The 57,671-nt window shown below is 56.3% G+C and carries 52 protein-coding genes (2 of these 52 only partly in view); 24 read left to right on the top strand and 28 right to left on the bottom strand.

What is annotated here, in order from left to right; translation table 11 throughout:
* Together nadC and nadA are read right to left on the bottom strand one after the other, a co-directional pair.
* Positions 1-814, bottom strand: the 5' portion of a protein-coding gene (gene nadC / locus UF64_RS03805) for a carboxylating nicotinate-nucleotide diphosphorylase (protein WP_044827260.1). The gene continues 26 nt to the left of window position 1, outside the view; 814 of the gene's 840 nt are visible here — the first part of the coding sequence; the start codon lies at positions 812-814; the stop codon falls past the left edge of the window.
* 78 nt (positions 815-892) lie between these two features.
* Positions 893-1,915, bottom strand: coding sequence for a quinolinate synthase NadA (gene nadA / locus UF64_RS03800; protein WP_044827259.1), 1,023 nt, complete (start codon positions 1,913-1,915; stop codon positions 893-895).
* Between the two features lie 368 nt (positions 1,916-2,283).
* Here nadA and UF64_RS03795 point away from each other — a divergent pair, with 368 nt between their 5' ends.
* Positions 2,284-2,508 (top strand): hypothetical protein, encoded by a 225-nt coding sequence (locus UF64_RS03795; RefSeq protein WP_044827336.1) that lies wholly within the window; start codon positions 2,284-2,286, stop codon positions 2,506-2,508.
* A 49-nt stretch (positions 2,509-2,557) separates the two neighbouring features.
* Here UF64_RS03795 and UF64_RS03790 read toward each other — a convergent pair whose 3' ends face one another.
* The 8 genes from UF64_RS03790 to fsa form a co-directional block, all read right to left on the bottom strand.
* Positions 2,558-3,289: a hypothetical protein gene (locus tag UF64_RS03790; RefSeq protein ID WP_044827258.1), complete on the bottom strand. Its 732-nt coding sequence runs from the start codon at positions 3,287-3,289 to the stop codon at positions 2,558-2,560.
* A gap of 164 nt (positions 3,290-3,453) precedes the next feature.
* On the bottom strand, positions 3,454-4,842 hold the full coding sequence (locus tag UF64_RS03785; RefSeq protein ID WP_044827257.1) for a glutamine synthetase family protein: 1,389 nt from the start codon (positions 4,840-4,842) through the stop codon (positions 3,454-3,456).
* A 68-nt stretch (positions 4,843-4,910) separates the two neighbouring features.
* Positions 4,911-5,402 carry a class I SAM-dependent methyltransferase gene (locus UF64_RS03780; RefSeq protein ID WP_044827256.1) on the bottom strand — a complete coding sequence of 164 codons (492 nt, stop codon included), beginning with the start codon at positions 5,400-5,402 and terminating at the stop codon, positions 4,911-4,913.
* 106 nt (positions 5,403-5,508) lie between these two features.
* Positions 5,509-6,114: a glutathione S-transferase family protein gene (locus UF64_RS03775; protein WP_044827255.1), complete on the bottom strand. Its 606-nt coding sequence runs from the start codon at positions 6,112-6,114 to the stop codon at positions 5,509-5,511.
* Positions 6,115-6,200: 86 nt separating this feature from the next.
* The gene (locus UF64_RS03770; protein ID WP_044827254.1) at positions 6,201-6,506 is read right to left on the bottom strand and encodes a YrhK family protein; all 306 of its coding nucleotides are present in this window, start codon (positions 6,504-6,506) and stop codon (positions 6,201-6,203) included.
* Positions 6,507-6,596: 90 nt separating this feature from the next.
* Positions 6,597-7,547 carry a tyrosine recombinase XerC gene (locus tag UF64_RS03765; RefSeq protein ID WP_044827253.1) on the bottom strand — a complete coding sequence of 317 codons (951 nt, stop codon included), beginning with the start codon at positions 7,545-7,547 and terminating at the stop codon, positions 6,597-6,599.
* A complete protein-coding gene (locus tag UF64_RS03760; protein ID WP_044827252.1) occupies positions 7,526-8,215 on the bottom strand; it encodes a DUF484 family protein in 690 nt (229 codons plus the stop codon). Before UF64_RS03760 ends, UF64_RS03765 begins: the two co-directional genes overlap by 22 nt.
* A gap of 391 nt (positions 8,216-8,606) precedes the next feature.
* A complete protein-coding gene (gene fsa, locus UF64_RS03755; RefSeq protein ID WP_044827251.1) occupies positions 8,607-9,263 on the bottom strand; it encodes a fructose-6-phosphate aldolase in 657 nt (218 codons plus the stop codon).
* 171 nt (positions 9,264-9,434) lie between these two features.
* Here fsa and UF64_RS03750 point away from each other — a divergent pair, with 171 nt between their 5' ends.
* A complete protein-coding gene (locus tag UF64_RS03750) occupies positions 9,435-11,666 on the top strand; it encodes a primosomal protein N' (RefSeq protein ID WP_082049492.1) in 2,232 nt (743 codons plus the stop codon).
* 22 nt (positions 11,667-11,688) lie between these two features.
* Here UF64_RS03750 and UF64_RS03745 read toward each other — a convergent pair whose 3' ends face one another.
* Complete coding sequence (locus UF64_RS03745; protein WP_044827250.1) at positions 11,689-12,516, bottom strand: ABC transporter substrate-binding protein; 828 nt, start codon at positions 12,514-12,516, stop codon at positions 11,689-11,691.
* Between the two features lie 119 nt (positions 12,517-12,635).
* Between UF64_RS03745 and UF64_RS03740 the strand changes: the two genes are divergently transcribed.
* The 6 genes from UF64_RS03740 to atpC all read left to right on the top strand — a co-directional run bounded on the left by UF64_RS03740 (position 12,636) and on the right by atpC (position 18,247).
* Positions 12,636-12,908: a MazG-like family protein gene (locus tag UF64_RS03740; RefSeq protein WP_235284952.1), complete on the top strand. Its 273-nt coding sequence runs from the start codon at positions 12,636-12,638 to the stop codon at positions 12,906-12,908.
* A gap of 411 nt (positions 12,909-13,319) precedes the next feature.
* The gene (locus tag UF64_RS03735; protein WP_044827248.1) at positions 13,320-13,877 is read left to right on the top strand and encodes a F0F1 ATP synthase subunit delta; all 558 of its coding nucleotides are present in this window, start codon (positions 13,320-13,322) and stop codon (positions 13,875-13,877) included.
* A complete protein-coding gene (atpA, locus tag UF64_RS03730) occupies positions 13,877-15,409 on the top strand; it encodes a F0F1 ATP synthase subunit alpha (protein ID WP_008889762.1) in 1,533 nt (510 codons plus the stop codon). Before UF64_RS03735 ends, atpA begins: the two co-directional genes overlap by 1 nt.
* A gap of 30 nt (positions 15,410-15,439) precedes the next feature.
* Complete coding sequence (locus UF64_RS03725; protein WP_044827247.1) at positions 15,440-16,330, top strand: F0F1 ATP synthase subunit gamma; 891 nt, start codon at positions 15,440-15,442, stop codon at positions 16,328-16,330.
* A gap of 52 nt (positions 16,331-16,382) precedes the next feature.
* Entirely contained in the window at positions 16,383-17,801 is a 1,419-nt protein-coding gene (atpD, locus tag UF64_RS03720) for a F0F1 ATP synthase subunit beta (protein ID WP_044827246.1), read from the top strand.
* A gap of 41 nt (positions 17,802-17,842) precedes the next feature.
* Positions 17,843-18,247, top strand: coding sequence for an ATP synthase F1 subunit epsilon (gene atpC, locus UF64_RS03715; RefSeq protein WP_044827245.1), 405 nt, complete (start codon positions 17,843-17,845; stop codon positions 18,245-18,247).
* Between the two features lie 82 nt (positions 18,248-18,329).
* Here atpC and UF64_RS03710 read toward each other — a convergent pair whose 3' ends face one another.
* The 4 genes from UF64_RS03710 to UF64_RS03695 all read right to left on the bottom strand — a co-directional run bounded on the left by UF64_RS03710 (position 18,330) and on the right by UF64_RS03695 (position 24,962).
* Positions 18,330-20,870 carry an ABC transporter permease gene (locus UF64_RS03710; RefSeq protein WP_044827244.1) on the bottom strand — a complete coding sequence of 847 codons (2,541 nt, stop codon included), beginning with the start codon at positions 20,868-20,870 and terminating at the stop codon, positions 18,330-18,332.
* A 60-nt stretch (positions 20,871-20,930) separates the two neighbouring features.
* Positions 20,931-21,377 (bottom strand): response regulator, encoded by a 447-nt coding sequence (locus UF64_RS03705; RefSeq protein WP_044827243.1) that lies wholly within the window; start codon positions 21,375-21,377, stop codon positions 20,931-20,933.
* Between the two features lie 322 nt (positions 21,378-21,699).
* Complete coding sequence (gene ccmI, locus UF64_RS03700; protein ID WP_044827242.1) at positions 21,700-22,959, bottom strand: c-type cytochrome biogenesis protein CcmI; 1,260 nt, start codon at positions 22,957-22,959, stop codon at positions 21,700-21,702.
* Between the two features lie 20 nt (positions 22,960-22,979).
* Positions 22,980-24,962 carry a heme lyase CcmF/NrfE family subunit gene (locus tag UF64_RS03695; protein ID WP_044827241.1) on the bottom strand — a complete coding sequence of 661 codons (1,983 nt, stop codon included), beginning with the start codon at positions 24,960-24,962 and terminating at the stop codon, positions 22,980-22,982.
* Positions 24,963-25,188: 226 nt separating this feature from the next.
* Here UF64_RS03695 and UF64_RS03690 point away from each other — a divergent pair, with 226 nt between their 5' ends.
* Positions 25,189-26,208, top strand: a complete 1,020-nt coding sequence (locus UF64_RS03690; RefSeq protein WP_044827240.1) for a cation diffusion facilitator family transporter — start codon at positions 25,189-25,191, stop codon at positions 26,206-26,208.
* A gap of 97 nt (positions 26,209-26,305) precedes the next feature.
* Here the strand turns inward: UF64_RS03690 and UF64_RS03685 are convergent, their stop codons facing one another.
* The 6 genes from UF64_RS03685 to UF64_RS03660 form a co-directional block, all read right to left on the bottom strand.
* Positions 26,306-27,061: a PhoH family protein gene (locus UF64_RS03685; RefSeq protein ID WP_044827239.1), complete on the bottom strand. Its 756-nt coding sequence runs from the start codon at positions 27,059-27,061 to the stop codon at positions 26,306-26,308.
* 339 nt (positions 27,062-27,400) lie between these two features.
* Positions 27,401-28,627 (bottom strand): organoarsenical effux MFS transporter ArsJ, encoded by a 1,227-nt coding sequence (arsJ, locus tag UF64_RS03680; protein WP_044827238.1) that lies wholly within the window; start codon positions 28,625-28,627, stop codon positions 27,401-27,403.
* Positions 28,628-28,632: 5 nt separating this feature from the next.
* A complete protein-coding gene (locus tag UF64_RS03675; RefSeq protein WP_044827237.1) occupies positions 28,633-29,658 on the bottom strand; it encodes an ArsJ-associated glyceraldehyde-3-phosphate dehydrogenase in 1,026 nt (341 codons plus the stop codon).
* Between the two features lie 12 nt (positions 29,659-29,670).
* Entirely contained in the window at positions 29,671-30,702 is a 1,032-nt protein-coding gene (gene arsB / locus UF64_RS03670; protein WP_044827334.1) for an ACR3 family arsenite efflux transporter, read from the bottom strand.
* 26 nt (positions 30,703-30,728) lie between these two features.
* Positions 30,729-31,241 carry an arsenate reductase ArsC gene (locus tag UF64_RS03665; RefSeq protein WP_044827236.1) on the bottom strand — a complete coding sequence of 171 codons (513 nt, stop codon included), beginning with the start codon at positions 31,239-31,241 and terminating at the stop codon, positions 30,729-30,731.
* A 32-nt stretch (positions 31,242-31,273) separates the two neighbouring features.
* Positions 31,274-31,606 carry a helix-turn-helix transcriptional regulator gene (locus tag UF64_RS03660; protein ID WP_044827235.1) on the bottom strand — a complete coding sequence of 111 codons (333 nt, stop codon included), beginning with the start codon at positions 31,604-31,606 and terminating at the stop codon, positions 31,274-31,276.
* Between the two features lie 161 nt (positions 31,607-31,767).
* On the opposite strand from UF64_RS03660, the gene UF64_RS03655 reads away from it, so the two are divergent.
* The 3 genes from UF64_RS03655 (at position 31,768) to UF64_RS03645 (ending at position 34,876) form a co-directional block, all read left to right on the top strand.
* Positions 31,768-32,091 carry a helix-turn-helix transcriptional regulator gene (locus tag UF64_RS03655; protein ID WP_044827234.1) on the top strand — a complete coding sequence of 108 codons (324 nt, stop codon included), beginning with the start codon at positions 31,768-31,770 and terminating at the stop codon, positions 32,089-32,091.
* A 51-nt stretch (positions 32,092-32,142) separates the two neighbouring features.
* Positions 32,143-33,180: a permease gene (locus tag UF64_RS03650; RefSeq protein WP_200892629.1), complete on the top strand. Its 1,038-nt coding sequence runs from the start codon at positions 32,143-32,145 to the stop codon at positions 33,178-33,180.
* A gap of 103 nt (positions 33,181-33,283) precedes the next feature.
* Positions 33,284-34,876 (top strand): peptide chain release factor 3, encoded by a 1,593-nt coding sequence (locus tag UF64_RS03645; protein ID WP_044827232.1) that lies wholly within the window; start codon positions 33,284-33,286, stop codon positions 34,874-34,876.
* Positions 34,877-34,951: 75 nt separating this feature from the next.
* Here UF64_RS03645 and UF64_RS03640 read toward each other — a convergent pair whose 3' ends face one another.
* The 3 genes from UF64_RS03640 to UF64_RS03630 all read right to left on the bottom strand — a co-directional run bounded on the left by UF64_RS03640 (position 34,952) and on the right by UF64_RS03630 (position 37,197).
* A complete protein-coding gene (locus tag UF64_RS03640) occupies positions 34,952-35,281 on the bottom strand; it encodes an AzlD family protein (protein ID WP_044827231.1) in 330 nt (109 codons plus the stop codon).
* The gene (locus UF64_RS03635; protein ID WP_044827230.1) at positions 35,278-36,123 is read right to left on the bottom strand and encodes an AzlC family ABC transporter permease; all 846 of its coding nucleotides are present in this window, start codon (positions 36,121-36,123) and stop codon (positions 35,278-35,280) included. The genes UF64_RS03640 and UF64_RS03635 overlap by 4 nt, the downstream gene beginning before the upstream one ends.
* A gap of 165 nt (positions 36,124-36,288) precedes the next feature.
* A complete protein-coding gene (locus UF64_RS03630) occupies positions 36,289-37,197 on the bottom strand; it encodes a LysR family transcriptional regulator (RefSeq protein ID WP_044827229.1) in 909 nt (302 codons plus the stop codon).
* A gap of 156 nt (positions 37,198-37,353) precedes the next feature.
* Between UF64_RS03630 and speB the strand changes: the two genes are divergently transcribed.
* Positions 37,354-38,409, top strand: a complete 1,056-nt coding sequence (gene speB / locus UF64_RS03625) for an agmatinase (protein WP_044827228.1) — start codon at positions 37,354-37,356, stop codon at positions 38,407-38,409.
* 56 nt (positions 38,410-38,465) lie between these two features.
* Here speB and UF64_RS03620 read toward each other — a convergent pair whose 3' ends face one another.
* A complete protein-coding gene (locus tag UF64_RS03620) occupies positions 38,466-39,365 on the bottom strand; it encodes an AraC family transcriptional regulator (protein ID WP_044827333.1) in 900 nt (299 codons plus the stop codon).
* 371 nt (positions 39,366-39,736) lie between these two features.
* On the opposite strand from UF64_RS03620, the gene UF64_RS03615 reads away from it, so the two are divergent.
* From UF64_RS03615 to UF64_RS03590, 6 genes are all read left to right on the top strand, one after another.
* On the top strand, positions 39,737-41,848 hold the full coding sequence (locus UF64_RS03615) for a methyl-accepting chemotaxis protein (protein ID WP_044827227.1): 2,112 nt from the start codon (positions 39,737-39,739) through the stop codon (positions 41,846-41,848).
* A 336-nt stretch (positions 41,849-42,184) separates the two neighbouring features.
* Positions 42,185-43,336, top strand: coding sequence for an efflux RND transporter periplasmic adaptor subunit (locus tag UF64_RS03610; RefSeq protein WP_044827226.1), 1,152 nt, complete (start codon positions 42,185-42,187; stop codon positions 43,334-43,336).
* A 2-nt stretch (positions 43,337-43,338) separates the two neighbouring features.
* Positions 43,339-46,530: an efflux RND transporter permease subunit gene (locus UF64_RS03605; protein WP_044827225.1), complete on the top strand. Its 3,192-nt coding sequence runs from the start codon at positions 43,339-43,341 to the stop codon at positions 46,528-46,530.
* Position 46,531: 1 nt separating this feature from the next.
* Positions 46,532-47,983, top strand: a complete 1,452-nt coding sequence (locus UF64_RS03600; RefSeq protein WP_044827332.1) for an efflux transporter outer membrane subunit — start codon at positions 46,532-46,534, stop codon at positions 47,981-47,983.
* A gap of 95 nt (positions 47,984-48,078) precedes the next feature.
* Positions 48,079-48,690: an alpha-ketoglutarate-dependent dioxygenase AlkB gene (locus UF64_RS03595; RefSeq protein WP_044827224.1), complete on the top strand. Its 612-nt coding sequence runs from the start codon at positions 48,079-48,081 to the stop codon at positions 48,688-48,690.
* A 116-nt stretch (positions 48,691-48,806) separates the two neighbouring features.
* The gene (locus tag UF64_RS03590) at positions 48,807-49,850 is read left to right on the top strand and encodes a LacI family DNA-binding transcriptional regulator (RefSeq protein WP_044827223.1); all 1,044 of its coding nucleotides are present in this window, start codon (positions 48,807-48,809) and stop codon (positions 49,848-49,850) included.
* On the opposite strand, the gene UF64_RS03585 is transcribed toward UF64_RS03590, so the two are convergent.
* Positions 49,842-50,426, bottom strand: a complete 585-nt coding sequence (locus UF64_RS03585; RefSeq protein ID WP_044827222.1) for a DNA-3-methyladenine glycosylase I — start codon at positions 50,424-50,426, stop codon at positions 49,842-49,844. The two genes, UF64_RS03590 and UF64_RS03585, sit on opposite strands and share 9 nt — an antisense overlap.
* Before the next feature lie 289 nt (positions 50,427-50,715).
* Between UF64_RS03585 and UF64_RS03580 the strand changes: the two genes are divergently transcribed.
* From UF64_RS03580 to folD, 3 genes are all read left to right on the top strand, one after another.
* A complete protein-coding gene (locus UF64_RS03580; RefSeq protein ID WP_044827221.1) occupies positions 50,716-51,012 on the top strand; it encodes a YggT family protein in 297 nt (98 codons plus the stop codon).
* A gap of 302 nt (positions 51,013-51,314) precedes the next feature.
* Entirely contained in the window at positions 51,315-51,647 is a 333-nt protein-coding gene (locus UF64_RS03575) for a DUF167 family protein (RefSeq protein WP_044827220.1), read from the top strand.
* On the top strand, positions 51,644-52,543 hold the full coding sequence (folD, locus tag UF64_RS03570) for a bifunctional methylenetetrahydrofolate dehydrogenase/methenyltetrahydrofolate cyclohydrolase FolD (protein WP_044827219.1): 900 nt from the start codon (positions 51,644-51,646) through the stop codon (positions 52,541-52,543). The genes UF64_RS03575 and folD overlap by 4 nt, the downstream gene beginning before the upstream one ends.
* Before the next feature lie 62 nt (positions 52,544-52,605).
* Here folD and UF64_RS03565 read toward each other — a convergent pair whose 3' ends face one another.
* Entirely contained in the window at positions 52,606-53,490 is an 885-nt protein-coding gene (locus tag UF64_RS03565) for a DMT family transporter (protein ID WP_152630594.1), read from the bottom strand.
* Between the two features lie 69 nt (positions 53,491-53,559).
* On the opposite strand from UF64_RS03565, the gene UF64_RS03560 reads away from it, so the two are divergent.
* Entirely contained in the window at positions 53,560-54,546 is a 987-nt protein-coding gene (locus UF64_RS03560) for a LysR substrate-binding domain-containing protein (RefSeq protein ID WP_152630593.1), read from the top strand.
* On the opposite strand, the gene UF64_RS03555 is transcribed toward UF64_RS03560, so the two are convergent.
* A complete protein-coding gene (locus tag UF64_RS03555; RefSeq protein ID WP_044827216.1) occupies positions 54,526-56,556 on the bottom strand; it encodes an SLC13 family permease in 2,031 nt (676 codons plus the stop codon). The two genes, UF64_RS03560 and UF64_RS03555, sit on opposite strands and share 21 nt — an antisense overlap.
* 175 nt (positions 56,557-56,731) lie before the next feature.
* Between UF64_RS03555 and UF64_RS03550 the strand changes: the two genes are divergently transcribed.
* Positions 56,732-57,671, top strand: the 5' portion of a protein-coding gene (locus UF64_RS03550) for a winged helix-turn-helix domain-containing protein (RefSeq protein ID WP_052657438.1). 299 nt of this gene lie beyond the right edge of the window; only the first 940 of its 1,239 coding nucleotides appear in the window; it begins with the start codon at positions 56,732-56,734; its stop codon lies off the right edge, out of view.

Raw genomic sequence — 57,671 nt, 5'->3', positions numbered from 1 at the left:
TATCAACGGCCGGTGCGGATTGGGTAATCCGCCCGACGGAAACATAGTCGACCCCGGTTGCGGCAATCGCACCGATGGTCTGAAGGTTTACACCCCCGGATGCCTCAGTCTTGCAGCGACCAGCGACAATTGCAACCGCTGCGCGCAACATATCCGGTCCCATGTTATCAAGCAGGATGATATCCGCGCCGGCCTCGGTTGCCTCTTTCACCTGATCAAGCGTGTCGCATTCCACCTCGATCTTGGGCAGGTTGGCGGCACGCGCGGCCTCGACACATTTGGTGATCGATCCGACAACACCGATATGGTTGTCCTTGATCATCACCCCGTCATAAAGCCCCATGCGGTGGTTCTGTGCACCGCCCATGCGGGTGGCGTATTTTTCCATTTTGCGCCAACCGGGCAGGGTCTTGCGGGTATCAAGAAGCTTCGCCGTCGTCTCCCCCATCGCCGCAACATAGGTGCGCGTTGTGGTGGCAATGCCCGAAAGATGCTGCAGGGTATTAAGGGCGGTACGCTCTGCGGTCAGGATACCGCGTGCATTGCCCTCGACCACGGCCATGACGTCCTTGGCGGAAATCGCATCGCCGTCTTCGCAGCGCTTTTCGATCTTTGCATCCGGTACCAGCTTGCGGAAGCATTCAAGCGCGATATCAAGCCCGGCAACCACAATATCCTCGCGGGTTTCAAGGGCTACCCGCAAGCGCGCATCGGCGGGAATGACATTGTCTGATGTGATGTCACCGGTGCCGATATCCTCGGCAAAGGAACGATCAATGAATTCCGCGATTTCGGTTTGGGTCAGGACGGTCATGATGGCGGGCTGCTTTGAATTCTGATGGGGAATGGCAAACAGCCCCGCAAGATTTGCGGGGCTGTGAGATCAATCGGCTTAGGCCGCGTCGTCTTTTTTGACCGGAATGTTTTTTGACATTTCCAGCATGCGTTTAAGCGGCTTCACCGCATTGACACGCAAGTCTTCGGGCATGACGATCTGCGGGCCGTTATTGACCAGGCAGAGATAGAGCTTCTCAAGCGTGTTCAGCTCCATGAACGGGCAGTTGTTGCACGCGCACGATCCGTCGGCACCCGGCACCGGAATGAATTCCTTCTGCGGGGCGGCCTTTTCCATCTGGTGGATGATGTGCGGCTCGGTCGCGATCAGATATTTCTGATCCGGACCGTTGATCACATATTCCAGAATGGCGCGGGTCGAACCAATGTGATCGGCGTGTTTGAGGATACCGTCATGGCATTCCGGGTGAGCCGCGATCTTGGCATCCGGGTTCTGGGTCTTGAGACGGATCAGCTCACGCTCGGAGAACTGCTCATGCACGATGCACGACCCGTTCCAAAGCGTCATGTCACGGCCGGTCTTCTTGGCAAGATAGGAACCAAGATGGCGGTCCGGCGCCCACAGGATCGGCTGATCTGCTGGGATCTGATCAATGATCTCGGCCGCATTCGACGAAGTCACGATGATATCGGACGCCGCCTTCACCTCGGCCGAGCAGTTGATATAGGTGATCGATACGTGATCAGGATGCTGTTCGCGGAACTTGCGGAACGGTTCCGGCTGGCAAGAATCTTCGAGCGAGCAACCCGCTTTGGAATCCGGCAGCAGAACGGTTTTGTTCGGGCTCAGGATTTTGGCAACTTCGGCCATGAAGCGCACGCCGCAAAACACGATGACATCGGCATCGGTTGCTGCTGCCTTGCGCGACAGATCAAGGCTGTCACCGACAAAGTCGGCAAGGTCCTGAATTTCCCCATCCTGATAGTAATGGGCCAGAATGATCGCATTCTTTTCCTTTTTCAGGCGCTGAATCTCAGCTTCCAGATCAAGGGTGGGATCAATCTGCATTTCCGACATTGCGTCGGCCGAGGCCTCGGCAATGGTGATCATTTCATTCATGGCGTCTTCTCATCTCGCCTGGTTGCAAGCCGGAGATAATGCGCGGGGCCCGGCATCGCAAGTTAATGACAGTTTGAAGACTTCAATATCGCCATTGGGCAGGGATGGCAAGGAATTGGGCGGCAAAGAAAGGCTGCGTTGCGTCAACAACAGCCGATCTGATTGATAAATCTCAGTGCTGCTACCTTTGAGCAATTCTATGTTCGGCCCCGATTACGTAACGGATTGGCGATGAAACGCGCTTTCACAAACACGGTTTCGCTGTTTTTTCGCCCGCTGTTACATGCCTGCCTTGTAGAATAAGAAATATGCGCGGGTCCCAGATCGGGGCATAAGGCGCATAGCGAATACATATGAGAGTCTTGAACATGGATTGGGTCCCGATCGCCTTTGGCACGTTTAAAGCTGCCGCACTGCTTATCGCGATGTTCTTGGCCATCAAATGGCATTACGACCAGGGCCAAAAGTACGGCAGGCAAGCCGTCCTGCGCGCCAGCGCCAAGGTAGCCGGCCTTTTTGTGCTCGCTCTTCTGGTTGTCGGCGGCATCACGCTTGCGCTTAGCAATTTCCTTGGGTTGGACTTGAGCTACTGATCGCCGTGTCATTGGCCCCGCAGAAATTCTCTCTCACGACACTTAAGGCTCATGTGAGAGAGCTTTCTCTTACGTTTCTTGCCGGAACTGTTGCATGTGTTGCAGTCTTAATATCGCTGAGCGTGCGTGAGTAAGATACAATATCGAATTCATCGATCACTACGGTGCCGTAGTCTCGATCTACTAGTTTATCAAGGTGCGACGCGAACTTCTTTGGGTCAGATAGCAGCTCCGAAAACATGATCATGCTGGCGTGACAAGTGTTTCGCACTTTCTCAATAGTAGGCTCTGGTCCTGGGCGAATAAGTTTCCGGGCCTCCAGCTCTAGGAAGTATCTCCTCCTCAGTTCAATTAGGTCAAAATGCGGGTACCCGCAAAGTAACACACCAGTTCTAACACCAATCAAACCTTTGAATGACACCTCTAACGGAGCGTAGTCCTCTATCGCAGCCTGCATAGCATCAGCGTATCCAACAACATCATGATCGTCATCGGCTATGTTTGGGCGGAAGCCCTCATTTGAACGGACGGTGACATGAACACTGCTTTGGTCATACGCCGCATGGGCATTGCCCAATGTGTTTCGGAGCTCAGAGATATCTCTCCAAAGTTCAGTGCTCAGTTTTGGACGGAAAACAGTGCTTATCCCCCAGCGAAGTTCGCCGGGTAATGGCAGAGGATCGACAACGATATCATTCTCGATAATTGCTTCTCGGTTTTCCCCTCGAATTTTTGCATAGAGCGCATCAAGGTCATCGAAGCTTCTGCTATTAAAGGTCAAGGCAATCCCCTTTGTTAAGTTTTAGCCGGTCAACTAGTGGATTGTGCAAAACAGAGGTGTCCGGAAAGAGAATCCCTTTGGTTCTATTATGTGTGATTAAAGGTGATGCGCAGATGAGTACCGTTCACGGTCAGCACACGCGCGAGTAAGCACGCGAATAGGGATCAAACAGAGAACCCGTAATATTCCCATTCTGCCGCTGAAACCTTCAGTGCCATCTGTTCGTATTCGGCCTGTTTGATTTTGGTGAATGCCGTGTGGAAGCGTTCGCCAAGGGTACGTTTGTTGAATTCGGATGCGCCGAACTGGTCAATCGCATCCAGCCAATGACGCGGCAGGTCATTGGGGGCCTTTGCCTCGCCGATTTCATCTTCGCATGGTTTGCCCGGATCGATTTTGCCTTCGATCCCGTCAAGCGCCGCCCCCAGGGTCACAGCCGCGACCAAATAGGGGTTGGCATCGACACCGGCAATACGGTGTTCGAAATGGCGCGTTTTGCCCGGTGTGCCGGGTACGCGGAGTGCCACGGTGCGGTTTTCAACGCCCCAGTCATCAGAGGCCGGTGAATACATCGCCGATGCAAAGCGGCGCCAGGAATTCATGAACGGGGCGAGCAACAGCATGGTTTCACCAATCGTGCCGCGAATGCCGCCAATGGCATGCAGCATAAGCGGGCTTAGCGATCCGTCCGCCTGATCGGCAAACAGATTGTTGCCATCCGGGCCGGCAAGGGAAAGGTGCAAATGCATGCCCGACCCGGCTTCATTGCCAAATGGCTTGGGCATAAACACCGCTTCCTTGCCAAAGCGCCGTGCGACCGTGCGGATCAGGCGTTTGGCGATGATGACGTCATCGGCCGCCCGCATCAGATCGCGATAGCGGATGGTCATTTCATACTGGCCGGGACCATATTCCGAAATCAGGGTTTCCAGTGTCAGATCAAGATGCTTGGCACCTTCGTAGACCGCATCAAAAAGCGGCGACATCTCGTCAATCTCATCGACCGACATGGTGTTGCGCAATTTGCTGCGCCGCTTGGTGATAGCATAGGAAGCCGGGTGATAAAGCCCTTGGGCATCCGGCGCCTGATCGACGAGATAAAATTCAAGTTCGAACGCACCCATTGGATAGAAGCCAAGCTTCTCAGCCCGTTTGACCTGTGCGCCAAATACATGGCGCGGGTCAACGTCATGCGGTGTGCTGTCTTCTTCATACATGGAAATCAAAAGCTGCCCGCGCCCGGTATGAGGCAGATAGCCAAGCGTGCCCGGCACTGGCCAGCAGCGGCAATCCCCGCCACCCCCGGTTTGCACAAGACCGCAGTCATCAACATCCTCACCACTGACATCTTGCCCGAACAACGAGCTCGGCAAGCCACGCCCGGATTTATAGATGCTTTCAAGCTCGTGACGACGGATCGTCTTGCCCCGGCCAATCCCGTGAAAGTCGGTCAGGATGATGTCGATGGCCTCGACATCGGGATATTTGGTCAGAAAGTCCTGTGCTTCGGACAATTGACTTCCACTGGGTGAAGGGGCGTTTGCGGTGGCCACGGCACGATTTCCTAAGATGCTAAAACTTGTTCCGCCCAAAAGGCAAAGAACCGACGCGAGGCAGGATATTAGCCCTGATAACGGCGGAAGAAATAGCGATCTTTTGGAACGCCTTCCGGGAGCGGTTCGGCAATTGTCCCCGGCACATCGATTTTCTGATCAGATGCGACGATGGCACCGACCATCAATGCCGGCGGCAGGGTTGATCCGATAAAGGATGCGATTTTGGCATTAAGCGCCTCATCCCCGGTGCCGACATCGGAATGCACGAGTGCCACCTTTCCCTTGAAACGCTCAACCGCCTTGGGAAGGGTTTCAAAGATATCACCCAGGAACAGATGGTCATCATCAGGGATGCATTTCGGGTGGGCAGCGATCTGACGATCAAAGACGAAAATCTCGCGGTCGGGCATGATTTCGCGCAGGTGATCAAAGGTGCGTCCGTTACCAAGCCCGACTTCAAGCACGATCCCGTCCTGATCCTTGATCATTTCGGCGGCCGCATTCAGGCAATCGCGTTGGGCTTGAAGGCGGCGGATAACGCTGTTCAGACGGGACATTGTGTAAAAGGCTCCGGGTTGATTTTTAGTGGGTAAGCACTTGATTTAACGGCTTTGATCCTTGGCGCAAGCGAACATGTGTCAACTTGCGCCAAAGGATCGCAGATCAGGCGACAAATTTGGTGGCCTCAAAGGCCGGAACGCGCGCGTCAAAGGTTTCAAGCCAAGTGACCAGCGTCGGATAGTTTTCGCGCCATTTGCTATCAAAGCGCAGATCAAGATAGCCCAGCGCACAGGCAATCGCGACATGGCCAATTGTCAGGTCACCTTCGAGCGACGGCGCATTGGCGCTCAGATGATCCAGCGACCGTTTGACCTTGTCGGCCTGATAGGACAGCCAGTCGTCATGGCGTTTGTCTTCCGGGCGCATGCGGGTTTCGTAAACCTGCAGGATGGAGGCATCGACAATGCCATCGCCAAGTGCCTGAAGGGTCAGCGCTTCCCACCGGGCATCGCTTTCGGTCGGATGCAGGGTGGTGCCATCGACCTGTGCGTCAAGATATTCACAGATCACACGGCTATCGAAAATCCTGCGGCCATCATCAAGGATCAGGATCGGAATTTTACCCAGCGGGTTTTGCTGGCGCAGGGTATCTGCCGGGTCGTTGGTGTTCGACATTTCCACCGTCAGCTGGTCATAAATGCCAAGCATCTTGGCAACGATTTTGACTTTCCGACCAAACGGCGACGGACCACTGGAACGCAGAATCATGGATTTCCTCCGGGGATTTCGGTTAGTTGCACGCAGTCTAAGGGTGAACAGTGATCGCAAGGAACTGAAATTTTCTCAAATGAGACTCAGGAACCGGAACGAGTTGCCGCCGTCGCGGTCTCGGTACCGTCTTCCCGGTCCCCTTCGCCCAGTCCGGCCAAATGCAGCTCACGCGCAAGACGCACGGCCGGGCGGGCGGCAAAGAACACCGATCCAATGATAAACAGCCATGTCCCGGCCTTGACCGTTTCGTCATCGAGAAACAAAAAGCTTCCGACAATGAACAGCACAGCCGCCAAAAGGTCGACGGCGGAATAGGCAATCTCATAGGCGCTGTAAATCTGGCGGTGGCGATGGCTGGCATCAAAGCGGCGGGATCGAAAAAGCTTCATCAGACTTCTGTCTCTTGTCGCGGGGCAGGAAGGGTGGATTGTCTGCGTTCATGAACGCATGCGCGCAAAGGAGGGTTCCGACGTGCTTGATCAGCGCCGGGCACGCGGATGGGTGCCGTTATAGACCGCCATCAATTGTTCGGTATCAACAGCCGTATAGCGCTGGGTGGTCGAAAGCGACGCGTGGCCCAGCAAATCCTGAATGGTGCGCAAATCACCCCCACCCGCCAGAAGGTGGGTGGCAAAGGAATGGCGCAGCGCGTGCGGGGTGGCGGTATCAGGCAGGTTTAAAAGTTCGCGCACCTTGCGCATTTCGCGCTGGGCGACCTGCGCGACAAGGCGTTTACCACGTGCGCCAAGGAACAACGGATCATCGCCATTCGGTGCAAAGGGGCAGGTGCGCACATAATCCTCGATCGCGTCCCGCACGATGGGTAGAACCGGGACAAGGCGCTGCTTGTTGCCCTTACCGGTGATCACCATCGAATCCCCGGTCGGGCGTTGATTGGCATTAAGATCAAGCGCCTCGGAAATACGCAGCCCGCAGCCATAAAGCAGGGTAAAGAGTGCAAGGTTGCGTTTGCCAAGCCACGGTTCATCCTGCCAGGCATCGGCATTTTCAAGCACCGCCATCGCGTCATCGGGGGCGAGCGGCTTGGGCGTTGATTGCGGCAAGCGCGGATTACGGATCGACTGCACGGCGGCATTCTGCCCGCGCCCGGATCGTTCAAGGAACCGATAGAAATTGCGCAAGCTTGAAAGGGCCCGCGCGGTAGATGTCTTGGCCATGCCATCCATGCTGCGTCTGGCCAGCCAGCTTCGAAAATCGCGCGGGTTCAGGCGCAGCAAATCGCGGAGCGTCGGCGGATCACCAAGATGATCTTTCACAAAGCCCAGAAAGGCATAAAGATCGGCGAGATAGTTTTCCGTGGTGTGGTTGGAGGCGCGGCGCTCATTGGCAAGCCAGCCACGCCAGTCGGCAATGGCCTCGCGCACATCCTGCGGCAGGGTGATGGCGGTCAGACCGTTTGGGTCAACCATCGACGCACACCAAACTCGATAACAGAAGCCAGGAACATGATCAGATCATTGGCCTGCGCCGGGCTGAAATAATCCGGCTCCTTGACGCCAAAGGCAACAAGCCCGACCGGATCACCATAAAACGGCGCCAGACGCACAATCGCGGCAGAACGGATATCGGACGCCTTCGGGCCAAAGATCGCCTCATCCCCCGCATCATCAGGCAGAAGCCAGACATCTTGTTCTTCACCAAGAACCTGATCAACCGCACCAGCGACCAAGCGACGCACCCGGCCATCGCAGCTTGGTACCGGGGCTTCATTGCATTCTTCAAAGCACAACGCGATGGCATCAAGGTCGAGCAGTTCGGGGACGAGATCCTGCAACGCCTCGACAAAGGTTTCAAACCCGCGCGCGTTCAGAAGTGCCAGAACCGCACGGTGAATCCGGCTTTGGGTTTCGAGGTTGGATTTCGAAATATTGATCAGCTCGCTGGTGGCACCACGCAGCTTTTCGCGTTCATCGCGCAGGCGGGCGACGACATATTGCTGCATGTCGGCAACGCCATTGCCCAGTTCGCGCATCGGCAGATCAAGACTTTCAAGCAAGTCCGGGCGCGTAGTGAAGAATTCGGGATGTTCGGCAAGGTAGTCCGCGACATCATCGGCGCGCAAAGCTGTCTTTTCCATCGGTTCCGGCTTGAAAAGTGAGAAACAAAAAACCCGGCTGCCACAATGCGGGCTGCCGGGTTAAATGCATGTTAAAAACCGCGCGGGGTGCGGGTTTTTAGGGGCCAAACTGACTCACATAATCGTCCCGGTCACCCGGATTTGTGCGGATATGCGGAGCAAAATCGCCGGAAGATCTATATCTTTCAAGGTTTTGCGACAAAATAGCCCGTGCAAATCGGAGTGATCCGAAGGACAACTGCTATGAGAGAAAGCCTCTGCGTCAAATCCCTTGACCGGGAATCACCCCGATCTGCGGGCTTTTCCTTGCTTTTTCTCTCATATCAGTTGCCGGGGCGGTCATGTGAGTCAGTTTGGCCCCTAAATGTCTGTCGCGATTAGCGATCCAAAATTACAGGATCGACTGGCCGGTTTTTTCCCAATCGGCGAGGAAGGCTTCGAGGCCTTTGTCGGTCAACGGGTGTTTGGTCAGCTGACCCAGAACCTGCGGCGGGATGGTGACAACGTCAGCACCAAGACGGGCCGAGTCGACAACATGCTGCGGACCACGTGCCGAAGCAACAAGCACTTCGGTGGTCCAGTTCGGGTAGTTGCCATAAACATCAACGATGTCGGCAATCAGCTGCATACCGTCAGAGGAAATGTCGTCCAGACGGCCAACGAACGGCGAAACATAGGTCGCGCCAGCTTTGGCAGCCAGAATGGCCTGACCAACCGAGAAGCAAAGCGTAACGTTGGTCTGAATGCCTTCGTCGGTGAAGGTGCGGCAAGCCTTGAGGCCATCAGCGGTCAGCGGCAGCTTGACGACGACATTGTCGGCGATCTTGGCAAGCTTGCGGCCTTCGGCAACCATGGTTTCGTAATCGGTCGCAGCAACTTCAGCGCTGACCGGGCCGTCGACAACGTCACAAATTTCCTTGATCAGTTCGAGAAACGGTCGGCCTGTTTTTGCTACCAGCGAGGGGTTGGTGGTGACACCGTCCACGAGGCCGGACATGGCCAGTTCGCGGATTGCGTCGATGTCAGCGGTATCGATGAAAAACTTCATTGGAATTCCTGTTTAGGACCTGTTGTTCAATGATGCGGTTAGCTGCTAGGTTCTGGATCATCTGATGACGGAACCAGATCCTTGCTGTGGGACCGTTAATTTCTGTGCCCAGTAGCTGGCGATCCTGAAAGGGCACCGGTCGGATGGGCAACCTCACGGGGTTTATAATATATGAGTGCCGCAAAGGCCACCTCTGGAAATTTGTTTGCGAATGATCCGGCCTTTGAGGTAACCGCCCAGACCGTGAGCGTCCTGCCGCCCCTGCCTTTGGCAGGTCCTTATGACTATCTGGTGCCCGATGGATTGTCCGTTGCACCGGGCGATTTCGTGGAAATTCCTTTGGGTCGACAAACCCAGCGCGGTGTCGTCTGGGGCGATGCCAAGGGCGATGTTGATCCCGCCAAGCTGCGCGAAATTTTTGGCGTTCTGCCAGCGCCCCCGATGGATGACGTGACGCGCAAATTTATTGATTGGGTGTCGGCCTATACCATGTCCCCGCAGGGTGCGGTTCTGCGCATGGCGATGAGCGTCCCCGACGCGCTAGAGGCCCCCAAACCGATCTTTCGTTTTACCCTGAACCCGGAATTTGATGCGGCAAGCTTGCGCATGACGCCGCCGCGTAAACGTGTGCTGGCGTTTCTGGCCGATCATCCCCCGATGGAGCAGGGCGATATCCTGCGTGAAACCGGTGCAGGGGCCAGTGTTGTTAAAGGCTTGGTCGAAGCCGGTGCCGTGCAGCGTTTGATGGTGACACCACCGTCGCCGTTTGAGGCCCCCGATCTTGAAATTCCCCGTCCCGATTTGTCAGCCGAGCAGAATGAGGCCGCCGATGCCCTGTGTGCCCGCCTTGAGCAGGGCGGCTTTTCCTGCACGCTTCTGGATGGGGTGACCGGGTCGGGCAAGACCGAGGTTTACTTTGAACCTGTCCGTGCAGCCCTGGCAAAGGGTCAGCAGGTTGTCGTCCTGTTGCCGGAAATCGCACTTTCGGCCCAGTGGCTCCAACGCTTCCGCGACCGGTTTGGCGTGGAGCCCGCCCTTTGGCATTCTGAAGTCGGACAGGCCAGACGACGCGATACCTGGCGGGCGGTGGCGGATGGTTCGGCGCGATTGGTTGTCGGGGCGAGGTCGGCTTTGTTTTTGCCCTATCATGATCTTGGCCTGATCGTGGTCGACGAGGAACATGAACACGCCTTTAAGCAGGAAGACGGGGTGATGTATCACGCACGCGACATGGCGGTGACGCGCGCGCATCTGGGCAATATTCCTGTCGTTCTGGCGTCGGCTACACCGTCACTTGAAACATTGGCCAATGTTGAAGCCGGGCGTTATCAGCGTGTTCAGCTGGGTAGCCGTCATGGCGCGGCCGTATTGCCCAGTGTCGAGATCATTGATATCCGCCAGGACAAACCCGAACGCAATCGCTGGATTACCCCGACGCTCAAGAAACGTCTGGCGGAAACCTTCGCCAGTGGTGAGCAGGCGATGCTGTTCCTCAACCGGCGCGGTTACGCTCCGCTAACGCTGTGCCGGGCCTGTGGTCATCGCTTCCAGTGCCCAAACTGTACGGCCTGGCTGGTCGAACATCGGGCATGGGGCAAATTGCAATGCCATCATTGCGGTTATCAGGCCAAGGCACCCGATGCCTGCCCATCCTGCGGGGCCGAAGGCAAACTGGCCCCCTGCGGTCCGGGGGTGGAGCGCCTCTATGAGGAAGCAGTCGAAACCTTCCCCGATATCCGGGTCGAGGTCGCGACATCCGATAACATCATGGGGCCCAAGGCCGCAGCCGAACTGATCAAGCGTGTGCATAATCACGAGGTCGATCTTCTGATCGGCACCCAGATTTTGGCCAAGGGCTATCACTTCCCGATGCTGACCCTTGTCGGGGTGGTGGATGCCGATCTTGGCTTGGCGGGTGGTGATTTGCGCGCAGCTGAACGAAGCTATCAATTGCTGACGCAGGTGGCCGGGCGTGCCGGGCGCGGGGATCGGCCGGGCACAGTGATCTTGCAAACAGCAGATCCGGTCAACCGGGTGATCAAGGCGATTGCTGCGGGGGATCGCGATGCTTTTAACGAGGTGGAGCTGTCCCAGCGCATGACCCATGGCATGCCGCCGCATGGTCGCCTTGCCGCCCTTATTATAAGTGGCAAAAAAGAAAACGAGGTCGATGAAGCCGCCTGGCGCATTGGCCGTGCCGCCCCGCGCGGTGATGGGCTGATGGTTTTGGGGCCGGCCCCGGCACCGCTTTCGCTGTTGCGCGGGCGCTATCGGCGGCGCTTCATGATCAGGGCTGACAAGTCGGTCAAGATGCAGGCGCTGATCCATGATTGGCTGTCAAAGGTCAAGACACCGGGCAGTGTCCGCGTGCAGGTCGATATCGACCCTTACAGCTTTATGTGAGCCGAACTTTCGGCCGCAGCGCTTATTGGGAATATTGCGACTGCCACCAGTCATAACCATCCGCACCAAGATAGCGTTCAAAGATTTCAAGCAACCGGCCATCATCGCGCATCTCGCGGATGATCTTGTCGTAGTTGGCCAGAAACGCATCCTTGCCCGGATAATCAGACGCGCGCGAGAACACATTATAATAGGGTGCACGGCGCAGCGGCGGATAGAGGAAGGCCACCTTGTCGCGATAGCGATTCTGCAGGCTGTCATAAATGGTGTTGAGGTAATTGACCGGCACCGCATCAAAACGCTTTTGCAGCAGCATCGGAATCAGAAGGTCATTACGTGCCACCGTCTGGATATCCAGACCCGAATTCCAGAACGCACTGGTATAGGAATAATCGGCCGCCGCCCCGATCCGTACGTTTGACAGATCGGAAAACTCTTCAAACCGGATTGCATCCTTGTCCTCGGCACGCACAGCAAAGCGCCAATCCAAAAGCAGATGCGCTTCATCCGGATACATAAGGTATTTTGCGCGCTTGTTGTTCATCGACAGGGTGAGAACGATATCTGACGTGCCATTGCGCGCATTGTGCAGCAACCGGCTGCCGGTATCGACAAAGCGAAAGACATAATCACTGATCCCCATGGTGTTGAGGACCTCGGTCATGATGTCGATATCAATGCCTTTGGCTTCTTCGTGCCCCATCCATTTCAGCGGCTCTTCTTCAAGCCCCTCGATAATCAGGGTGCGCGCCAGTGGGGTTTTGCTCGATAACAGGATCAGACACAGCGCCGCACAAAAGCAAATTCCCAAACCACGGAAGCTTTGTTTTCGTGCTGTAAGCGTTTTCATTGTCGTTCCTGTTGTTCTGAGAACGGCGCGGCTGCATGTTGCTGTCATACTATACTTAAGGAGTTAATTTGATAATGGTTTGTGAAAACAATAAAAAACGGCCTGAAAGTCAGCGCAGCATGTGCGATTGGGCAGAGCAGATCTTTGGCCCGGTCCGTGATCCGGCCTCGCTGGTCGAAAGAGCATCGGTTGAGATGAAGGAGCTTGGCGAAGCCGTCGAGGCGCGCGACGTCAGCGAGGTCGGCAAAGAAGCCGCCGATGTTTTGATCTTGTTGTATCGCCTTGCCGATCAGTTCGGCCTCGACCTTGATCAGGAAGTACAGGCCAAGATGGCAATCAACCGATCAAGGACCTGGGTATCAAAAGGGGATGGTACGGGATCGCACCTTTGACGCGGTCTAGGATGGCTTTGGCAGCGGGGCTTCGCTTTGATCAGGTGTGAAGTCGGTTACAGTTTCAAGCAAATTATCAAGCTGATCTCAGATGCGGACAAAGCCAACTCTCTGCAAATCGGGGATTCGTCACCGGAATCAGGAATTCGTTAACCTTCTGCGCTGATCCCCCATGACAGGCGTCTTATAAAATAGTTGTAAGCCTGCCTTAAAAATGGGCGATTTCGGGGTGTTTTGGCCGAACTTTGCCAAAGAATGGAAAAGAGGGCGCAATTGCGCTTGCGCGGGGGTTGCCCACTCAAAGGACATGTGATACCAAACGCTCGCTTCCCGGAAGGAAACCCTTTCGGGGGATCATTTTTTTATACGTATCCGAGTCGTTCTCATAACCAGAATTGAGGGCTTTCACCGGTGTCCCAAAATACTGCCGCGACCGGGCTCCAAGGGCGCTACGCCACAGCACTATTTGACTTGGCCAACTCGGCCAACCAGCTTGATGCTGTCAAAAGCGATCTTGAATTGCTCGACCAGGCCATCGCAGACAGCGATGACCTCCGGAATGTACTCCGCAGTCCCGTGATTTCCCGGGACGTGCAGGCCAAGGCGATGGCGGCTCTTCTGGATAAACTCGGCGTTTCCGAGTTAACCAAGAAGACCGTTGGGCTTCTGTCTCAGAAGCGTCGTCTGTTTGCCCTGCCGGCTGTTATCGATTCCTACCTTTCCATGCTCTCGGCTCACAAGGGCGAAGTAACCGCACAGGTGACTTCGGCTTCAGAGCTGAAAAAAGAGCAAATCGAAGCCGTTACCGGCGCTCTCAAAGAAGTTGTCGGCGCCACTGTCAAAGTGGACCTTAAAGTTGATCCGGCTGTTCTTGGCGGTCTTGTCGTCAAGGTCGGTTCCCGGGTTTTTGATGCCTCGCTTCGTACTAAACTGCAGAAGCTCGAGCTCGCTATGAAAGGGGTTGCGTGATGGAAATCCGCGCCGCGGAAATCTCCGCTATTCTCAAGGATCAGATTGCCAATTTTGGTGCTGAAGCCGAAGTTGCCGAAGTCGGTCAGGTTCTGTCCGTAGGTGACGGTATTGCCCGTGTTTACGGTCTGGACAATGTTCAGGCTGGTGAACTTGTTGACTTCCCGGGTGGCATTAAGGGCATGGCCCTTAACCTCGAAGAAGACAACGTCGGTGTCGTGATCTTCGGTTCTGACCGTTCGATCAAGGAAGGTGACCAGGTTAAACGTACTGGCGCCATCGTTGACGTTCCGGTTGGTAAAGAACTTCTTGGTCGCGTTGTTGACGGTCTGGGTAACCCGATCGACGGCAAAGGCGAGCTGGGCGCCAAAGAACGTCGCCTTGCCGACGTCAAGGCACCGGGCATCATCCCGCGTAAATCGGTTCATGAGCCGGTACAGACCGGTATCAAGTCGATCGACTCCCTGATCCCGATTGGCCGTGGCCAGCGTGAGCTGATCATTGGTGACCGTCAGACCGGTAAAACCGCCATCATCGTTGACACCATTCTGAACCAGAAGCCGGTGAACGATGCAGCGAAATCCGACAGCGACAAGATGTTCTCCATCTATGTTGCAGTTGGTCAGAAACGTTCGACCGTTGCACAGGTTGTTAAGGTCCTTGAAGAGCGCGGCGCGATGGAAAACACCATCATTGTTGCTGCGACCGCATCCGACCCGGCGCCGATGCAGTTCATCGCACCGTTCGTTGCTTGCGCAATGGGTGAGTACTTCCGTGACAACGGCATGCACGCAACCATCTTCTATGATGATCTGTCCAAGCAGGCTGTTGCTTATCGTCAGATGTCGCTGCTGCTTCGCCGCCCGCCGGGACGTGAAGCATTCCCGGGTGACGTCTTCTATCTGCACTCCCGTCTGCTGGAACGTGCTGCGAAGATGAATGACGAAAACGGCGCTGGCTCGCTGACCGCACTTCCGGTCATTGAAACCCAGGGTAACGACGTTTCCGCGTTTATTCCGACCAACGTGATCTCGATCACCGACGGTCAGATCTTCCTTGAAACCGACCTGTTCTACAAAGGCGTACGCCCGGCTGTGAACGTTGGTCTGTCGGTTTCGCGTGTTGGTTCGTCCGCACAGATCAAAGCGATGAAGCAGGTTGCCGGCTCGATCAAGCTGGAACTCGCTCAGTATCGTGAGATGGAAGCATTCGCACAGTTCGCATCGGATCTTGATCCGGCGACCCAGAAACTTCTGGCCCGTGGCGCACGTCTGACCGAGCTGCTCAAGCAGCCGCAGTACTCGCCGCTCAAGGTCGAAGAGCAGGTCGTTGTGATCTACGCTGGTGTTAAAGGCTATCTCGACAGCATTCCGGTGAACAAGGTTCGCGCCTTCGAAGAACAGTACCTGTCCGAAATTCGTTCGGCTGGCGCTGATATCCTCGATGCGATCCGCACCGAGAAGGTTCTGTCTGACGACAGCGAAGCCAAGCTTAAAGCGTTCCTCGACAAGTTCGCGAAAACCTTCGCGTAAGACTGAAACTTAGGCGAAGGAGGAAACGCAATGGCTAGTTTGAAGGATCTGCGCTCGCGCATTGCCAGCGTCAAGTCGACGAGGAAGATTACCTCGGCGATGAAGATGGTGGCAGCCTCCAAGCTCCGTCGTGCACAGGATGCAGCGGAAGCAGCCCGTCCCTATGCTGAACGCATGGGGACGATGCTGGGCCGTCTTGCAACTGCCGTCGGCAGCAATGAAGGGGCTCCAAAGCTTCTGGCCGGTACCGGTAAGGATGATGTGCATCTGCTCGTCGTCTTCACCGCAGACCGTGGCCTTTGCGGTGGTTTTAACGCATCGATCGTGAAAGCGGCTCGTCTCAAGGCAATCGCTCTTAAGGGCGAAGGCAAGACAGTCAAGATCATCTGCGTTGGCCGCAAGGGCTCAGATGCGCTCAAGCGTGAATTTGGTGACAATATTGTCGCCCGGTATACTGGCATCGAGGGCAAGAAGGGGATTGATTTCTCTTCGGCAACCGAGGTGGCAGACAAGGTTCTGGCGCTGTATGACGAAGGCGAATTCGACGTCTGCACGATCTTCTACAACAAGTTCGTGTCCGCGATTTCGCAGGTGGCAACCGCTCAGCAGCTGATCCCGTTCGCGGGTGAAGAAGTTGACGGCGAGGAAGAAGCAACCGGTTCTTCCGCGGTTTATGACTACGAACCGTCCGAAGAAGCCATTCTGGCTGATTTGCTGCCGCGTAACGTTGGCGTCCAGATCTTCGGTGCAATGCTTGAAAGCAGCGCATCTGAACACGGCGCGCGTATGTCCGCGATGGATAACGCAACCCGCAATGCCGGCGACATGATCGACCGACTGAGCATCCAGTACAACCGCTCACGTCAGGCTCAGATCACCAATGAACTGATTGAAATCATTTCCGGCGCCGAGGCTTTGTAAGCGGGTCGCAGGAAGTTAACGGATAGCTTTGTCCGAGCAGGAGACAATACCTATGGCGAACAAGAAGGCGGGGAAAATTTCCCAGGTAATGGGCGCCGTCGTCGACGTTAAATTCGACGGCGAACTGCCTCCCATTCTGAACGCGCTGCATGTTGACAACAACGGTCAGCGCCTGGTTCTCGAAGTTGCACAGCACCTTGGTGAAAATGCGGTTCGTACGATCGCAATGGACACCACCGAAGGTCTGCAGCGCGGTCAGGAAGTCATCGATACCGGTGACGCGATCTCGGTTCCGGTTGGTCCGGAAACCCTTGGTCGTATTCTGAACGTTATCGGTGAGCCGGTTGACGAACGTGGTCCGGTTACTGCAACCAAGACCGCACCGATCCACCGTGAAGCACCGGACTTCATCGACCAGTCCACCGAAACCGAAATCCTTGTGACCGGCATTAAGGTTATCGACCTTATCGCGCCGTACACCAAGGGTGGTAAAATCGGTCTGTTCGGCGGTGCGGGCGTTGGTAAAACCGTCCTTATCATGGAACTGATCAACAACGTGGCAAAAGGCCACGGTGGTTACTCGGTCTTCGCCGGTGTTGGTGAACGTACCCGTGAAGGTAACGACCTCTATCACGAGATGATGGAATCGGGCGTTATCAATCCGGAAGGCGAATCCAAAGCGGCACTGGTCTATGGCCAGATGAACGAACCCCCGGGAGCTCGTGCACGTGTTGCTCTGACCGGTCTGACCCTTGCGGAATACTTCCGTGATGAAGAAGGCCAGGACGTTCTGTTCTTCGTCGATAACATCTTCCGCTTCACCCAGGCTGGTTCGGAAGTGTCGGCACTTCTCGGTCGTATCCCGTCTGCTGTGGGTTATCAGCCGACGCTGGCAACCGACATGGGTGCGCTGCAGGAACGTATTACCTCGACCAAAAAAGGTTCCATTACCTCGGTCCAGGCAATTTACGTCCCGGCCGATGACTTGACTGACCCGGCACCGGCAACCTCGTTTGCTCACCTTGACGCAACTACCACGCTGAACCGTCAGATCGCCGAGCTCGGCATCTACCCGGCAGTTGACCCGCTCGACTCCACTTCGCGTGCTCTGGATCCGGGCGTTATTGGCCAGGAACACTACGAGACCGCTCGTGAAGTTCAGCGTGTTCTCCAGACCTACAAAGGTCTGCAGGACATCATCGCCATCCTCGGCATGGACGAGCTTTCGGAAGAAGACAAACTGATCGTGGCACGTGCCCGTAAGATCCAGCGTTTCCTTTCGCAGCCGTTCCACGTTGCAGAAGTCTTCACCGGTACTCCGGGCGTGTTCGTTCAGCTCGAAGACACCATCAAGGCTTTCAAAGCGATCTGCGCTGGTGAATATGACCACATGCCGGAACAGGCATTCTACATGGTCGGCACCATCGAAGAAGCCATCGAAAAAGCCAAGAAGATGGCCGAAGCTGCCTAAGGCAGCTTTGGTCCCCCTCCGGCTAAGGAGCGAGGATTGTCATGACTGATACGACTGTACTGGAACTTGTTTCACCGTCTGCCCTGCTCAAGTCTGAGCCGGTCGAGATGGTCGTTGTTCCGGGCACGGACGGGAATTTTGGTGTTCTGCCCAAGCATTCGCCGATGATCTCGACCATTCGTCCGGGTGTCATCGACATCTATGCAGGTGGTAAGGTTTCCGAACGTATCTTCGTTGCTGGCGGTGTTGCCGAGGTTAATCCCGAGCGTTGCACCATTCTGGCAGAAGAAGCGGTTCCGGTTGCCGATTTGAAAGCTGACGAAGCACAGGCCCGTCTTGAAGCGGCAGAAGCCGCCCTCAAGTCCGCCGAGACTGCACACGACAAAGCCAATGCCGAGCGCGCGCTCGACATCGCTCGTGCACAGATCCAGGCCCTGACCAACTAATCGTCGGTTTCAGAATATCATTTAGAAAAGGCCGTCCTGATGGGACGGCCTTTTTGCTTTTCGGGATTTGAATTGATTGGGCTCAGCCCCGCCAACCGGTCTGTGCGTGCAGGTTTGCCGCCTGCAAGGCCCAACCGCCACCGAAACCAAGCACGACGATGGCGACAAAGGCTGCGGCCATCACAGGCCCGGCTACGAGCGCAACTTGGGTGAGGTTGATGGAGCCAATCGCCTGCGCGGCCGCAATCGCAATCCCCGTGCCGACGGCCAGTCCGATCAGGCCACTACTTGCCACCATTAGTCCGGTCTCATACGTCCCGGTTCGGGTGATCTGGGCTGGGCGAATGCCAAGTGCGCGCAGCATGGCGAGTGTCTCTGTCTGCCGCTGACGCAGCGCAATCAGGCCGCAAACAATCACCAGCACCGCCCCAAGGGTGGCAAGGGTCGTCAAGCCAACCAATGCCGAGATTACCCCGTCAAACAGGCGGGTCAGCTTGGCCAGAACCACGTCGACCATGATCACCGGAACATCAGGGTGGGCTGCAAGGACCAGGGCCAAGGCATCTTTTGCTTCGGTCCCGTCATGTAGCGTCACCGCACTGATCACCCCGTGGTCAAAGGCGGGTGTCATCGGTGACAGAACAATCGGGAAATCAAGGCCAAGGCGGGTCCAATCGATCTGGCGCAGATTGGCAATCCGCACTGTATGGGTCTGACCCATGATATTGAGGCGTAGGCTATCGCCGATATCTGCGCCGATGGCCTTGGCAACTCCTGCATCAAGGGACGCCAAATTTTCATTGCTGCTTTCAGCCTGCCACCACGCTCCGGCCGTGACCGGGTTGTCCTTCATATCTGCGGTCGGACGATCTACCCAGGACATGCCGCGATCCCCGCGCAGGAACCAGTGATAGCGCCGCGGCACATTTTCCTGGGTCAAGGCTTCGCCATTCAGGTGCGTCACCCGACCATGGAGAAACGGCATCTGACTGCCTGCCTGCACCCCATCAATACCGCGCAAATCGCCTATAAACGCATCTTGCCGTGAAGGCGGGATATCAAAGAACACCACGTCTGGCGTTTGCGACGGCAAAACCGATTTCAAATGCTGACCAGCCAGTCCGCCGAACAACACGACTGCACTCAGACAGGCCATCGCCAGCCCAAAGGAAGCAGTAATAGTCACAGTCGGGGCCGAGGGGCGGGCGATATTGCGCAGCGCCAGCCGCAGCGACGGGGCAAAGCCCTGCCGGGTTGCCAGTTTGCCCGCTAGCGCCCGGATCATCCGACCCAGCAGGATAAAAAGACCCTGACACAGGATCAGAACGGCGAGCAGCGCGATCCCGAACACGCCGATATCAATCAAGGCCGTCGCACTTCCAAGCAGCCCGCAGGCAAGGACGAGCTTTACGGCAAGCAGCTTGGTCGAACGCTTGGGCACGTTCTCTGTTTGATGGCTGTCCTGATGCCGAAACAGAAGGGCCGGGGCGGACTGACACGCCTCACGGATCGGGCTGATGGCAACCAGCGCGACAAAGCCAAATACGAAGCCCGCAATCATCGGAAGATTGGTAAAATCCGGTGCGATGGCAAAGCCAAGTCTTTGGCTCAGAAACGGCGCAGCCATATGACCGGTAACTAGGGTCAGGGCGATTGCAACCAGAATGGCGAGGCCGGTGATCAGCACCATCTGCCAAGTGATGCTGGTGGCAATTTCCTGTGGTCGGGCACCAAGACTGCGCAGGGTAGCAAACCGGGGGCGCCGGGCCGCCAGATCGGCGGTCAGGGCGTTATGGATGGCACTTGTGGCAATGGCAAAGATCGCAATCCCCATCAGGCTGACAAAGGCCGATGCGAAATCGCCAATCCGTTCCAGTCCCGGAACACCGTCGGCGGCATTGACGATCCGCCAGGCACTCGCGGGAAAGCGTTCCTCGATGGCGGCAATCACCTGATCCGGGGTGCGGTTGCCATTATCTGGCAGTTTTATGCGCACATACCAATAGACCTGCTTGCCCGGTGCCAAAAGCGGGCTGGTGCGATAATCCTCCAGTCCGACTATCACCCGTGGCCCAAGCGAGAAGAGCCTGAACTTGCGTTCGGGCTCGGCTGTGATGCTTGCCCGGACTTCATAGGGTTGATTGCCCAGATACAGCATGTCGCCAATCTCGTGCCCGACCTCATCCAGAAAGGCCGGATCAACGACAATGCCGGGCGTTCCGTTGCGGCTGCCAAGGGCATCTTCAAGCGCGATATCGGGTGACAGGGCCAACCGACCAAACAGGGGATAGGTGTGATCAATCGCCTTTAGCTCAGACAGCACCGCTGGCTGGTCGCCGGACGGCTGGGCCATCACCCGTTGTTCGATGGTCAGGCTGACCGTGCCAAGCGTCTCAAGGAAGCTGAGTTCGTTAGGTGTTGGCGCGCGGTGAAACAGCCGAAGCGAGATATCGCCACCGATGGTTTGTTGTGCCGACTGACGCATGCCATCGCGCACCGACTGTGTCAGGCTGACGGTCAGGATCAGGATGGTCGCGGCAAAGAAAAGGGTGGCAAACAGGATAACAAGGCCGACACCGGGCCTGCGCAATTCACGCAGCGCAATCCGCAAACTTGTCGGCATGAGCAGGAAGTTCGTAAGCAGAGATGTCGGGCGGCGCACGGCAGTCTCGCTGGCAGAGGGTTACGGGGTCGGGGTCAACGCCAGACCCAGCCAGAATGATTCGATCATTTTCATCAGATCGATGAATTCTGTCACATCCACCGGTTTGCGCAAATAACAGTTTGCCCCGGCGGCATAACACAGATCGACATCGTGCTCGGCACCCGATGTGGTCAGGACTATGACGGGGATGGATGCGCAATTGGGGTCGCTTCGGATATCGCGCAGCATTTCGCGGCCATCCTTGCGCGGCATGTTCAGATCAAGAAGGATAAGACGCGGACGTGGCGCATTGCGATACGGACCGTCCTGCTGCAAAAACTGCAGTCCGGTCATCGCATCCTTTACATGATGCAGTTCAACCGGTTGTTTGAACTCCCGCAACGCTTCACGCACAAGGCGCGCGTCACCGGGATTGTCTTCAATCAACAACAGGTTGTTGGTTGGGCCATTCCTCTGATCCGGCATAGTGATCCGCTATCCTTACGGGTGATCTTTCTATGATCCTGATCTTCCCGCAATTTTTGTTTTATGAGCCTGACAGTCACTTGATCCCAAAGAAAAAGATGGTCCCCACCATCATGTGCGTTTCCCGGGAAAAGGGTGGATAAGCAATAACTTATCTATCCTTAAGTCTTAATTTCATACCGCAGCACGAACTTCAATTCAATAAGACATCAGTAAAGTTGCAGATATTAACCGTCTGTATGAGATATAATGGCTCAAAAGAACAGGGGAAAGGGCGGATGGAAAACATTTTTTATCGGTGATTTTACGTAAAAAACACCGATCAGTTGGCTGAAATGCCGATTTCACGCGCCAGCGAATCGAATCGGGCAACAAGGCCTGGCTGGTCGGCAAAGACTTCGCCTGCCTTCTCGTAGGCCGCACGTGCATCATCCTCCTGACCCAGAACCATAAAGGCCTGCATCAGGCGTGCCCACCCATCGGGATCGTTGGGATCCTCATCAAGTCGTGCCGCCAGCCCATTGACCATCGACATGACCATTTCCTGCTGCTCTTCAGCGGTCATCTGCTGGGCGGCGGCAATATCTTCCTGACTTGGTCCGGGCGCGCGCTCTGCAAGGTTCAGGCGTCCTTCAATGTCGATGCCCTGGGCAAGGGCAGCTTCATTGATCCGCCCCACGACCATTGGCAACCACGGCGCATCGGCCGGGGCCCCGTTGGCAAGCGCGATCCAGCGATCAACAGCGGCGACCACATTGCCTTCCTGTGCATCGGCAAGACCAAGATAGAACTGGATACGCGGATCGGTGCTATCGGTTTCGGCGGCTTCACGCAGCACGCCTCGGGCTGTGGCATTGATCTGGCCATTACTGCTGCGCACAAGGCTTTCGGCATACATCGCCAGATAATCGCCATCGCGTCCCGACCGTTTGACGGTTTCAAGAAACGCGGTCTGGGCTTCTTCCGGGCGGCCAAGCGCCATCAGGCTGGCACCGAGCAACTCCCAAGCTCGGATATCATCGGGGTTTTCCAGAAGCTTCTGCGAAAGGTCACTGACCGCACGGTTCAGAACCGACTGGCGATCCTGATTGGCATCCTGTGCCATGCGCACGGCATTGATTTCATCGGTTCGGCTGGCGATCGGGCGATCGGGCATCTCGGGGCTGCCAAGATCAAGATAAAGCCCGAACCCGCCGGCAATGAACAGCACGATAAAACCGGCGGCAATCGTGCGGATCGGCGCACTGGCCGATGTCTGTTCGCGGGGCTCACCCGACTGTTGGCGTTTGATGCGCTGATCTGCGGCGAGGATACGGCGCTGCACTTCGGTGCGGGCGGCATCGGCCTGCTCGGCGCTCAGAACGCCGCGTTCGATATCGCGGTCGATCTCTGAAAGCTGGTCGCGATACACCGCAAGATCACGTGACAGCTCGTCCTCCGGGCTGCCGTCATTCATCTCGGATGCCGGTGATGCGTCGGCGGCATCACTTGCCTTGGCTGCGCGGTTGCTTTGAAGGATCGGCCACAGAATAAACCCGGCCAGCAGCAGGGTAATCGCGCCAAGAACAATCCAGATGGTCATGAGAGTTTCCTGTCCTTGGCTTATTCTGCAGGTACTGCTTTGGCAGCAGTCTTGTGGGAACGGGTCGGCGCACCGATGCGATAGCGACGATCAGACAGCGACATCAGGCCGCCAAACACCATGACCAGCCCGCCAGACCACATCCAAGGGATCATCGGTTTGACATAGAACCTGGTGATCCATTTGCCGCTTTCATCCTGATCACCGATCACGGCATAGATATCGCCGGTGAAGCTCGATTGAATGCCGGCCTCGGTGGTCGGCATACCTTCCACAGTGTAAACGCGTTTTTCCGGCGTCAGAACGACGGTGCGTTCACCCGGTGTGGTGATGGTGATTTCCGCTTCACGGGCGGCGTAGTTCGGTCCCTGATATTCACGGATGTCTGACAGGATAAACGTATGCCCGGCAAGCTCGGTGCTTTCGCCGACCGCCAGTGACTGGACGGCTTCTTCGGTCCAGGCCTGCGATCCGGTGATGCCGGCGACCACAATCGCCACACCGGCATGCGCCAGCATGGTACCATGGGCAGAGCGTGGCAGATTGCGCATACGTCGCAAGCTGGTGCTGATCGGTTCGCGGAACAGCTTGATGCGGCCCGACCATTCAAGGATTGATCCGACAAACAGCCAGGCCGCCAATCCCATGCCAAACAGGGCAAAGGCCGGACCACCTGCAAGCCACAGTGTGACCAGCACAACAACAACGGTTGCCGCCAGCGCAATCTTGAGCTTGTTAAACACGCCGAGAAGATCTGCACGTTTCCACGGCATCAACGGGCCAAAGGCCATGGCAACAATCACCGGGGTGATGATCGGAACAAATGTTGCGTTAAAGAACGGCGCCCCGACCGAGATTTTCTCGCCCGTCACGGTCTCAAGCAGCAGCGGATAAAGCGTTCCCAGCAACACCATGGCCGCCGCAATCGACAGCAGCACGTTGTTGAAGACAAGCGCCCCTTCGCGCGAGATCGGCTGGAACAATCCGCCGCCCTTCAATGTCGGCGCACGCCAGGCATAAAGCGTCAGCGATCCGCCCACAGCAATGAACAGCAGGATCAGGATAAACACACCACGCGTCGGATCAGTGGCAAAGGCATGCACCGATGTCAGCGCGCCTGAACGCACAAGGAACGTCCCAAGAAGCGAGAAGGAAAAGGCCAGGATCGCCAAAAAGATCGTCCAGCTTTTAAGCGCGTCACGCTTTTCGACAACGATCGCCGAATGCAAAAGCGCGGTACCGGCAAGCCACGGCATGAATGATGCGTTTTCAACCGGGTCCCAGAACCACCAGCCGCCCCAGCCAAGCTCGTAATAGGCCCACCAGGAGCCAAGGCCGATACCCGCAGTCAGGAACACCCACGCGGCCAACGTCCAGGGACGCACCCAACGCGCCCATGCCGGATCAACCCGGCCTTCGATCAGGGCTGCAACCGCAAAGGCGAAGGCGACGGAAAATCCGACATAGCCGAGATAAAGGAACGGCGGATGAATGGCGATGCCCGGGTCCTGAAGCAACGGGTTCATGCCTTCGCCGTCAAGCGGCGGGTTCAAAACGCGCTCAAACGGGTTGGAAGTCAGAACGATAAACAGGATAAAGCCAGCCCCGATCAAGCCCATGACACCAAGCACACGGGCAAGCAGGGTCGGCGGAAGATTGCGACCAAATGCTGCAACCGCCCCGCCAAATAGCGTCAGGATCAGCACCCAAAGCAGCATCGATCCTTCGTGATTGGCCCAAACCCCGGTGATTTTATAAATCATCGGTTTCGAGGTATGGCTGTTATTCAGAACATTGAGGACAGAGAAGTCGGAACTGACATAGGCATAAGTCAGCGCAAGGAAGCTTGCCGCGACAAGCGCAAAGCACGCAATCGCCAAACGCGGGGCCACGACCAGAAGGGCCGGATCACGCCGGGACGCCGCCAGAAACGGAATGGTGGATTGGGCAACTGCCATCACCAGTGACAGTATCAGGGCGTAATGTCCGATCTCTACAATCATATTATCGTTTCTCGTCCCTAGCAGGCCTGTTGCGGGTTCTCTCGTCTGCCCGAATGCGACATATAATCCCTTTAAAAAGGCTTGGAAACCTTGCGGAATATCAAATATGCGCTATTTGCTGCCCTAGGACGGGCGAAAATATGGCAATAGACATTACATATTGTACGCAAACAGGCTATAAAACGGTGGTCAGCCAGCGTATTGACAGGCCAGAGGTCAACAAAGCATGAGTCAATGTCCCGTCATTGACATAGCACAGAAAGAGATGTGGGCGCGTCGTGCAACGACGGCCTCCATTGTCATTGCTGCGACACTGATTCTGATCAAGGCGTTCGGCTGGTTCATGACCGATTCCGTTAGCCTCCTGTCTTCGATGATTGATAGCATGCTTGATGTTGGCACATCTGTGATCAACTTCATGGCTGTGCGCTCTGCCTGGCGTCCAGCGGATTCCGATCATCGCTTTGGCCATGGCAAGGCAGAGCCGCTTGCCGGTCTGTTTCAGTCGGCCTTCATGATCGGCGCGGCTGTTCTGGTACTGGCCGAGGCCGCATCGCGCCTGAATGAACCCAAGATGATCTCTTATGCCGTCGAAGGCCTATGGATCATGGGCATTTCGCTTGTGATGACGATCGGTCTGGTGCTCCTCCAACGCAAGGCTGTGCGGATATCGGGGTCAGCGGCGGTTGAAGCCGATTCGATGCATTACAGCAGCGATATCCTGTCCAATCTGGCCGTCATGGTCGCACTGTTTGGCGGCATGTCGGGGCTTGCCTGGGTTGATCCGGTGATCGGTGGTCTGGTTGCGGCCTTCCTGCTGTATTCCGCAGTCAAGGTCGGGCGGTCTTCGGTTGGCGTTCTGATGGATGCGGAACTTCCCGAATCTGATAGCCAGCGCATCATCGAACTGACCATGAAAAACCCCGATGTCATCGGCATCCACCGTCTGCGGACCCGCTCATCGGGTGTGCATCGCTTTGCCGAGATCGAGCTGATCATGGATGGCGGCATGTTGATGCGCGAATCGCACACCATTTGCCACATGGTGATGGACAGCATCCGCGCAGAATATCCCGATCTTGATATCACCATTCATCCCGAACCGCCTGAAGACATCCATCTTGATGAATTCAGCGGCTATACCGAAGATCCCGAATTCTGGCACACCGGCCGCGCCAAACGCGCCGGGCAGCACGACATTCCGGTCAATAACGCGGGTGGTGAAGTTGCCGCCATGGGCCGCTAAGCCTTATCCATCTTCGGATGATACCGACAAAAAATGGCGGACCCTTTCGGGCCCGCCTTTATTGTTTGCAGTGTTTTGCAGTTTGCTGTGTCGGACCTTAAAGAACGGTCAGCATGCTTGCGACCAGCGGATGACGGACGATGTCCTTGTCACGCAGCTGGACGCAGGCGACATCCTCGACATTTTCAAGCCGTTCGGACATTTCCGAAAGACCGGACATTTCCGGCAGAAGGTCGGTCTGGTCCGGGTCGCCGGTCAGGATCATGGTCGAATTCCAGCCAAGGCGGGTGACCAGCATCTTGAGCTGCCCATAGGTGCAGTTCTGGGCCTCATCAATCACGACAAAGGCGTTGTTGAGTGTCCGGCCACGCATATAGCCGATCGGCGCGATCTCGATCGTCCCGTCGGAAATATAAGTCTTAAGGCGCTTGGCCCCCAGACGATCATTAAGCGCATCATAAAGCGGGCGAAGATACGGGGCCATTTTGGCCTCCACGTCACCGGGCAGGAAGCCGATATTCTCCCCGGCTTCGACGGCCGGGCGGGCCAGAACGATGCGGGCGATATCGCCGTTATCAAGTGCCTCGACAGCTTTTGATACCGCGATATAGGTCTTGCCGGTGCCGGCCGGGCCAAGGGCCATGACCAGATTGAAATTATCGATGGCATCCATCAGGGCTGCCTGGTTCTCGCTTTTCGGGCGGATGTTGCGGCGGTAGCTTTGATCGCGTTGTCCTTTCTGTTCTGGTTCGCCAAGCGGATGCCAGTCGGCATTGTTTTCATCAAACAGCTCATGAACATTGGTATTAGACTGTTGCGGACGGTTACGACGACGTGCTGCGCGCTTACCCATGACGATCACCTCAACAAAGTTGCCAAAAAAGCAAAACGCGCCATTCCGTCATGGAAAGGCGCGCATTCAATTTTCATCTTGCGATGGAAGTGGCGGTAGGAGTTTCCGCCGGTCACAACATGTTGCATGTGCGATCCGGGGGGCGAAAATTCTCGTTTTAAGACGCTTTTTCGCGGCACTCGGGAACCCCTCCTGCGGTCCAGTTATTGACCGTTGATTGGAATCGTACCCCTATATGCAGTGTCTTGTCACGGGTTTTTGCGCGATTAAATTTTCATGAAACAGGATTGTGAGTCTTTTCAGATGTTTATCCCGCATCTGCGAAGGAAGTTTTTCAGGTCAACCCTGCGTTGACACATCTGATCGCGACGGAAGGGCGGCACTTATCACCCAGGCGAGCGTCAAAAACGCAATCGATGTCACGAGGCACCCAACCAGCCCACCATAAAGATAGGCAACCCCAGAAAGCACCGTACCGCTCAAACGCCCGATGGCATTGGACATATAATAAAACCCGACATTCATCGCGACCTTGTCGCCCTCGGCATAGGCAAGGATAAGGTACGAATGCAGCGATGAATTGATGGCAAAAATAACCCCGAACACCAGCAACCCACCCAAAACCGCAAGTTCAGGCGCGATATCACGCGTGATGGCTGCGGCAATCAGGGCGGATACTGCAATCAGGGCCGCGATCCAGATTTGCGCCGTTCTGCCATCCGGCTCGCGGGTTTTTGCCCGCAACATCTTGGGTGCGATGGCCTGAATAAAGCCATAGCCGATCACCCAAAGCGCCATGTAGCTGCCGACCTCGATATGGCTCCAGCCAAGCTCAGAGGCCAGAAATACCGGCAAGCCGACGACAAACCAGATATCGCGCGATCCAAACAAAAACAGCCGGGCGGCGGCCAGCACATTGATCTTGCGATCGCGCGAAAACACATCGCGAAATTTCGGCTTCATCGCACTGGCCGGACCCGTCATCGCCGAGCCGAGCGATATGGCAACGGCAATGAGTGTCAGTGCCAGTCCCGCCGCCATCGCAAGCAACGCGCCTGAAAAGCCAAGCCATGAAAGCAGCGCCCCGCCCATGAAAAAGCCGACACCTTTAAGCGCGTTCTTCGATCCGGTCAGAAGCGCAACCCAACGGAAAAGCGCCCCTTCGGCATTGGCCGGCACCAGAACCTTGATCGCCGATTTGCTCGACATCTTGGTCAGGTCCTTGGCCACACCTGATGCCGCCTGAAGCCCCATGACATAGGCGACCGAAATGGCGGGCAACCAATCGGGATTGGTCAATGAAAGCGCCGTCAAGGATGCGATTTGCAATGCCAGTCCGGCAAACAGGGTAAAGCGCAATCCACGCGCCTGTGCCAGCCAGCCGCCAACCAGATTGGTGACGATCCCGGCCACTTCATACAGGATGAACAGAAGGGCGATCTCAAACGCCGAGTAGCCCAGCGCATGAAAGTGCAACAGCACCAGCATACGCAGCGCCCCATCGGTCAGCGTAAAGCCCCAATAGGCCCCGGTGACCAGCGCATAGTTGCGGATTGCGGCCGACATCTTGGTCAGTTCCCCAAAAGATGTTGCGCGACTTTGACGGTCAGATCCGCCATCCGGCAGACATATCCCCACTCATTGTCATACCAGGCCAGAATTTTGACCTGTCGCTTGTCGATCACCATGGTCGATCCGGCATCAATGATCGAAGACCGGCTGTCATTCAGGTAATCGGCACTGACCAGCGGGCGGTCTTCATAGCCAAGAATGCCCGAAAGATAAGTTTCCGACGCCTCGCGCATCAGGCGATTGACGGTCTCGGCGTCGGTATCCTCGGCAACTTCAAACACGCAATCGGTCAGCGACGCATTGAGCAACGGCACACGCACGGCAATACCGTTCAGCTTGCCCTTGAGTTCCGGGTAAATCATCGTGATCGCGGTCGCCGATCCGGTGCTTGTCGGGATCAGCGACTGCAGGCACGACCGCGCTCGGCGCAAATCCTTGTGCGGCAGATCGACAATCGTCTGGGTGTTGGTGACATCATGAATGGTCGTAATCGATCCATGCACGATACCCAGTTTCTCATGCATAACCTTGACCACCGGGGCGAGACAGTTGGTCGTGCAACTCGCCGCGGTCAAAAGGTGATGCTGGGCCGGGTCATAAAGATCATCATTCACGCCATAGACAATATTAAGCGCCCCTTCCTTGACCGGGGCGGCGACGATGACCTTTTGAACCCCCAGATCGAAATAGGGCTGCAATGTCTCGGGTGTTTTGAACTTGCCGGTGCATTCCAGAACGATGTCGCATCCCATGCCAACCCAGTCGGTTTCACCGGGCGAGGCATTCTCGCTAAAGCTGATCTTGTGGGTTTGATCGATCACAACATGATCATCAATGCAGGCTACATGATTGCTCCAACGTCCATGGACCGAATCAAATTCAAGCAAGTGGGCTGCGGTAACAGCCCCGCCCTTGATTTCGTTGATATGGACAAATTCAAGGTTCGGGTGCCCCCAACCGGCGCGCAGAACCAGACGCCCCATGCGGCCAAAACCATTGATGCCAACGCGAATTTTACGGCTCATCTGAGGACTCCGTTACGATGCAACGTTTGAATTGGGAAACCAGCCACGGGTGCGATTGGCGATGGCGACAAGCGACAGCATCACCGGTACTTCAACCAGCACACCGACCACGGTGGCAAGGGCCGCACCCGACGAAAACCCGAACAGCCCGATGGCGGTTGCCACGGCCAGTTCAAAGAAGTTCGAAGCCCCGATCATCGACGACGGTGCGGCGATTTTATGCTCCACGCCGAGCACCTTGTTGGCGACATAGGCAATGGCGGCAATGAAATAGGTTTGCAAAATGATCGGCACGGCCAGAAGGGCAATGATCATCGGCTGGGCAATGATCTGTTGCCCCTGAAAGGCAAACAGCAACACCAGCGTGCTGAGCAACGCAATCATCGAAACGGGTTTGAGCTTGGCATCAAAATCATTGAATGCCGCATCCCCGCCTTTCATCAGGCGGCTTCGGATGATCTGACCCGCAATCACCGGAATGACGATAAAGGCCACCACCGAAATGGTCAGGGTTTCCCACGGAATGGTGATCGCCGAAATGCCCAGCAACAGGGCGACAATCGGCGCAAAGGCAAAGATCATGATCGTGTCATTAAGTGCGACCTGGGTCAGCGTAAAGTTCGCATCCCCCCTAGTCAGGTGTGACCAGACAAACACCATCGCTGTGCAGGGTGCCGCGCCCAAAAGGATCAGACCGGCGATATAGCTTTCAATCTGTGCCTCGGGCAGGAGCGGGCGGAACAGAAAACCGATAAACAGCCAGCCAAGGGCAGCCATGGTGAAAGGCTTGATCAGCCAGTTAATGCCAAGCGTCACCCCAATCCCGCGCCATTGACGACCGACTTCATGAAGCGCGCCAAAATCGACCTTCATCAACATCGGCACAATCATCAGCCAGATCAGAACCGTGACCGGCAGATTGATCTCATAGGCGGTCAGATTGCCAATCGCCTGAAACAGGTCGGGGAACAATTCACCAAGCACAATGCCGACCACAATGCTGGCAGCGACCCAGATGGTCAGAAAACGTTCGAACAAGTTCATTGGGGCTGATTCACTATTGGTGTCGCTCATGCTTCCTCGCTGCTCGAGATTTTCCCGATCTTGTCGAGTTCATTTTGAAGAGACAGCCGGTCGAGAGACTTGAACGGGAGGCTGGTGAAGATCGAAATCCGGTTGCGCAACATGCGATAGGTTTCAGCAAATGCCAGGCGTTTTTCTGCTTCGCTGCCTTCGGCCCCTGCTGGATCGGGCACACCCCAATGGGCGGTCATTGGCGAGCCGGGAAAAATTGGGCAGTCTTCATTTGCCGTGGCGTCACAAACCGTAAAGACGAAATCAAATTTGATTTCATCCTGACCCGCATAGGTTTCCATGTCTTTGGAGGAAAACTTCGCCATATCATGACCCAGGCTTTCCAGAAGTTCGCGAGCGTACGGATGTATTTCACCGCGCGGGTGTGAGCCAGCACTATAGCCAAAGAAATGATCATGGCCTTCTTTTTTCAAGATGGCTTCGGCCATGATGCTTCTTGCCGAATTGGCGCGGCACAGGAAAAGCACGTTGTAGGTACCACCAGACATGGCGAATTATCCTCTGCAAAAGGCGTTGTGAACTAACAGCAGCCGTCATTTGATGGCCGAACAATTCCGCAAAGTTCCGGGCGGCCATGGCAGCAGTCATCGGCAAGGAACCCCAGAAGATCGCGCATCGCGTCGGGGACAATCCGGTAAATGATCGACCGGCCTTCGCGTGTGTTGGTGATCAGTCCGGCCTGACTAAGGGTGGTCAGGTGCGATGACATGGTGTTGTGCGGGATCGACAGCTGCCGGGCCAGTTCGCCCGCGGCAATGCCATCATTCCCCGCCCGGACCAGCAACCGGAAAGCCGCCAGTCTGTGTTCCTGTGCCAGGGCGCCAAGGGCGCTGATTGCGTGTTTTGTTTCCATATGTCGGGAAATATCGACATATTGACTTTTTGACAAGTGACATTTGTATTTCAGTCGGTTCAATTGTTGCCTAAAACGTCAAAAGACAATTAATATCAATGTGTTAATGGTGTCGAAAAAAAATACATTTAAATAACTAGTAATATAGTTATAATTGCGGAATGAGTGAAAAAAACATCGCACCGGCCTTTGCCGCCCTGGGTCACGAAGCCCGTTTGAAAATTTATCGCCTGCTGGTCAAGGCAGGCGACGATGGCCTTAACATTGGCGATATCGGTCGACTGCTTGGCCTTCCGGCTTCGACCCTTTCCCATCATCTGGGGAATCTGGTTCAGGCCGGTCTGGTCAAACAGGAAAAGCTGGGCCGTGAAACCCGCAATCGGGCGGATTTTGATGTGATGCGAGATCTTGTCGGCTTCATCACCGATGAATGCTGCAGCGGGATTGATCTTGAGATTGCCGGTGAAGAAGAAAGGGCCTGCTAGGTCGGGCCTCTTTTTTTGAGCTAAAGAAACTAATTTTCTAGGGATATGGATATGAGTGCCCTGACAGTTCAATTGCGCCGCTTCGGGTCATCTGCACGACAGATTGATCGGGTTTTGCTGGCTGCCTGCATCATCCTTGCCGCGATCTTTATCTTCGATGCGCCGCAATTTGTGCCAAGTGTGCTGTTCACGGCCCATTCCTTTGCCGAAACCGCACCGTTCCTTGTCCTTTCCATCGGGATTGCCGCCTATGCCACGGCAACCGGCGCCGATAACCTGATTTCACGTGCTTTTGCCGGGCGGCCTGTGCGCATGGTCTTTACTGCTGCCGCCTTTGGTGCGCTGTCGCCCTTTTGCTCCTGCGGGGTGATCCCGTTGATTGCAGCCCTTTTGGCCATGGGGGTTCCGCTGGCCCCGGTCATGGCGTTCTGGCTCGCAAGCCCCGTGATTGATCCGGCGATGTTTGTTCTGACCATGGGGACGCTTGGGACTGATTTTGCCGTAATCAAAATGATTTCCGCCATTGCGCTTGGTTTGATGGGCGGCTTTGTCACCATGTGGCTGGGGGCGCAGGGATTTCTTTCCGATCCGCTGCGCGACGGCGTTGGTAATGGCGGATGCGGTGGTGCGAAGGTCCGCTCGCACAAGGCCGTCTTCTGGAAGTTCTGGCAGGATGATGAACGGATCAAAAAGTTCCGTATCTCGGCTATCTCGAACATGATCTTTCTCGGCAAATGGCTTGCTTTCGCCTTCCTGCTTGAAAGCATCATGGTTGCCTATGTTCCGGCCGAAAGTGTCAGTGGATTGCTCGGTGGGGACGGGTTGGCACCGATCGCGATTGCCACCGTTGTCGGGGTGCCGGCCTATTTGAACGGCTATGCCGCCCTTCCGATCATGGAAGGCCTGATTGCCCAGGGCATGCAGTCGGGGGCGGCAATGGCATTTCTGGTGGCCGGTGGTGTTTCATCTATCCCGGCCGCCATCGCTGTCTTTGCGTTGGTCAAAAAGCCGGTCTTTGCGCTTTATCTGGTCTATGCGCTGGTCGGTTCGTTTGCAATCGGCGTCATTTCGCAGTTTTGGCTGCGTTAAACCGTCCGCTTCATGTCCGATATGATGATTTCACGGTGGCAATACCGTTAAAAATCGCTACATTGCGCGCCAAGAAATTCATATCGGATTAAAGTTGATAACCATGTCGATGATTGACCAGCAGGTATCGCGTCGTCGTACCTTTGCCATCATTGCCCACCCGGATGCGGGTAAAACGACCCTGACCGAAAAGCTGCTGCTGTTCGGGGGTGCCATTCAGATGGCCGGTGCGGTGAAGGCGAAAAAGGAACAGAAGGGTGCCCGTTCGGACTTTATGAAGATCGAACAGGACCGCGGTATTTCCGTATCCTCGGCTGTGATGACCTTCGAGTTTGAAAAGAACATCTTCAACCTGCTTGATACGCCGGGCCACGAAGACTTTTCCGAAGATACCTATCGCGTGCTGACCGCAGTTGATTCCGCCGTCATGGTGATTGACGGTGCGAAGGGCATCGAGGCCCAGACGCGCAAGCTGTTTGAGGTCTGCCGTCTGCGTGACGTGCCGATCACGACCTTCGTCAACAAGCTTGACCGCGAAGCCCGTGATTCGTTCGAACTGATTGATCAGATCGAACAGGATCTTGCCCTTGATGTCTCGCCGGTAACCTGGCCGATCGGCTCGGGCCGTGATTTCCATGGCTGTTACGATCTGGTCAATGATCAGCTTCTGTTCATGGAAAAAGGCGGCAACGTCGTCAAGGAAGCCATTCCGATCAAGGGTCTTGATGATCCGAAGCTTGATGAACTGATCCCGGATTATCTTCTCGAAAAGCTGCGCGAAGAAGTCGAAATGGTGCGCGAAATGTGCCCGCCATTTGATCTGCAAAGCTATCGCGAAGGGCATCTGACCCCGGTCTTCTTTGGCTCGGCTGTCAATAACTTTGGCGTGCGTGAATTGCTGCGCGGCATTGGCGAAATCGCACCGACCCCGCGCCCGCAGGAAGCGGCAACGCGTCTGGTCGAGGCCGTTGAGCCAAAGGTGGCGGGCTTTGTCTTCAAGGTGCAGGCCAACATTGACCCGAACCACCGTGACCGCATTGCGTTTATTCGTCTGTGCTCTGGCCACTTCAAACGTGGCATGAAGCTCAAGCACGTTCGTGCCGGCAAACTGATGGCGGTGCATAACCCGATGCTGTTCTTTGCCAATGAACGTGACATTGCCGAAGAAGCCTGGCCGGGCGATATCATCGGCATTCCGAACCACGGGACCTTGCGTATCGGTGATACCCTGACCGAGGGCGAAGACCTTCGCTTCCGGGGTGTGCCGGCCTTTGCTCCGGAATTGCTGCAGAAAGTCCGTCTGGATGATCCGCTCAAGGGCAAGCACCTTCAGCGCGCACTTGAACAGCTCGCCGAAGAAGGCGCATCACAGGTCTTCAAACCGATGATGGGTGCTGACTGGATTGTCGGCGTGGTCGGGCAGCTGCAGTTCGAGGTTTTGAAAGAACGCATCTCGGCCGAATACGGCATCAAGGTGCATTTCGAACAGACCCCGGCCTATGCCGCGCGCTGGGTGGTTGGTGATCCGGCGGAAATCAAGAAATTCCGCGATACCAACCAGTCCGCTCTGTTTGAAGATCATGACGAAACGCTGGTCTTCATCGCGCGAAATGCCTGGCATCTCGAAACCACGCAAAACGATTGGCCGAACCTCAAGTTCGAATCCACCCGCGAACAGAACCTGATTGCGGCGTAATCATCGCCTGCCATTAAATGTAAAAAGCCGCCCTTTGATGAGGGCGGCTTTTTCTTTGTGTTCTTCGGTGGATGATTAGTTGCCGATGAAATATCGACCAACACCGACCAGAACCATACCGACCGCCATCGCGGCAAACAGGTTGCGGGCAACCGCCATGGTAATCACGGTGGCCGCCGCCCCGGCAATGCCGATCGCACCCGCCGAAAGCGCACTTGGCACCCAGACGGAAATCAGAACCGCACCGGGCAGGCGTTCCAGAACATGGGCCCAACGGCCATGTTGCGGCAAGCGATCTGCCATCAAAAGACCACCAAGGCGCATGCCATAGGTCACCGCTGCCATGCCAAGGATGGTTAAAACGGCCTCAAGGCTGAAGCTTGTCAGATCGGGGAACTGGGTCATTTTCCGGTCTCCGTGACGGGTGTGGCATCGGTAATGCCTTCCGGTGCGCCGTAAGCCTCCCGTCCTTCAACGGCGCATTCGGCCTCAAGGCTGTCATCATCCATGTCTTCGCGCCATGTGAGGGCAGCCACAAGCACCCCGGCACCCGCACCGGCCAGAATGGACCAGGTTCCCGGCAAGACGAAATGCCCGATGATCGAACCAGTCGCTGCCGCAATCCATGGCAAAAGGTCAACGCGACCTTTCCACATACCAATGGTGAGTGCGGCGAATACAGCCGTAAACGCGAAATCAAGCGCATAGACTTCCGGGTCGGGAATGCCGCCGCCCAGCAAGTACCCCACGGTGTTGCCGGTTGCCCAGACAACACCCAGGAATATCCCGCCGCCCAGCAGGAAGCCCGGATTGGCAAGATCCTTTTGCGTCATGGTTACCGCCCAGTTTTCATCGGCGACCATATGCATGCCGCTGACCTTGACCCAAAGCGGGCGGCCGCGAAACACCGGGCGCAGCGACGCGCCGATCAGGACATAGCGCATATTGATCACAGCAGTTGCGATGATGATTGTCGCACTGGGAATGGTTTCGCGCCACAGATCGACCGACACAAACTGGGCTGATCCGGCAAAGACGGCGAGGCTCATGAATAAAAGTTCGCTAAGCGACAATCCACGCTGTGCAGACAGCACACCAAGCACCGCACCAAAGATGATGGTGCTGGGCAAAAGCGGCAGGCAGGCAATCGCGCCGCGCCGAATGGTGTCTGCGTCAAAGTGCCCGGTCTGCGGTGACTTCTCGGGCGCGTGTTCGGTCTGATTCTCGGTCTGTCCGGGGCGTGACATGTCCGACGTTTCCTATTCAATCTTGTGTGCCGGTTCTTTGGGGGCGACCGGCACTTCCTTTTTTATCGCTGGTGGGCGAGGAGCCATTATTTCAGGCGCCATCATTGCCGATATCAGATAGTCGGTATTGGACGATATTGCTATTGCCGCTTTTTCACATGTCCGTCAGGAAGCCGCATCTGCGAAATCGGCGATCAGCATATCAAGGAACATCTTGGTGATCGGATCGGGTTGCTTGCTGTCATCAAGGCTGGCCTGAAAGGTGACATTCACCTTCAGCCGTTCGGGCAGGATCATGCGCATCCGCCCGGCCTCGATAAACTGCTTGGCATAATGTTCTGGCAGATAGCCCAAAAAAGCACCCGACAAGATCAGGCGTGCCTCGGCCTCCATGTCCGACACGGTGGCATGTGGCCTCGAAATGGCGAATTCCTTCAAGTCCCGACCGAGCCAGGATTTGCGCCCGATCAGGCGATAACGCCGGATTTCATCAATATCGATTTCCGCATCGGCCAGCGGGAAAAGCGGGTGATCCGATCCGCAATAAAACCGGTGAACCTCGTCATAAAGCGGGATGTAGCGCAGGCCCAAAACAGTCTTCGGAAAGCTGCAAATCCCGATCTGGATATTATCCGTCACCACCTCGCGCAGCAGATCATTGGGCGGATGGGTCACGACATTCAGCGTCACATCTGGCGCCCGTTCCATAAACCGCGCGATGGTTTTCTCGATCCGGCGGGCACCGGGATCGGTGATGGTGTTATCGGTCAGGCCAATGGTCAGCGTGCCGCTTAGCTTGTCACGAAGGGCCCGCATCTTGGTTTCATATTGCGCGACCGATTTGAAAAGCCGGTGGGCTTCTTCAAACACCACCTGGCCTTCGCGTGTCAGGGCAAACCCGCCCCGGCCACGCTTGCACAGCGTGAAGCCAAGCCGCGTCTCAAGGGCGGTGACATAGCTTGAAATTGTTGAAAGTGACAGATTGAGATCACTTTGCGCCGCGGCAAAACCCCCGGCCTCAACGATGGTCAGGAATATGCGCAAAAGCTTCAGATCGGCCTGTTCCGTAAACATCGGGCGGGGTTCCTGTGTCAGAACTCATTACTTTGAGAATATCCAAAGTAAAGTTCAGAAATACGTGATTTTTCCAATCAACGCAATTTGATCTGATCGGCGCATCATATGAGTTTGGCCACCCGTCCCGATTGGCCAAATGTTTCAGGAGGTCCCATGTTCACAAACGACAAGCTCGCCAAACTGCGCGAAAAATACGGTAACGCCAAAGGCGGGGACATGTTTGACCCGCATTTCCGCGAAGTCGCGGCCTCGCAATTTACCGAAAGTGGCGGGCGCAAATGGCCGTTTGCCGGCGTGCCGACCTTCCTTGATGCGCCGTTCGCTGCAGACGCCGAGAGCGAGAATTTCGAAAGTCTTGATATCGCGCTTGTCGGGGTTCCGATGGATCTCGGTGTGAGTAACCGTGCGGGTGCCCGTCTTGGTCCGCGCGCGGTGCGCAATATCGAACGCATCGGCCCGTATGAACATGTCCTTCGCATGGTGCCCGGTGCCATGGCGCGCATTGCCGATATCGGCGATGTACCGTTTCGCAGCCGCTATTCACTGGAAAGCTGCCACGAGGATATCGAAGCCTATTTCAAAAAGATTGTCGGTGCTGGCGTCATCCCGATTGCCGTGGGTGGCGATCATTCGATCAGCTATTCGATCCAGAAGGCCGTCGGCAAGGATCGCCCGGTCGGCATGATCCATCTTGATGCCCATTGCGATACCTGCGGCGAATATGACGGATCACGCTTCCATCATGGCGGCCCGTTCCGCGAGGCGGTGATGGATGGCGTGCTTGATCCCGAACGCACCATCCAGATCGGCATTCGTGGCGCGTCGGAATATGTCTGGGAGTTTTCCTATGACAGCGGCATGACGGTGATCCATGCCGAAGAAGTGCCGAAAATGGGCATTGATGCCGTGATCGCCAAGGCCCGTGAAGTGGTTGGCGATGGCCCGGTTTATCTGTCCTTTGATGTTGATTGCCTGGATCCGTCCTTCGCACCGGGCACCGGCACGCCGGAAGTCGGTGGCCTGACCTCGCGCGAGGCATTGGCAATTTTGCGCGGGCTTAAGGGACTGGATTTTGTCGGGGCGGATGTTGTCGAAGTCGCCCCGCAATATGATGCTACCACCAACACCGCCCATATCGCGGCACAGGTTCTGTTCGAAGAACTGTGTCTGGTGGTTGATGCGATGAAACGCCGTAACGGCGAAGCTTAAGCCAGAATAAAATTGCCTGCCCGTGCGCGCGTCGTCGTCATGGGCAGGCGCTTGGCCTAATAATCAAGGCTTGCGATAAACGCGCCGGGGCTGACACCCCACATGGTTTTGAAATGCCGGTTCAAATGACTTTGATCGGCAAAGCCGGTCGCAGCCGCCGCATCCGCAATGCTCGATCCATCAAACAGCAACCGTTTGGCCCGCCTCAGTCGCATATGATTGAAATAGGTATGCGGCGGCAGTCCGGTTGCGGCCCGAAATACGCGCAGCAAATGAAACCGGCTGAGCCCGGTGATGGCCGCCAGATCATCAAGCGATATGTTCGCATCAAGGTGGGCCGCCATATAATCAATCACGGCCTGAACCCGCTTGTCCTCGGACCCCGGCTGATAAAGATAGGGTGGGGCATCAGCATGACGCAGCGAAAACCGTGCGGCACTATAAAGAAGCTGGCTGTCACGTTCGAGACGGGTTGCTTCATCCTCCGCGCCTGGCCGGAACAGGCGATGCAGCCCTTGCAGCTGCAAATGCAATTCCGGGTCGCTCACCACGCAATTGCCAAAAAACGGCAGGCCATTGCTTTTGGGGGAAATCTCACCCACCAGATCGCCAAACACTTTCGGGTCGATGAACATGATCTGGTACTGATAGCCATCATCGGATGCCGGGCCGCCGTCATGGACCTGCATCGGGTTCATCATCAAAAGCTGCCCGCGTGCGGCGACATAATTTGTCCCGCGCGTCATGAACCGCTCTGCCCCATTAAGGATCGTGCCAAAGGCGTAATAGTCGTGGCTGTGCTTGGGGAAGGAGAAATTCTTGTAATCAGCTTCGAACATATCGATGCCCTCGGCTGCCCGCCAATGTCGGGCAATCTCGCGGGGGCGCCGGGTCGCCGGTCGGGATGAGGTCTGGCGACGCTGGGCGGCCGAGTTTTGTCGCGCAGCATTGTTCATCGGGTCATTATAACCGCGCTGGGGCATGCCAGCTTGTACAATATTGTCATGGCGACATTTTAATTGGCATCATTCCAGAATATCCGCACAGCCGCCGCCGACGTAGCGGCAAGGGACCGAGTCGCACGGGGTTTCCTGAAAAATCGCCATTTTGACGCATTCCGAAACGGATAATGACCCTCGTCCAATTGTATAGGGATGTGTTCATTTGAACATTTTAGGTCAGTCGTAATGTTGTTTTGAGCTGGATAAATGTCGGCCCCGCACCCGGTTTGATGGATGAATGCGGATTTCATCCAACTGTTACAATTCCGGGCCCATCGCGCATGTATGGATCACGCCAAACGTAAATTTCGCTGTTTGGATATTCCATGTTTCTTGACCGAATTCGCATCGGATCCCGCATCTTTGCCGGCTTCTTCGTGCTGGTGGTTTTGCTGGTCGGCCTGTCGGCCCTGTCATCGACCTATCTGCTGGGCTTTGGCGCCCATGCGGACCGCATTGCCAAAAGTACCGGCATGGTCGGGCTTGCCAATGACTATGCGCTGAAACTGGAACGTTTATCCAACCAGGTTCTTTTGTTTGCCCAGACCGTTGATCCGCTTGATCGCGAAGGCATCACCACCATGCGTGAAGCGGCAGAACTTAGTGGCGCGACCCTTGTGTTCGAGCTTCGCACCAATGGTGATCTTGACCGCGCTGATGCACTCGAAAGTCTCAGTGCCGATTACATCGCAACGCTCGAACCACTGGTGCTGCGCGCAGAAAACCTGTCTGCCGCGTCCGAAACCATGTTGCTTGGTGCCAATCAGCTCGGCAAATCGGCAGCAAGTCTTGAAGATTTCATCGCCAAGCGCGATCCCGCCATTGCCGAAAAATTTGCCGATAAACTGGGGGCTGCCAATCTGGCCGCCATCGTCAATTCGCTGCAATTCCCGATCCTGCGCACAGCCGAATCCCTTGAAGCAGCACGTACCCAGACATCCGCCCTGACCGATCTGCAGGAAGAAATCAAATCCGCGTTTGATGGCCTGACGCGCAACGAGAAGAAGCTGTTTTCCTACGCCGTTCGCGACAATGACCTGCTGAAGCAGGGCGCGAACCAGCTCGAAGCCTCCATCGCAGGCTTCCGTCAATCGATGGATGACTTCAAATCCGCCGTCCGCGAAGTTCAGACCATCGCCCAGAATATCCGGTCTGAGGCCATGGCCAATCAGACGGCCCTTGTTGATGCCGCCCACAGCCAGTCGGAAAACTCCGCACTGACCAATATCGTGGTTGCGGCCATCGGGGTTCTGATTGCCGTTGCACTCGCCCTTGGCATTGCCATGAGCATCCTGCGTCCGCTGCGTCGTGTTAATGGCGATATGACGCGGCTCAGCGAAAACGACACCGAGATTACGCTTGCCGATATCAAGCGCCGTGATGAATTCGGTGCTATGTCACGGACGGTGGCGATCTTCCGTGAAAATGCGCTCAAGATCGAAAAAATGGCTGAAGAACGCATCACGCTTCAGCGTATCGAAGAGGAAAAACGCCGCGCATCACTCGGTGCCATGGCCGAAACGATTGAGGGCGAGACCACCGGCCTTGTCAAATCGGTCAATCATCAGGTGACCCGCATGCGCGAAGCCGTGACCGAGGTCGCGGCTGCTGCCGAACGCGTCACGGTGCAGACCGAAACCGCAACCAGTGCCGCCCATGATAGCCAGTCACATTCCAACGCCATCGGCGATGCCGCCAACCGTCTGCGCGAAGCGATTGTGTCGATCGCCAACCGCGTCGAACATCAACGCGAAATCGCCCAGAACGCCGTCGGCTCGACCGAGGAATCGGCGCGTGCAGTTGATGATCTGCGCGAAGTCGCCACCAGCATCGAACAGATTGTCGATCTGATCCGCGGCATTGCCGGGCAGACCAATATGCTCGCCCTCAATGCCACGATTGAGGCCGCCCGTGCGGGCGATGCCGGCAAGGGCTTTGCCGTCGTCGCGGCAGAGGTCAAAAACCTCGCCAGCCAAACCGAACGCGCGACCGAACAGATCACCGAACATGTCAACGCCATGGGGGCGGTCACCGATCGTTGTGTCGCCTCGATGGAGGATGTCGGGGTCACAGTTCGGTCCATGATGTCAATTTCCGACGAGGTCGCAGGCGACGTAGAACATCAACGCCGCGAGACCGAGGAAATCACAGGCGCCATTTCCCTTGCTGGCGATGCGGTGCGCAATGTTGCAACAGCCATCGGTGCAGTGTCCGAAGATATCGAAGTCACCCGCAAGCTCAGCCTTGATCTGAACCGGCGCGCCGATGAAGTCGACCGCAATGTGACCGAGCTCACAGCGTCCCTTGATCGCGCGGTGGCCTCTGCTGCTGGTGATGAAGGCACTGATGATGCCGATGATGAAACCGATGCGTCCGATATCTGGCATCAGGACAATCTGGTCGCCTTCCCTCAATCTCAAAGGCGCGGTGCCGCCTGATCTCCGCTTGCTTACGCGATCTTGTGATCCCGACAGTAAAAGTTGAACAATCCGGGCCTGCACACCGTATATCGGGTGTGCAGGTCTATTGTATTTGGCCTAATTGTTCGGGTCAAAACACTGGTTTTATCGGCTGTTAAGATACAAATTGCGACGTTTCTGATACACTTTTTGTGTGGTTCTTACCGGCCGGTTGCAATATCGTTTCGGGCAACGGGATTTCAGAAAAAGCATAAAGCCCCATCGGGGGTATAGAATTGAAATACCGACACTTTCCCGGGGCGGGAACAGGGTTATTAAGGTTTTTTGGTCAGCCCGACTTGGAAGTTCAATGTGATGGCGCGTAAATCCACGCTTGTGATCGCAGGTGTTGCACTGATTGCAGTTGCGGCCTCTGCCTATTTCTTTGCCAAAGACGACATCACGGCGCTGATCGCGCCCGATGCGCAACCCGCAAGCACGGCACAGCGTGGCGGTGGCGAACGCAGTCTTCCGGTCATTGCCGAATATGCCAGCCTGATGGATGAGAAAACCGTCGTCGAGGCCGTCGGGACGGGCAAATCCGCCCTTGGTGTTTCGATCTATCCTGCGGTGTCGGGTGAGGTCGACGATGTGCTGGTTCGTGCCGGTGACAAGGTGACCAAAGGTCAGGTTCTTGTCATCCTGAATGCCGAACGTGAACGGCTTGCCCGTGACCTTGCTGCCGTTCAGGCCCGCGATGCCGAACAGCTTCTTGCCCGCTATGAAAAGGCCCGCCCGCTGGGCGCTGTTGCCGAAAGCGAAGTTGATAGCGCGCGCACAACTTTGGCCGAGGCCCGCATTGCCCTTGATCAGGCCGAGGTCAATCTGGCTGATCGCACCATCCTGGCCCCGTTCGATGGCATTGTTGGCATCCCGCAGGTCGAGGCGGGCGACCGTGTCGATAGCGCCACGGTCATTGTCACCCTTGATAACATCGAGAGCATTCTGGTCGATTTCGAAGTCGCCGAAACCCGGTTTGACAATGTCCGCCCCGGTCAGTCGGTGCGCGTTGAAACCTGGAGCCTTCCGGGTGAAGTCTTTACCGGCGTGGTTGAATCCATTGGCAGCCGCATCGATCCCGAAAGCCGCACCTTTGCCGTGCGTGCGCGTGTGCCCAACCCCAATAGCCGCCTGCTCGCGGGCATGTCCTTTGCGGTTTATGTCGATATCGAAGGCAAACAATATCCCGCCGTTGCCGAAATCTCCGTCCTTTGGGGCGACGAAGGCACCTATGTCTGGCGCATCGATGATGAAAACAAGGTCTCGCGTGTGCCGGTCCGTGTCGTAAAGCGTACCAATGGCCGTATTCTGTTGGATGGCGGTATCTTCGAAGGCGACCTGGTCGTGGTTGAGGGCGTCTTGCGCCTGCGTCCGGGCCGAACCGTTTCGGCCTCGATCCGTGGGGACAATGTTCAGTCCGACGGCGGTGGCGTTGCCACCCGCGAAGGTGCGGGCGAGGGGTCCTGATCATGACGACGGGAACCGACAATCACGATCACAACGACCTTGCATCGCTCAGTATCCGCCGCCCTGTTCTGATCAGTGTGGTTTCCATGCTGATCATTCTGGCAGGTCTCGCCGCCATGCTGGGTGTGGAAATTCGCGAACTGCCCAACGTTGATCGCCCGACGATTACGGTGACGGCCGACTATGACGGGGCATCGCCCGAAACCGTTGATGCCGAAGTCACAGGCATCATCGAAAGCGCGGCATCACGTGTGAGCGGCATCAAGGAAATCAGCTCGCAAAGCGAAGAGGCCAATGCCCGCATCCGCATCGAATTCTATCCCGATGTTGAAATCAACGACGCCGCAAGCGACATCCGCGAAGCCATCAGCCGTGCTGATCGCAGTCTGCCCGACGGGGTTGAGAACGTGCAGGTGGTCAAGGCCGATGCCGATGCCAGTGCGATCATGCGCATTGCCGTCGTCAGCAATCGCCTGACCGAGGAAGAACTCGCCAATATCGTCGAAGACCAGATCAGCCCGGCCTTGTTGTCCGTGCCCGGTGTGGCCGAAGTCACCGTCAACGGGGATCGCGAACGCGTTTTGCATGTGCGCGTCGATCCGCTGCGCATGGCAAGTTACGGTCTTTCGGTTCAGGATGTGGCCGATCTGCTGCGTACCGCCCAATTCGATATTCCGGCCGGCAGTTTTGAATCCTCCGATCAGAAGCTTTTTGTCCGTGCTGATGCGTCGGTCTGGGAAGTCGACAAGCTTAATCAGATGCTGGTGCGTGACAGCGTTCTTCTGGGCGATGTCGCCGATATCTATTACGGGCCGGATGATGCGTCTTCCTATGTGCGCCTGAATGGCCGCACGGTGATCGGGCTTTCGATTACTCGTCAGGCACAATCAAATACCATCGCCATTTCGACCGGTGTGCGCGACGTTGTTGAACGATTGAACGCGCAATATGACGATCTTGATGTCTTCGTGAACTCCGATGATGCGGTCTTTATCGAAGGCGCGCTGTGGGAAGTGATCTATAGCCTCGGCCTTGCCGTGGTCATTGTGATCGGGGTGCTTTACCTGTTCCTTCGCTCCTTTACCGCGACGCTGATCCCGACCATCACCATTCCGATTGCCCTGATCGGTACGGTGGCCGCCATCTGGGCGATGGGCTTTTCGATCAACATCCTGACCCTTCTGGCACTTGTTCTGGCGACGGGCATGATTGTTGATGACGCGATTGTCGTTCTGGAAAACATTCAGCGCCGCCGCCATCAGGGGCTTGGCTCCATGGCCGCGGCGGTTCTTGGAACCCGTCAGGTGTTCTTTGCGGTGATCGCGACCACGCTGACGCTGATTTCGGTGTTCGTGCCGATTTCCTTCCTGCCCAGCACGGCGGGCCGCCTGTTCCGTGAATTCGGTTTCGTGCTGGCCTTTGCGGTGGCGGTGTCGTCCTTTGTCGCGCTGTCGCTTTGCCCGATGCTGGCATCGCGGCTTAAACATATCGATCCGCATGACGGCAAGACCGATGATGCGCCCAATATGCTGGAACGTGTCGGCTTCTTCTGTGCCGGGATTTATCGCCGCATTCTCGAAGCTGCCCTTGGCAGTCCGGTCATCACCGTGATGATCTGTATCGTATCGGGTGGCCTTGCCTTTGGCGTCTATACCAGTGTCACGCAGGAACTCCTGCCCGATGAAGATCGCGGGCGTATTCTTGTTTCCATGCGCGGGCCGGATGGTGTTGGCATTGATTATATGGACCGCCAGGTCGAGACAGTGGAAAACATCCTGCGTCCGGTGGTCGAGGCGGGCGATGCCTATAACATCTACACAATTGTCGGCCTGTGGGATCCGAACCGCGCGCTTGTGATTGCACCGCTCAAACCATGGGAAGAACGCAGTCGCTCCCAACAGGAAATTACCGATTCAATTCGCGGCGATCTGAATGCGCTGCCGGGTGTACAGGCCTATGTCTGGCAGCCCAACAGTCTGGGCTTGCGCGGTGGCACCGGCGAGGGACTTGAATTTGCCCTGACCGGGACGAGCTATCGCACCCTTGCTGATAACGCGCGCGCCATGCAGCAGGAGATCGAGGCAAACTATCCCGGTTTGACCGGCCTTCGGGTGTCCTATCAGACCACCCAGCCACAGCTTCTGGTCAATATTGACCGCAAGCGCGCCTTTGATCTCGGCATCCCGATCGAGGAACTTGATACCACGCTGCGCGCGATGATCGAGGGCTATGAAGTCACCGAAATCAATGTCGATGACCAGAACGTGCCGATCAAACTGCGCAGTGCGCTCGGCAGCATCAATGACCCGTCAGACCTTGAAAACCTGTTTGTCACCGGCACCAATGGTCGCGTTTTGCCGCTGTCTTCCGTGATTACGCTCAGCGAGGAAGCTGTCGCCTCCGAACTTGAACGCGAAGGCCAGCAACGCGCTGTCACCATCTCGGCCAACCTCGCACCGGGCTATACCCTTGCCGAGGCGGTCGAAGATGTGAACGCAGTCGGTGATCAGTTGCTACCACCCGGTGTCGGTATCCTGTTCCTGGGTAATGCGGCGGCCCTTGGTGAAACCGCCAATGATGTGCAGATCACCTTCCTGATTGCGGTTCTTGTCGTGCTGCTGGTTCTGGCCGCCCAGTTCGAAAGCTTTACCTCTGCCCTTGTTGTGGTGCTGACCGTGCCGTTCGGTCTGGCCGCGGCCATCTATGCGCTGGCCCTTAGTGGCACCTCGATCAATATCTATAGCCAGATCGGGTTGGTGATGTTGGTCGGATTGATGGCCAAGAACGGTATTCTGGTTGTCGAATTCGCCGATCAGCTGCGTGATGCCGGCAAGTCGGTCCGCGAAGCAGTGCATGATGCCGCCATGGTCCGTCTGCGCCCGATCATGATGACCATGATCTCGACCGTGCTGGGGGGCTTGCCGCTCGTACTTGGTTCGGGTGCCGGGGCCGAAGCCCGCGCAGCAATTGGTTGGGTCGTGTTTGGCGGTCTTGGCTTTGCCACGGTCTTTACCTTGTTCCTGACCCCGGTGCTCTATCTGTTGCTGGCCCCGCTGGTTTCGGCCCGTGCCGATGGCGGCAAGAAATTGCAAAGCCAGTTGCGCGCCGCAGAAGCGATTCCCGATCACGGCGAGGCGGCATCACATGTGACGAATGAACCCGGAAGTGGCGGCCTTCAAGGAAGTGCGAAATAATATGAATAATCCTCACATTTCTGCTGTTTCGGGACTTGCCCTGTTACTCGCACTGGCCGGATGCCAGTCGGTCGGGCCGGATTACACCGCACCGAATTTTGATCTGGTCGGGGCCTATACCCCGGAAATCCCGGTGATTGCTGCCAATCAGACCGAACAGGGCCGCTGGTGGGAAAGCACCACCGATCCGGTTTTAAATGGTCTGATTAATGAAGGGGTCGAAAACAATCTCGACCTTCAGATCGCGGTCAGTCGCATTCGCGCTGCTGCGGCAACCGCGCGCGGCGTTACCGGGGCCAATGGGCCGCAGGTTGGCGCATCGGTTGATGGCTCTGCCAGCCGGTCGACATCAAGCCGCGCCAGCGGTGATCAGGTCACTGATATGGGCTATGGCACAGGTATCGATTTCTCATGGACCGCCGATATCTGGGGCGGGCAAACCCGCGAGGAAGAAGTCGCCGAGGCTGATTATCTGCAGCAGGTCTATCTACGCGAAGATGTCTATCGCACCATGATTGCCGACATCATCGGAAACTATATCGAACTGCGCGGTGCACAGCGCCGTCTGGCACTTTTGCAGGACTCACTTGATCTGCAACGCCAGACCAGCAACATCGTGCAGGTCCGCTTACAGACCGGTCTTGGCTCCGAACTGGATCTGTCGCGCGCCCGGGCCGAGGTCGCCGATCTTGAGGCCACCGTACCGATCCTGCAAACCACCATTGATCGGTCGATAAATGCGATCTCCATTCTGGTTGGCGCACAGCCGGGCACCCATCGCGAGCTGTTGCTGGATGCATCACCCCTTCCGGAATTTCAAAGCAGCCCGCCAATTGGCATCCCGGCTGATTTGCTGCGCCGTCGCCCGGACGTACGCGCCGCCGAACTGGCCCTGATTTCCGCGACCTCGCAAATCGGGGTGGAAACTGCAACGCTTTATCCGGAACTGTCGCTTGATGGTTCACTCGCCCTTGGTGTGACCGGTTATGGCACTGGTCCGATTGTCCGCACCGCCATGGCCGCCATAGGCGCGCTGATTGATGCCACCCTTTATGACGGTGGGGAACGCCGCGCGAATATCTCTGTTGCCGAGGAAGAGGCAGAGCAAGCCTTCCTCACCTATCGCCAGACGCTTCTGACCGCGATCGAGGAAGTCGAAAGCGCGATTTACGGCTATGTCGGGGCGGTGGCCCAACGTGATTCCCTGATCGCATCAGTGCAATATCACCGTGACGCGTTTGAGCAGTCGCGGGTGCGTTATGTGCAGGGCCTGTCGGACTTCCTTGATGTGCTTGATTCCCAGCGCAGCCTGACCGCTTCGCTGCAATCTCTTGCCGATTCCGAAACCGATCTCGAGCTTGAAACCATCAATCTCTATAGCGCTGCGGGCCTCAGTGTCGAGGACGTCGAACGCTATGCCAGTGAGGCGGGTGTCACGCTGGTGAACGGCTAGAAGCTGTTGCAAAAACGCATATATCAGCGAACTGTGGCTTGAGTTTCAGCAAGGAACATCCTAGGTCTTTGGCAATCTGAATTCCGGGGAAAATTATGACCGGCGATCTGTTTGCCAACGAACCACCACGCAACCTTTTGCCCTTTGATGGCGAAGTGCTGTTGCTGCGTGACATCATGGCTGATGATGAGGCCGACAAGACCTTTGCCCGGCTTCAAAGCAACATCGTCTGGCAACAGGAAACCGCCAAAATCCATGGCAAGGAAATCGCGGTCCCGCGCCTGACCGCCTGGTATGGCGAAGTCGCCTATCGCTATAGCGGCGTCTATCACCCGGCAAGCCCGTTTCCCCGCATCGTTGCGCCCTTGCGCACACTGGCTGAAGACCTTGCCGGTGCGGCGTTTAATACTGTCTTGCTCAACCAGTATCGTGACGGGCGCGACAGTGTGTCATGGCATGCCGATGACGAGGAAGTTCTCGGAGAAAACCCGGTGATCGCCAGCCTGACCTTCGGGCAGGAACGCCGGTTTCATTTGCGGCACAAGAAAACCGGCGATCGCATCAGCGTCGATCTGCCCCATAACTCGGCACTGATCATGTCGGGCGCGACACAGCATTGCTGGGTCCATCAATTGCCCAAAACCGCCCGGCAAGTCGGCCCGCGTATCAACCTGACCTTTCGCAATACCCGGCCTGAGTCCCGCTAGGACTTTCAGGAGGCTGTTGAAAACTTTGGTCACTGATCTCTGGTCGTGGGGCCCTGCTTCTGGCTATAGTGTCGCCAATTCAAACGGGTAATGACGGTTTCGGGGATCAGGCAGGCATGGCAAAACGCGTAAAACTTCTCGATGTCGCCAAGGCGGCCGGGGTTTCGCAGGGCACGGCCTCCAACGCCTTTGGCAAGCCTGATCTTGTCCGCCCGGAAGTGCGCGAACGTATCTTTGAAGCTGCGCGCGAACTTGGTTATCGTGGCCCGCATGTCATGGCGCGCATGCTGCGCACAGGCAAGGCCGGGGCGCTCGGCGTCGTTTTCCCGGATAATCTTGAATATGCCTTTAGCGATCCGGTGGCGATTGAATTGCTGCGCGGGATCGGTCGCGAATGCGCGCGCCATGGTGTCAATGTCATGATCATCTCGGCCGAAAACCCCGAACAGGCGATCACGGCCGTCAATAATGCCGCCGTCGATGCGTTTCTGGTGCATTGCTATTCCGATAATAACGACATCATCAAAGCCATCCAGCGCCGCAATCAACCGCTGATCAGCATCGATACCGACATTGCCGGGGCGGCAGGCACGGTGGTGCTTGATGACTTTTCAGCCGCCAAAAATGCCGCGCAGCATTTGCTCGATTGCGGTGCTTCGAAATTCGCCATCCTGTCGCTGCAGGCAACCGAACATGATCATTTCGGCCCGATGAGCCCCAACCGTCTGGGCGCTGCCAGCCACCGGGTGGTGCGCGAACGTTTGGGCGGTTATCACGCTGCCCTTGAGGCCGCCGGGATAGCCGCAAGTGATGTTGTCCATATCGAATGCGACAACCAGTCCGATCACAGTGCCAAAATGACGACAGAGCTTCTTGCAGACCATCCCGACGTCAACGGCATTCTCGCCATGTCGGATGTGATCGCTATCGGCGCTATCGACGCCGCACGCGCCATCGGCCGCAAGGTGCCGGGTGACCTCAAAATCATTGGCATTGATGGCATCCCAGCCGGCGAACGCACCGACCCGCCACTCACCACCATGCATCAGGATTCCGTCGAAAAGGGGCGGTTGGCGGCCGAAATGGCCCTGTCAGAAGAACCGGGCAAGACCATCACGCTTGAAACCAGCCTGTTGCTGCGCGGTTCGACCTCAGCTTAGCGCTTCGTAGCGGTAACAGTCGGTGGTGTGGTCCATAACGATGCCAGTGGCCTGAAGGAAGGAATAGACGATCGTGGTGCCGACAAACTTCATGCCGCGTTTTTTCAGATCCTTGGAAATCTTGTCACTCAGTTCGGTCGAGACCGGTACGTCGGACATGCTTTTCCAGTGATTGATTACCGGCATTCCTCCTACAAATGACCAGATGTAGGAATCGAAGCTTCCGAACTCTTTTTGGATCGCTATGAATGTTTGCGCATTTTGAATAGACGCCGCGACTTTTAATTTATTTCGAATAATCCCGGGATCAGCCAGAAGGGCTTCCTGCTTCGCCGCGTCATAGGCCGCGACCTTGTTCACATCGAAATTATCGTAAGCCGCGCGATAGGTATCCCGCCGGGCCAGAATGGTCAGCCAACTCAGCCCCGCCTGCGCACCCTCAAGGATCAGCATTTCAAAGAAATGCCGGTCATCATGCACCGGAACACCCCACTCGCTGTCGTGATAGTCGACATAAAACGGTTTGTCGGCATGGCTCAGGGCCCAGCCGCAGCGCGAGTGATCGGTATTCGACATGATAGCTCCTCCTTCAATGCCCGCATTCTGGCGTTGAAGCGGGCCTGTATACAAGGCGTAATCGGGACGGGACTGACATCTCCTGACAGTTTCTGGCAGGGCGTTAAGGGCCTGCGATTTTCGCGCCTTTGGTGAGCATGATCACAAAGCGATGAAAACTTGGCGCCAATTGCACCAAAATCAACGCTGTGTGCTTGCGTTGGCGGCCATTGCCGACTAGGTTTTGCTGCGTGCAAACATCTTTCCGGGCCCAAAACGTCCATGTGCCCGGCGATTGTAAGGAGCGGCGATGCTGGCGATTTTCTGGCTGATTGACACTGTGGTGGGTATCTACATTTTCATGCTGATTGCATCTGCAATCCTGTCATGGCTTGTGGCGTTCAACGTGATCAACACCAACAACCGGTTCGTCTATATGGTCGGTGATTTCCTCTATCGTGTCACCGAACCGGCATTGCGCCCGATCCGGCGGATCATGCCCGATCTTGGCGGCATTGATATCTCGCCAATCATCCTGATTTTGGTCCTGCAATTTGCCAACATGCTGATCCAGACCGATGTCCGGATGGCACTTGTCGGGTTTTAGGGTCAGCGCCTGCTAATTTGATTTGAATGGCAGACGTTATATTTGCGAAATACAAGGAAAAGCCCGCTGAGCGGGTTGGTATCCCGCACAAGGGATTTGACGCGGGAGTTTGCAAATATAACGTCTGTCCTTAGGATTAAACGGATTTGCACGGACTACTTTGTCGCAAAACCTTGAAAGATGCATATCTTCCTGCGGCTTTGCTCCGCGTATCCGCACAAATCTGTTTAACCATTGAAACCAAATTAGTAGGCCCTGACCCTAATGTCTCATTTCACCTATTAAATTGTCTCATTTAGACAATGTCTGATCCCGCGCCCGTGTTACGGTCCGAGCCATCAGGGGTTCGACTGTTCGTTCGGTTGACGCCAAAGGCATCACGCAACGCGATTGGTGATGTCATGGTAGATGCCAACGGGCAGGAGCAGCTAAAGGTGTCGGTGACGGCCGTGCCCGAAAACGGCAAGGCCAATCAGGCGCTGATAAAACTTTTGGCAAAAGCGGCCAAATGTCCTAAATCGTTGGTCAGGATTGTTTCCGGGCAAACTGATCGCACCAAAACGCTGCTGATCGACGGAAATCCCGAAGAGCTGATGGCGAAAATATCCCAACTCACGGGGCGGACAGACATATGAGTGACGCGAAAATCATCGACGGCAAGGCATTCGCAGCCAACCTGCGCACCGATATCACAGCCGAAGTATCAAAGCTTAAATCCGAACATGGCGTAACACCGGGTCTGGCGGTCATTCTGGTTGGCGAAGATCCGGCAAGCCAGGTCTATGTGCGCAACAAGGGCAAGCAGACCCTTGAATGCGGCATGAATTCCTATGAGCACAAGCTGCCGGCTGAAACCAGCGAGGCTGATCTGCTGGCGCTGATCGCCAAGCTCAATGCCGATGAAAACGTGCATGGCATTCTCTGCCAGCTTCCCGTGCCCAAGCATATCAACGAACAAGCCATTCTAGCCGCCATCGACCCGGCCAAGGATGTCGACGGCTTCCATGTTGTCAATGCCGGCGCCCTGGCGACAGGCGGCGAGGGCTTTGCCCCCTGCACGCCGTATGGCTGCCTGATGTTGCTCAAGGATACCCTTGGGGATCTGTCGGGCAAACGCGCCGTCGTGGTCGGGCGTTCAAACATCGTTGGCAAGCCGATGGCGCAGCTGCTGCTGAAAGAAAGCTGCACGGTCACCATCGCGCATTCGCGTACCCGCGACCTTCCCGAAGAAGTCCGCCGTGCCGATATCGTCGTTGCCGCAGTTGGTCGCCCGAACATGATCAAGGGTGACTGGATCGCCCCGGGTGCCACCGTGATCGACGTCGGCATCAACCGTATCGATGGCGAAAACGGCAAAACCAAACTGGTCGGCGATGTCGAGTTCGAAACCGCGTCCAAAGTTGCCGGCGCCATCACCCCGGTCCCGGGCGGTGTCGGCCCGATGACCATTGCCTGCCTGCTCAACAACACCCTGATCTCGGCCTGCCGTGCCAACGGCGTTGCGGTGCCGAACCTTGGTTTTGATAGCTAAGCCGTACGACCATATCGAAATGCGAAGGGCAGCCAATGGCTGCCCTTTTTGTTTTGCCAGCCTTATTTGGCGGTCTTGCCTGCATTTAGCCGTTTCCGCGCAGAGGGACGTTCGACAATAACCAGCGCAACACCTGCGATGATGATGGCGCCGCCTATCAAAGATATTTGGGTTAGGCTTTCATCGAGCCATAGAACCCCGCCAAAGATTGTCGTGACAGGCACCAGTAGCAAAAACGGACTGACAAACGCCACCGGATATTTCCCGATCAGGTGGTACCAGATACCAACGCCGCCGACTGTCATGGCCGTGCCGAGATAGATCACCGTCATCCAGACCGCTGGCGTGGCATTCAGGATCAAGCCGATCTGATCGTCTTCGAGAAGTGCGGAAATCAAGAGCAGCTGAGGAAACGCAAAAGCCGAAATCCATGCCAGATTCCGCAAGCCGCCGGTTTCCCCAAGTTTGCGAATTTTAATCTGTCCGACCGCCCATGTCAGGATGCTGCCCAGCACCCATGCAACAGCGGCTATGTTGCTCCGAATGTGTGGGTCGCCAGCGATCAAAACGATGCCCGCAAAAGCGATCATGGTGCCGATGGCTTTCTTATATCCGGGCATTTCACCAAGCATGAGGGCGCCGAGCATAATCAAAATCGGTGCTTCAAGTTGAACTAGAAGAATGGTTGTCGACGCATCAAGGTCCTTTAGACCGATATAAATCATGGCATAGGGGACCGTAATGGCCAGAGCGGAAATGAGCATGATATTGCGCATCTGGCCGAATGGCGGTTTGACAAACCAGATCAACACGATGGCTGCGACACCAAAGCGAAATGCTGCCAAGAGGATGGGCGGGAAATGGTCGAGTGCGGCCTTGGCCAAAACCCAGCCCATGCCGAAGATGATCGACATCAGGGCTGCCAGAAGCAGATGTTTAGGTTTCACGTTTAAGTTCAATTAAGTTGTGATTGTTCAGGTTTGGACGTTGTGATCCAATATTCCTGAAGGAATTTGGTGAAATCCAATCATTTGAAATTTGCAATGAAGTCAGAAAAACTAAATTCTGAAATATCCGGGTGGTTGCCATCCCTTAAATCCATCCGCGCGTTAGAAACCGTGGCAAGACACGGAAGCTTCCAGCAGGCCGCAGAGGAACTGGGGGTTAGTCCTGCGGCCGTTCATCAGTTGGTGCGCGGTCTTGAAGATGTGATTGGGCAGGACCTTGTCATTCGCGATGGTCGCAACGTGGCTATTACACGAGCAGCCGAGGCCGGTTTGGTCGAGCTTCATGTCGCCTTTAGAAATCTCAGCGCTGGGGTGCGCAAAATTCGTGAATATGATGGACGGCGACAATTGAGAATTTCGGTCGATCCGTCTTTCGCACAGGCATGGCTTGTGGGGCGTCTTGGCCGCTTTCAGGCGGACAATCCCGAGATCGATATTCTTCTGGATTCAACAACGCGCTTTGCGGATGTGGCGCATGGTCATGCGGATGTCGCGTTGCGATACACAAAAGAAGTTCAAGGTGATCTGAAGGCGGTCAGGTTTTTCGAAGATGAAACCATTGCCGTTTGCAGCCCGTCATTGATCCCCGACAAGAAGCGTCCGCTTGATATCGCATCGATTGCCGAGTTTTCGCTGCTTCATTTTGACTGGACGCAATCGGCGCAAATTCAGCTCAGTTGGCAACGCTGGGTGAGCCTTGTCGGTGGGCCTGCCTTACCGCTGAGCGGTGGTGCGCGGTTTAATGATTATAATGCCGTCGTTCAGGCTGCGATTGCAGGGCAGGGGATCGCGCTGGTGGGGAGGCCACTGGTATATGAGGCCCTGAAATCAGGGATACTTGCCGAGCCTTTTGAGCACAGTTATCGCAATGGATATGGGTACTTCGCCATCAGAGCTTCTGGGGGAGAGAGCGGTGAAGACAGCTACGCCGAAAAGTTTGTTTCGTGGGTCGTTGAAGAAAGCGAGCGTGACAAACTAAAGCGGCCAAACCCATAGAAGTGTCGGCACCCCAACTGCCACCACAATGATCTCGATTGGTAGGCCGAGGCGCCAGTAGTCGCCGAAGCGGAAGCCGCCGGGGCCGAGGATGAGGGTGTTGTTCTGATGGCCGATGGGGGTCAGGAAGGCGCAGGAGGCGCCGATGGCGACCGCCATCAGGAACGGGTCGGAGCTGGCGTCGAGTTGGGCGGCACTGCCGATTGCAATCGGGCACATGACGGCGGCGGTGGCGGCATTGTTCATGAAATCGGAAAGCGTCATGGTGACGACGAGGATCAGGCCGACGGCGATCACCGCGTTACCTTGCGCGACAGATTCCAGCAGGAAGCGCGCGATCAGATCGGCACTGCCAGTGCTTTCCATGGCATTGGCGACCGGGATCAAAGCCGCAAGCAGGACGACGACGGGCCAATCGACCGCATCATAAAGGGTACGTGGCGAAACCACACCGGTCAGCAATGTCGCGAGTACACCCAGCGCAAACGCAATGGCGGCGGGCAGGATGCCAAAGGCGGCGAGTGCGATGGCAATCGCCATGATGCCGGTGGCCTTCAGCGCCTGGGTCTTGTCGCCAAGGTTCAGCGCCCGTTCGGCCAGCGGCACACAGCCCAGACGGTTGCCAAATTCATGAATGGCGGCGGGTGTGCCCTGCATCAGAAGCACGTCACCGGCGCGCATTTTCATGGTGCGCAGGCGGCTCATGGAGCGGTGGCCCTGACGGGAAATCGCAAGCAGGTTCACGCCATAGCGGCTGCGAATGCGGATATCGGCGGCCGATCGGCCAATGAAGGCAGCGTTTGGCAGCACCGCGACTTCGATCAGGGAAATGTCATCGGACTGGACGGGCTTTTTGTGCGGCTCGGCTTTTTTGTCGGTCTCGTTCTTGTCGTGTTCGTTGTCCTTGTTCGCACCGCCTTTAGCACTGTCTTTCGCACTGTCTTTCGCATCATCTTTTTGCGCAGCAATTTCCTTCTCAGCGGGTTTTGCCGCCTGTTGTGCCTTGGTCTTTGCCGGTTCTTCGGCGTCGTCTGATTGCTCGGCCTCTTTCTCGGCTTCTTTTTCCTCAAGCGCCTTTTGTTTTTCCGGCTCCTTGGCGGCTTCCTTGGCGCGGGCGTCGCGCCATTCGGCCTCCAAGGTAAGCTCAAGACTGCCAAGCGCGCTTGCCAATCCTTCAGGTTCGGCTTCGATCAGAAGGATGTCGTCCTGTTTGAGCTCGCGGTACGGACTTGGGGCCGGGATGCGGGTTTCGTTGCGGATCAGGCCAATGATCTGGGCGTCGGATTTTTCCAGCTCATCGTTGATATCGCGCAGCAACATGCCAATCGCCTTGCTGCCCTCGGTAATGCGGGCCTCGGTCAGGTAGGACCCGGTTTCAAAGCCTTCGGCCCCGGCGCGTTCGCGGGTTGGCACCAGAAACCGGCCGAACAGAATGACAAAGGCGAGCCCCGCCAGGGCAATGGCGATGCCAGCCGGACTGTAATCAAACATCGAAAATCCTGATCCGGTCGCCTCAGCCCGGAAGCCCGAAACGATCAGGTTGGGCGGCGTGCCGATCAATGTCGTCATGCCGCCAAGGATCGAGCCAAAGGCCAGCGGCATCAGGATTTTGCCCGGTGGCAGATCCTGTTTGTTGGCGACCTGAAGGGCGATGGGCATCAAAAGGGCCAATGCGCCGACATTGTTCATGAAGGCCGACAGGATCGCGGCCAGAAGACTAAGGGCGGCCATGGTGACAAACGGGCCGGCCGATTGCGGCAAGACGGTGCGTGACAATGTATCGACCGCACCGGACCTTTGCAGGGCAGATGACAGGATCAGGATGCAGGCGACCGTGATGACAGCCGGATGGCCAAAGCCGACAAAGGCTGCATCGGTTGGCACCAGCCCCAGAACGACACAGACCAGAAGGGACGCCATGGCGACCATGTCATGGCGCCAGCGACCCCACAAAAACAGCACAACTGTGCCAAGCAGTACGGCCAGAATCATGATCTGCGGGGTGGTCATTCGGGCTGTCCTGTTTGTTGGGGCGTCATTTGTAAAATGCTGTCTCGAGCCTATGAGCGTCGTTGTATGCGGTCAAGTTCGCGAGCACGGGGATACGCAAAATCATCCTGCCAGAATTGTCAGGAGCCTGTGTTAGCATGCATCTGTTTTTATTCGACATTCCAAGTGTGCCCCAATGCCAATTGACAGTGCCGCCATGCCATCACCCGTCGTTTCGATTTCCGCCAAACAGGCGCGCAACCTGGCCCTTGTCGGGCAGGGATTTGATGCCAATCCCGACCGTGATGTGACCAAGCGCCGGATTTTGAAAACTATCCGGGCGACCAACATGCTGCAGGTCGATAGTGTCAATGTTCTGACGCGCGCACATTACATGCCGATCTTTTCCCGGTTGGGGGTCTATGACCCGAAACTGCTTGATGAAATGGTCTGGGGGAATTCCCGGCAGCGCAAGCTGTTTGAATATTGGGGCCATGAAGCATCGATGATCCCGGTTGAGGATTATCATCTGTATCGCTGGCGGATGCGTGATGCCGAGCAGGGCATGGGAACCTGGGGCCGGATTGCGCGGGTTCAGCGCGAACAGCCTGATCTGATTGATAACATCCTGCGCCATATCGACCGCGAAGGGGCGGTTGCCGCGAGCTCACTCGAAACCGAGGACCGTAGTAGCGAGAAATGGTGGGGTTGGTCAAATACCAAAACCGCGATGGAATATCTGTTCTGGAGCGGTCAGGTCATGGCGCGCAAACGGCGCAACAGTTTTGAACGCGAATATGATTTGCCCCATCGCATTATCGGCGATGCGGCCCACGAACCCGACCGGGATCGGCAGGACGCAATGTGTGATCTGATCTGTCAGGGGATTGCCGCCATGGGGGTGGCTGCCGAGATTGATCTGCGCAAATATTTCCGCCTGCCAACCGATGAAACCAAGGCCTGTCTGGCCCGCCTTGTCGAAGAAGGCCGCTTGTTGCGGGCCGATGTCGAGGGCTGGAAACAGCCGGGCTATCTGTGCCCGAAGGTCAATCCAAGGTCACGCGCCAAGCCGACTTGTCTGATGGTGCCGTTTGATCCGGTGATGTGGGAACGCGACCGGGTCGAGCGGATATTCG

Source organism: Thalassospira sp. HJ (genome assembly GCF_000948415.1).
Lineage (GTDB): Bacteria > Pseudomonadota > Alphaproteobacteria > Rhodospirillales > Thalassospiraceae > Thalassospira.
This window is presented reverse-complemented; position numbering and strand designations above follow the sequence as displayed.

What these genes read in the sequence shown, in the direction of transcription:
- UF64_RS03770 (WP_044827254.1), bottom strand. Translation starts at nt 6,506, where the DNA reads ATGAAGCTTTTTCGATCCCGCCGCTTTGATGCCAGCCATCGCCACCGC.
- atpA (WP_008889762.1), top strand. Translation starts at nt 13,877, where the DNA reads ATGGAAATCCGCGCCGCGGAAATCTCCGCTATTCTCAAGGATCAGATT.
- UF64_RS03610 (WP_044827226.1), top strand. Translation starts at nt 42,185, where the DNA reads ATGGCGCGTAAATCCACGCTTGTGATCGCAGGTGTTGCACTGATTGCA.
- UF64_RS03580 (WP_044827221.1), top strand. Translation starts at nt 50,716, where the DNA reads ATGCTGGCGATTTTCTGGCTGATTGACACTGTGGTGGGTATCTACATT.
- UF64_RS03705 (WP_044827243.1), bottom strand. Translation starts at nt 21,377, where the DNA reads ATGCCGGATCAGAGGAATGGCCCAACCAACAACCTGTTGTTGATTGAA.
- UF64_RS03595 (WP_044827224.1), top strand. Translation starts at nt 48,079, where the DNA reads ATGACCGGCGATCTGTTTGCCAACGAACCACCACGCAACCTTTTGCCC.
- UF64_RS03795 (WP_044827336.1), top strand. Translation starts at nt 2,284, where the DNA reads ATGGATTGGGTCCCGATCGCCTTTGGCACGTTTAAAGCTGCCGCACTG.
- folD (WP_044827219.1), top strand. Translation starts at nt 51,644, where the DNA reads ATGAGTGACGCGAAAATCATCGACGGCAAGGCATTCGCAGCCAACCTG.
- arsJ (WP_044827238.1), bottom strand. Translation starts at nt 28,627, where the DNA reads ATGTCGGCCGCAATCCGCAACTATGCGCTGGTCACCGGGGCCTATTGG.
- UF64_RS03780 (WP_044827256.1), bottom strand. Translation starts at nt 5,402, where the DNA reads ATGTCCCGTCTGAACAGCGTTATCCGCCGCCTTCAAGCCCAACGCGAT.
- speB (WP_044827228.1), top strand. Translation starts at nt 37,354, where the DNA reads ATGTTCACAAACGACAAGCTCGCCAAACTGCGCGAAAAATACGGTAAC.
- UF64_RS03650 (WP_200892629.1), top strand. Translation starts at nt 32,143, where the DNA reads ATGAGTGCCCTGACAGTTCAATTGCGCCGCTTCGGGTCATCTGCACGA.
- UF64_RS03710 (WP_044827244.1), bottom strand. Translation starts at nt 20,870, where the DNA reads ATGCCGACAAGTTTGCGGATTGCGCTGCGTGAATTGCGCAGGCCCGGT.
- UF64_RS03740 (WP_235284952.1), top strand. Translation starts at nt 12,636, where the DNA reads ATGTGCGATTGGGCAGAGCAGATCTTTGGCCCGGTCCGTGATCCGGCC.
- UF64_RS03725 (WP_044827247.1), top strand. Translation starts at nt 15,440, where the DNA reads ATGGCTAGTTTGAAGGATCTGCGCTCGCGCATTGCCAGCGTCAAGTCG.
- UF64_RS03775 (WP_044827255.1), bottom strand. Translation starts at nt 6,114, where the DNA reads ATGATTCTGCGTTCCAGTGGTCCGTCGCCGTTTGGTCGGAAAGTCAAA.
- UF64_RS03765 (WP_044827253.1), bottom strand. Translation starts at nt 7,547, where the DNA reads ATGGTTGACCCAAACGGTCTGACCGCCATCACCCTGCCGCAGGATGTG.
- UF64_RS03760 (WP_044827252.1), bottom strand. Translation starts at nt 8,215, where the DNA reads ATGGAAAAGACAGCTTTGCGCGCCGATGATGTCGCGGACTACCTTGCC.
- UF64_RS03695 (WP_044827241.1), bottom strand. Translation starts at nt 24,962, where the DNA reads ATGATTGTAGAGATCGGACATTACGCCCTGATACTGTCACTGGTGATG.
- UF64_RS03745 (WP_044827250.1), bottom strand. Translation starts at nt 12,516, where the DNA reads ATGAAAACGCTTACAGCACGAAAACAAAGCTTCCGTGGTTTGGGAATT.
- UF64_RS03575 (WP_044827220.1), top strand. Translation starts at nt 51,315, where the DNA reads ATGTCTGATCCCGCGCCCGTGTTACGGTCCGAGCCATCAGGGGTTCGA.
- UF64_RS03605 (WP_044827225.1), top strand. Translation starts at nt 43,339, where the DNA reads ATGACGACGGGAACCGACAATCACGATCACAACGACCTTGCATCGCTC.
- UF64_RS03645 (WP_044827232.1), top strand. Translation starts at nt 33,284, where the DNA reads ATGTCGATGATTGACCAGCAGGTATCGCGTCGTCGTACCTTTGCCATC.
- nadA (WP_044827259.1), bottom strand. Translation starts at nt 1,915, where the DNA reads ATGAATGAAATGATCACCATTGCCGAGGCCTCGGCCGACGCAATGTCG.
- UF64_RS03590 (WP_044827223.1), top strand. Translation starts at nt 48,807, where the DNA reads ATGGCAAAACGCGTAAAACTTCTCGATGTCGCCAAGGCGGCCGGGGTT.
- atpD (WP_044827246.1), top strand. Translation starts at nt 16,383, where the DNA reads ATGGCGAACAAGAAGGCGGGGAAAATTTCCCAGGTAATGGGCGCCGTC.
- UF64_RS03750 (WP_082049492.1), top strand. Translation starts at nt 9,435, where the DNA reads ATGAGTGCCGCAAAGGCCACCTCTGGAAATTTGTTTGCGAATGATCCG.
- UF64_RS03635 (WP_044827230.1), bottom strand. Translation starts at nt 36,123, where the DNA reads ATGTCACGCCCCGGACAGACCGAGAATCAGACCGAACACGCGCCCGAG.
- atpC (WP_044827245.1), top strand. Translation starts at nt 17,843, where the DNA reads ATGACTGATACGACTGTACTGGAACTTGTTTCACCGTCTGCCCTGCTC.
- UF64_RS03555 (WP_044827216.1), bottom strand. Translation starts at nt 56,556, where the DNA reads ATGACCACCCCGCAGATCATGATTCTGGCCGTACTGCTTGGCACAGTT.
- UF64_RS03660 (WP_044827235.1), bottom strand. Translation starts at nt 31,606, where the DNA reads ATGGAAACAAAACACGCAATCAGCGCCCTTGGCGCCCTGGCACAGGAA.
- ccmI (WP_044827242.1), bottom strand. Translation starts at nt 22,959, where the DNA reads ATGACCATCTGGATTGTTCTTGGCGCGATTACCCTGCTGCTGGCCGGG.
- UF64_RS03685 (WP_044827239.1), bottom strand. Translation starts at nt 27,061, where the DNA reads ATGGGTAAGCGCGCAGCACGTCGTCGTAACCGTCCGCAACAGTCTAAT.
- UF64_RS03630 (WP_044827229.1), bottom strand. Translation starts at nt 37,197, where the DNA reads ATGTTTACGGAACAGGCCGATCTGAAGCTTTTGCGCATATTCCTGACC.
- UF64_RS03640 (WP_044827231.1), bottom strand. Translation starts at nt 35,281, where the DNA reads ATGACCCAGTTCCCCGATCTGACAAGCTTCAGCCTTGAGGCCGTTTTA.
- UF64_RS03620 (WP_044827333.1), bottom strand. Translation starts at nt 39,365, where the DNA reads ATGAACAATGCTGCGCGACAAAACTCGGCCGCCCAGCGTCGCCAGACC.
- UF64_RS03675 (WP_044827237.1), bottom strand. Translation starts at nt 29,658, where the DNA reads ATGAGCCGTAAAATTCGCGTTGGCATCAATGGTTTTGGCCGCATGGGG.
- UF64_RS03600 (WP_044827332.1), top strand. Translation starts at nt 46,532, where the DNA reads ATGAATAATCCTCACATTTCTGCTGTTTCGGGACTTGCCCTGTTACTC.
- UF64_RS03665 (WP_044827236.1), bottom strand. Translation starts at nt 31,241, where the DNA reads ATGTCTGGTGGTACCTACAACGTGCTTTTCCTGTGCCGCGCCAATTCG.
- UF64_RS03655 (WP_044827234.1), top strand. Translation starts at nt 31,768, where the DNA reads ATGAGTGAAAAAAACATCGCACCGGCCTTTGCCGCCCTGGGTCACGAA.
- UF64_RS03615 (WP_044827227.1), top strand. Translation starts at nt 39,737, where the DNA reads ATGTTTCTTGACCGAATTCGCATCGGATCCCGCATCTTTGCCGGCTTC.
- arsB (WP_044827334.1), bottom strand. Translation starts at nt 30,702, where the DNA reads ATGAACTTGTTCGAACGTTTTCTGACCATCTGGGTCGCTGCCAGCATT.
- UF64_RS03585 (WP_044827222.1), bottom strand. Translation starts at nt 50,426, where the DNA reads ATGTCGAATACCGATCACTCGCGCTGCGGCTGGGCCCTGAGCCATGCC.
- UF64_RS03690 (WP_044827240.1), top strand. Translation starts at nt 25,189, where the DNA reads ATGAGTCAATGTCCCGTCATTGACATAGCACAGAAAGAGATGTGGGCG.
- fsa (WP_044827251.1), bottom strand. Translation starts at nt 9,263, where the DNA reads ATGAAGTTTTTCATCGATACCGCTGACATCGACGCAATCCGCGAACTG.